Genomic DNA, 57671 nt, shown 5'->3' with positions numbered 1-57671 from the left:
CGCTGAATTTCCTCATTATATAGCTCCTTTTTCATAGGAAATGAATGATTGACTAAATTACATATCGTTTGATTCTTTTATCGCCTACGTTCACCTCTATATATTCCAAACCATCACTGGTTTTATCAAATGACACTACTTCACCTATTATTTTTGAAATTTCATTTGATAATGTTCTAAATGGAAACAGTAGCGTTTCACCTTCCACCACATTCGCTTTTCCCATACTAGGTCTGTATTTTTTCATATCCATTCCTCTTTCCATAAAAATATCGTTTGTATTAAAATTAGCTTTGACTATTTTGGGTATTTATAACCATTTTTTCATTCCACTTATGTATAAAATAATTGTGCTTGCCCATACTATACACATAAGGTCATTGAGTTACCTTCCGATTTGCTTCTTCTTTACACTTGGGCATCTAACTTTTGTTAGTTGCTCCTTTTGGTTCAATGAACCTTTTCTTAAAGATGAACATACACTATAAAAAAATTTACTCAGCTGAAAAAGTCTGATTACACTAATTTTTCCGAAAGTTATTGAAGACTGCATCTGGATTTCAATATCTTTTTTGGTTTAATTAACCATTTACAAAAGCTAAGCATATATTATTAGTAATTGTAGGTATACACTGGTCCGAGAGCCCTTTACTTCAGGGCTCTTTCTTTATAAATACGCTTATCCATGTTTCTCCCCAAAATTAAAAAATGCCCGTTTTAAGATAATATTTCGCTTGATAATAAAAATGATGATAAATCCAATTCCCACTGAATTTTTTATCCAAATACACAATTTCAAAGCCATACTTTGCTTTAAATGTATTTAGCCTTCCCAGTAACGCTAGTGGATTGTATTTGGAATGATACTTCCCTTGTAGCATCTTTTCGTATCCATGTAGGTCCTCCACAATTAGAGTGAATGGAATGTCCTTTGAACGAATCAATTCATTTTCAAACGCTGTTTGCGTATTTTTTTGTAAGTTCCCTGTGATCTCATCCATGTGGGCCTTTCGTTCTACTCGGCTATCTAAATAGATATCACGAGGTATTCCCAGTTCTTCATTTTTCGGAATCATGTAACCATAATCACCTGTATCTAATTTTTGATTTTTCATAGGGACTCCCTTTTGATGTAAATAATCGCGAATATGGCCATTTACGTTTTCACGAGAATCAATTACAATCGTGAGTGTTTTAAGAATGTTGTGTATTTCCGTGTCTGTATAACGATAACTGATCAATTCCATACTCCTTTCTTCACATGTATAACCGCACGTTCATATATCTTTCTTGACATTACAACCGATTTATCATTTTTAAATGGACGATAGTCTTCATAGATGTCTGTCCAACCATTCTCCGCAAGTACAATCGTCCAGTCATAAAAGAGTTGTAAGGAATCTACATCAGCTCGTAACCAGTCATGTAATTTTTGATTATGCTGCCATCCACAGAATTGATACAAAATCTTCAACATGGTGATGTCCTCGACACTTTCATTCTTCCAGGATTGAAACCATGTATGGATTTCCTGAAAATGTTGTTCTGCAGCTTGCATCACTTCCGTTGAGATTAAGTTTTGTCTCGTTATTCCCATTCGGTCATCGCTCGGATCCAAATAAATATTCGCACCCGCTTTCCAAATATCTGATACAATTTTCAATACTTGCATGGCAGTAGTTTCACTCCCCACCTTGCTGGTTTATTTCTAAACTTGTGGTATGCTCCGATTCGTTCTTTACTCAATTGATAACTAAAGCTTCTTCTACTAATAGATTCCAAATCATACGTTTCACAATATTTCAAATAACGTTTATATAAGTCATCAGTTAACTCAAAACTTTTAATATCTCGTTCGGTATTTTCTTCTATAAACTTTTTCATAATAACCCACCTCCATTACCCAGCCTGTTACTAAAATGACCTTTTCCCACTCAAAAAACACCATAAATCACGCTTTTTTTCATTTAGTAACACGTCACAAGACTTACAACCACAAGGGATTGAAGTGTTTCGTGTTATTGGTGTTATCTAAAAATTCCTTGTAGGCTCCTAATAGAATATATATATTATTTTTTTAGAAGGTAATATTTAATAACAAAAGTAACAAAAAGAATATAAAAAGCATCTTTAACCCTTGATACACAAGGTTTTTTATGAGATTTTAAATTTGTTACTTTTAGTAACATTCTCACTATTTTCTTCGTTTTCCAGTAACTTTGATTGCTTATCAGTATTATTTCGGTCTATTAAAGTAACACCTTTGATGTAATACTTATTTCTGTTGCCACGCTCTCTTTTAAAACCCTGCGTTTCCAAAATCCGATAAAATGCCCTATTTTTTAATTGATGCTCACCATTTCTAAAACACCAATTCGCATACGTTTCATATAATTGTTTTGCTTCCAATTGAACGTCATCTCTTTTAAAACAACACTCAAACATAAATGGACCAAGTATATCCATTTCTTCTTTGTAATCACCTGTGGCTTTCCTAACAATCGCCGGATCATTTAAACCTGACTGCTGCCACTTCAAACAACCTTCAATCGCCCAATTTAGTATGCCTGGCATTTCAAGACTTAGTTTTTCTGGCAATTTCTTATCACGTTTTTCTTTAGGTAGCTGTAGATTGAATGGAATCAAACGAATACGTCTCCAAATCCCTTCATCCACACCTTTTATAACCGGCTTATGATTTGTAGTGAAGAAAACTTTAAATTCAGGTATGAACTCGAAAAACTCTTGTCTTAAGAACCTTGCTAATACAGGCTCACCACCTGTTATTTGCTTGACAAATGTCTCTGAGAGTTGCTCCCCATCTTCACTTTCGATGGCGGATACAAACCGGGCCCCAGCCAACCTAGCAATATCATTATTCGCTCCTGTTTCTTTCTTCTTGATAAAAGTATCGGACTTCGTTTGTCTTCCATAATCACCCATAAGGTCCTTAATGATATTGATAAAAGTTGATTTTCCGTTAGAACCTCCACCGATTAAGAAGACCATGATTTGCTCGGCAATTTCTCCAGTAAGAGAATAGCCAATCAATCGTTGCATATATTCCATCAACTCTTGATTCCCCTGAAAAATTTGTTCTAAAAACTTCATCCACTCTGGACATTTCGCTTGCTCATCAAATGTAACATTGGTGATTTTCGATAGATATACCTCCCGATCATGCGGACGAAGCTGCCCCGTCTGTAAGTCTACCATTCCATTTGCAACATTGAATAAATATTTATGGCTATCAAAATCTTCACGCGCTCCTGGGACCAATGGCATAAGATCTTTGATACTATTCATTCTTACATTTCTACGCTCACACATACGTGCCCATTTTATTTCCGATTCATCTTCTGATTTAGAAAGACTACGGAGAACTTTTGCTGTAATTCTTTCAATTTCTTTCTTCGTATCCACTCTCCATCGTTTTCCATCCCATATATACCAACCGATATCATGAACGAATTTAATTACATGGCCGTATTCATAAGCAATACGTTCCGCATTTCCAAGTTCCGTTAGTTTAAATTTCCTTTTTGGTTTGTCTTCCACAACTTCAGCTACATCTTCACTTATAAAATCAAATGAAAATTCATCGAATGGTTGCTTATAATCTAGAATTGTGGAAGAAGTAGATGAAATAGCCGTTGCTATCGTTCTTTCCCCATATGTTTCGTTTGTATCTCTGAAATGGATAACGTCCCATTTATCACGTATTAAGCTCGTCTCACGAAACATGGAATCCATTCGTGTTGCTGATTTCCCTGTCCAAAATGCTAAATGGTTACATAGAGAAAGGTCACTTGCCGAATGATCTTTATTAATTAGGCTTCCATTGTATAATGAGCGAATTTCATCGCCATTTTTACTACGGAACATTTTCTCCCATAAAGCATCATTTGAAATTTTGATTTCATCTTTTTCAAATTCTGCTAAATTCACGCGACCTTGTATGTCACTATCATCGAAATACTGTTCAAACACTTCTGCTAATTCATCCGTACGATCATACACATTATTAGAATTTTCTCGATTTCCAGTGAATGTGAAGAATCGTCCGTATGAGTAAATTTCTAAACCATGCTTGGTATTCTTCCTTCCAGTACCTAAAACAGATTGTGGAAGGTTCCCTTTGATAATGATGTGGATACCTTTTCCTGATGGTGAAAACTCTGTATAACTGTCTACTGTATCGATAATTTCTGTTGCAAAAGTATTTGTTTTTCCGGCCACAACACACTTATCAATGTCTATTCCTATATAGTTATCCTGCCTGCTGAACACGAACCCTATTCCGTCATAATCGCCTTCTAAATAAAACTTGACCGCTGTTGCTAATGTCGACCATGTACGCCTATTATTTGCTTGCGCCATTTCGCCGTTGGCTTGATACGGTATCTTCGTCGGTTTTCCATTTCTCTCTTCTTTGCGCCAAAGCACCCACTGCGGTAAGCTTTTCAGCTCTGTTGGTATCTCATTAAAATTGTATGGATTCTGTTTCATTACAACCTCCGGTTAGCCTTTTAAGATATAAACAAGAGAAGTCGGTACAAACCAACCTCTCTATGTAGTTATTTAAAACGGTAACATATCATCACCGACTGTTACTGCTGGACCACTTGTTATCGGATTTACGTCCGACACATCATAATATTTTGCCTTGGCTACCGTACGTTTTTGTTTTTGACCATCCACAATCTTATCGTACTCTTCATGTTTTACTGTGATTTGTAGATTCTTATTGAGAAGTTGTTTCCCCATATCTTCAGCAGATGCGAAAGCATGATGATGTCCAAAGCCACATGCTTTTAATAAAGAATTGACGATTCTAACCGAAACCTCATGTTCGAACGTAAACATGTTATAAAGCACTTTTGCTCCTTGATGATGTTGTGTTACATCACTTCGAATTTCAAAATCTATCGATAATTTATCTTTACCAGCTTGTGTTTTGCCAGCTTCCGCATTTACAATTACCGCTTCATATTTACCTTCAGCAACTAATTCAAAACCTGTATTTACGTTTGTTTCATCAAATTGAAAGAAACTCATTATTTATTTCCCCCTGTTTATTAGTTTGTGGATGACACAATTAATTCTTCTTGTATACAGCCTTTCCGCACATCGAGATGGTTCTTAGCAAAAACACTTTGATTACCTTCTAAAACAAATCCTCTTGTACCATCTGCCTTTTTAACCAATTGACCAACCACATGAACAATTCCCATAATATGATTGACGATTTTATCCCGAATATCTGGAATGAATTGTGTATATTGCTGCCCATCATCATGAATGATATTTCTTGTTGTTTCCCAAGCTGTAAAAATAACATTTGCATCTAATGAGTTAAACGTTTCTACTACCTTTAAAAGATGGTTATCTAGTAAAGCGTAATCCTTTAATTCCGGCATACCACTTTTCGTATTTTCACCTTTTTTAAGTAACCATAACTTTTGGTAATGCGTTAAATTATCAACAAAGATGTTATCGTATTTAGCGATATTTGCTTTTGCTAATGCATAAAATTGTAGGATGCTATCATGTGGATTTTCACCATCAATTTTAGCTACATCTACATTTTCATATCCTTCTAAAACTTGGCTTGTCCCATCAATATCCAAGACTAATGTTTTGCCTGGTAACAATCCAGCAACTGTTGTTTTACCGTTACCTGGCTTTGAATAGATAATAATTTTTGCTTTTTTACTTTTGGTAATGGCAGCACCGTTTGTGATTTCCAATTGATTCACTCCTTCGCCATGCTTTTCAAAACAAAAATAGAAGCTTCCAAATCAAAAATTTTACTTTCTGTGTTCCAAATATTTTGTTCCACAATCGGTTTCTTTTCTATTAGCCTTTCTAACTCTCTTTTGTGTTCACTTAACCTTCGTTGTTCCACACTTAATGACTTTTCTAGTTCTTCAATTCCACCATTCAAAACGGCAGCACCTCTTTTTGTTTACTCATTTCATATACTTCCATCAACATCTGCAATCCATATTCATAGGCAATCACCATACAAATGGATTCCGAATCATCACAACGTTTGTATCGATCAATTAGACGCCTTAAAATGGTTATCTCACTTTCAATCTTTTGTTGTAAGTTCATTTCATTCACCTGCTATCTTTTGGGTAGAATGTACAACAACGTATTCCTTAACGCATTCTGTTGAATTGTGTATACAATCACCTTCAAAATCCAAGTACTCTTCACCGCAGTAGATTTCCTTATTGCAACTCGCACAATGCCCCATAACATTCGTTATCGCTGAATCATTTGGATTTCCTATAATCATTAGATTTTCAATTATGATCGTTCACTCCTTTACATGCATTCATTTCATGCTATAATGACCTCAACATGTGTTTTTATTAGGCCGTCAGCCCCAACTGGCGGTTTCTCCTTTTATACAGCTCGAAAGCATTCAACACTTTGTTCCGCAATTAAGTAATTCGTTTGATTTCCTTCAAGTACGGCATCCTGGCCAAACATAAAATACTTATCATCTTGTTTAATTTCACAACCATAGAAATCTTCAATTGGTTGATCTGGCTCCTTAGATTCCTCTTCAATAATGTCTTCCACAAATATTGCATCGATATTACTCACACCAATGTGCAATGGTACCTTTCCAGTAGCACCTTCATATTCAATTCCTGATAAAAATCCAAAACTATTTTTAAATGTTTTAAATTGTTCTACTGTAAAACTTGCTTTAGCACCTGATTTAAAAACTAATGTTACTTCCTTCAATTAACTCACCTCCCTTCGATTTGAAACCTTACGGTTCATTTCATATAACTTACGTTTTGCTTCTGATTCCATAGCTTCTAATAGTAAAGGGTTATTTCTTGCTTCTGCGCATTTTTTAACGACTTCATGCCCTTTCATAATTCGTGTTGCTAATAGTACTCCATTCATGCTTCTCACTCTCCTTAAGATTTATTGATCTAATGGATATATGTAAATTAACTTGCTTTTATTTACTTACAATCTGATTAAAATGCTTCTCAAGAAACTCCTGCATTCTATCAGCTATAAACAACCACTTTTTCCCTCTAGACTCTGGATAATAAACAAAACCACCGTTGTTAATATCCAATATTTTCTTATAACAAGGTTTGTAAAGAATATTTTGTGTTAACCAACCATAACTATATCCAGTAGCTTTTTTTAAATCTTTCATTTCCCACCATGTTTTTTCTTTTTCCACATAAAGCCCTCCTAAAATATTGAGATACTCGATATTAATCTATAAAAAAAAGATACTCAATTGGTAAGCCTAACTTTTTTTTAATAACTTGCATCTCATAATCCGAAAATGAAAATTTCCCTTTTTCCTTCGCAGAGTATGCGTCTCTATTGATTCCCAATGCAATTGCCATTTCTGCAATCGTGATATCACGTGCCATTCTTTCTCTTTTTAAAATTCGTTTGGGTTTTAAATATTTCTTTCTAATTTCTTCTTTAACAGTCATTGTGTCACCTCCGAATTATCCGATGACCAAATAATATCGCACATCTCGATATTATTCAAGCTATATACAGAAACAATATTATGATACGCAATATTATTATTGTATCACGCGTTATTTTAGAGTATACTATCCTTATCGTATCAATGGATGGAGGTCACTTGAAATTGAAAAAAAATATTCTGGGTCCAGCGATCAAATATTTACGTAAATACAGAAGAATGACTCAAAAAGATTTAGAAAAAATTACTGGTTATAAACAAAGCACCATATCTGGTCATGAAAATAGAAATAGCACACTTGATGAATTAGATATACAAAATTATGCAAAGGCATTACAGGTAAGTCCCCAAAGTTTCTTTACGATAGCAGAAAAGCTGGAAAAAGGAGAAAGAATTACTGATGATGATGTATCAGGGATTATCACTATAAACAAGGATCAGGAAACAGAAGATGATCCTCATATGGTAATCGCAGCTCACATGGAAGATAATCTAAGCAAAGAAGAACTACAAGAGGTAATGGACTTCATTAATTTTGTTAAAAGTAAAAGAAAATAGGAGCATTTATATGAACAAGTTGGAAACACTTATAGCACAATATCCAGAAATAACTTTCAACTTTAATAATGAGATGCCTAATGGGTTAAGTGGACTTTGTGTTGGTAGTGAAATATATATCAATAATAATCTTAATCAAACCATTGCAGAAAAGTACGTAACAGTTAGTGAGGAAATAGCTCACTTTGAGAAAGGCATAGGTAATATAATTAGACAGGAAACTATTACCGAACGTCAGCAAGAATTCCAAGCCCGAAAAATAGGCTGCCTCCGAATTGTTACAATTGATGCTTTAATACTATGCTATGAAAAAGGCATCCAAACACCTTGGGATATAGCAGAAGAACTTGAAGTTACAACGGCTTGTGTTATAGATGCATTTGAATATATCCGGATGACAAAAGGAGTATCTTTTTATCATAAAAATTACTTAGTTCATTTCTTAACTGATACACATATAAACATTCAAAAGTTTTAGTGAATTTTATTTTGAATGGAGGAGAAAAACTTGGCAAGTTTTGAAAAAAGAGCAACTGGTTGGAGGTATCGCGTTTCTTATAAAGATGGAGATAAATACAAAACAAAAACCCAAGGTGGATTCTCGACCAAAAAAGAAGCAGCAATTGCAGCAAGTGAATTAGAAAAAAAAATAAGTCGTGGACATAATTTAAATGCAGAAGATAAACTATTCTCCGAGTATATGAGAGAATGGTTTGAGGTATATAAAAAAGGAAAACATAGTCTATCGCATGAGAAAAACCTTTTACAATCTGTAAAATTAGTCGAAGAGCATTTTATTGGTGTCCGTATGAAAGACTTAAATAGAGTTTTATATCAAAACTTTTTAAATGAATTATCTAAAAAACGTGCTAAAATGACCGTCAAGAAAAAACATAACTGTGTTAAAGCATGTATAAAATATGCAATTGAAGATGGAATTTTGCATAGAGATCCTACTTACAAAGCTATTATACATGGAGAGAATGAAACAAAATCAGAAGAATTAAAGTTTATCAATCAAGAAGAGATGAAAAAAATAGTGGATGAATTACGCACAAATTTAACAACACAATACATTTCAAGATATATAATTCTTTTTGCCATAGCCACTGGGGCAAGATTTGGTGAAATAATAGGGATGACATGGGACTGTGTAAACATAGAAGAAAGAACAATTACAATCAATAAGACGTGGGATTATCGTGATAAGAATGACTTTGGTAACACTAAAAATTATCAATCTGTACGTACAATAACAATTGATAAGGAAACAGTGAGTATGTTAAAAGATTTACAAAAACACCAAAAAGAACATGCTCTGAAAACAGGTTTAAGGAATACTAAAAACTTGTGTTTTATTAATAATCAAATGGAAGTTATAACAAATAACGCTGTAAACAAAGTTCTCAAAAAGATTTGCGCAAGATGCAATGTTAAACCGATAACATGTCATTCATTACGCCATACACATGCATCTATACTCTTATACAATGGCGTTAATATAAAATACATTTCAAGAAGACTTGGCCACAAAGATATTGTAATTACACTACAAACATATTCACATGTCTTAGATGAAATGGAACAAAAGGAATCTAGAATCGTTGATCAAACTATGTTGAATTTGTTCCAATCAGTTATATAAAACGTGCAAAAATCGTGCAAAAAAAATTCTAAACGTATAAGTTTATTTGAAATAGATAGTTCCTACAAAATTATATAAACCCAGTCATATCAAGGTTTTAAGAAAAAACATGTAATTATTTAAAAATCTAAAAGCGCGCCCAGAGGGATTCGAACCCCCGGCAGACGTGGTACCGGAAACCACCGCTCTATCCGACTGAGCTATGGGCGCATGATTATAGAAAACACTTCATTTTCTCTTCATAATAATAGCAATAAAAACCATTTAAATCAATAAAAACTCTTTGATAGCACATTATATATACGCTTTTTGTCTGCATAAAAAAGCCCCCTAATTTCTACATTTAGGAGGCACTTCTTACCCATTTTATTTATCTAGTTTCTCTTTAATCCCTTTTGGAATTTCATTCGGCTGTACTTCTTGGTATGTTTCAATATATTCACCTTTTGTTTTAACCTTTACATACGCTCCTTCTCGAAGCCCACGAGGTGCATAAAACTTAACGTCTTTTCCTTCTCCCGAAGCGTAATAACCAGTAAGTTTATAATCCCCAGCTACCTCTCCGATTTTGGATAGTCGGCCAGATTCTTTCGCTTTTACATATAACCAATCCTCTTTCACAAGCGGGTTGTATCTATCTGTTATCTCATTATGAGAAACACTTGCCACACCAATAACTAATATAAAAAGTCCAATTAAACCTAATAATAATTTCTTCATTTTTTCTCCTTAAAATATCTTTTTGACTTGCTTTACTTTCTTTATTCTAGAAGAAAAAAATTTGTTCCACTATCGCTTTTCCTTACATATTCATTACAAAATTGTAACCTTCACATGCTTTCCCCCTAAATTTTCCAATCATAAATTCACCCCAACTCACAAATTATAATCTTTGAATTGATATTCCAAAGGGGGCTTCATTCAATGACTGTAATTACAAAATTAAAGCAAACTGTTTCTGGATTAAAAAGTGCACAAGCTAGCTTAGAGGGATTCGCTCTTGATACGGATAACCAACAAGCAAAGCAACTTTTCCAAACAGCTGCAGAGCAAACGCAAACGATTATCGATTCTTTAAACCCACGCGTTGAAGAAGTCCAACAAGAAGAACCACAATACTCACAGCAATAACGTATTCGTCATGCTGTGAAATAGAAAAAGGATGATATGCAGTCATCCTTTTTCTATCACATTACATATTGCAATAGAAATGGAATGATAATCATGCGAAAACTCGGCCTCATAACCGCATTATTTGCCCTTCTATGTAGCTCTTTTACCGGATGTGATAATAGTCCCTTAGATAAAAAAGTGAAAGAAGAAGCAAAACGAACGGAGAAAGAGAAAGGTCCCAAATTAACAAAGACGAGTACGGAATCATTTAATCAATCTATATCACAAGGAGCAAAGAAAAGAGCTCTCGCTATGGATGAAATTATAAAAAGCACAGCAGTGAATTCAAATTTAGATCTCTACATAGCAGTTACACCGGAGCACCACGAAAGGTTTGGATTAAAACCTTTACGTAAGAAGCTTCAAAAGCAGCTAAGTGATGAACATCCTACTTTCGATGTTCGTGTAAGTACAGATAAAAAAATCTTTATGTTACTCGAAAAACTTGAAAAAAGGATAAAGGAAAAAAAAGTATCTAAAGATGAGATTAATAAGCAATTAAAACTCATCGGGAAAAAAATGGAGTCTAACACTTAACGCTTTTTAAAAGAAAAGGAAGGATTGCAATGTCTAGTAAAGATAAGAACTTAACCCCTGTGCAACAGGAGTATAAAAAATTCGAGCAAGAACGAGAACCGAAGCGCCCTGTCTTGAAAAATTGTATAAAAGCCTTTTTCGTCGGTGGTTTTATTTGCTTCATCGGACAACTTATTTCTACTTTTTACATCACATATTTTGATTTCACTGAGCGTTCAGCAGGAAATCCAACAGTCGCAACTCTTATTTTCATCTCCATGTTGCTAACTGGATTCGGTATATATGACCGCTTTGGGCAGTTTGCTGGAGCAGGCACAGCTGTACCCGTTACTGGATTCGGTAACTCTGTTATTGCCGCATGTATCGAACACCGAACTGAAGGGTTCGTACTCGGCGTTGGAGGAAATATGTTTAAATTAGCCGGTTCTGTTATTTTATTTGGTGTATTTTCAGCTTTCGTCATCGCACTTATTAAAACGATTCTCGTTCAATGGGGAGGGCTATAAATGTTACAAGGACACCGAACGTGGGTATTTGAAAATAAACCCGTTATTATTTCGACAGGAGTCGTTGGTGGACCGTTTGAAGCAAAAGGGAACATTCCAGAAGACTTCGATATCCTTCATGAAGATTTATGGCTCGGACAGGATTCCTATGAAAAAGCCCATAAAATTTTATTCGAAGAAGCTTGTAGCCGTGCTACTGAAAAAGCCAAGCTTCGTAAAGATGATATTCAATTTGTACTTGCAGGAGATTTAATTAATCAAATCACTCCAACAAGCTTTGCCTGCCGTACACTCGGCACACCATATCTCGGATTATTCGGAGCATGTTCTACTTCAATGGAAGGATTAGCACTCGGGGCAAGCATTGTAAATGCAAAAGGCGCAAAATATTTATTAACTGGGGCATCCAGCCATAATGCCGCTGTAGAAAAACAATTCCGATATCCAACTGAATACGGCGGTCAAAAACCTCCTACCGCACAATGGACAGTAACTGGAGCTGGTGCAGCTATTTTAAGCGACACTGGACATGGTCCTAGAGTAACATCTGCAACAATTGGACGAGTGATTGATATGGGATTAACAGATCCTTTTAATATGGGTGGTGCGATGGCCCCAGCGGCTGTCGATACAATTGAAGCCCATTTACGTGAACGACAAATTGACGCCTCTTATTACGACTTAATCGTAACAGGTGACCTTGGACATGTCGGTCGCGAAATTGCCTACGACCTACTACATAAACACGGAACAAAAGTAACAAGTGAACAATTCCAAGATTGTGGAATCATTATTTACAGAGACGGACAACCAGTCATAGCTGGGGCGAGTGGACCAGGATGTTCCGCAACAGTCGTGTACGGTCATTTATTAAACCGAATGAAAAGAGGAGAGTTCAAAAAAATACTTGTCGTTGCGACAGGCGCTTTACTATCTCCACTTACATTCCAACAAGAAGAAACGATTCCGTGTATCGCTCACGCCGTTTCGATTGAATTCGGAGGTGCAACGCAATGATTTTTTTCTGGGCTTTCGTCATTGGCGGACTCATCTGTGTAATCGGCCAACTTATGTTTGATGTCGGCAAGCTAACACCCGCTCATACAATGGCAACACTTGTTGTTGTCGGCGCTATACTGGACGGATTCAACCTGTATGAACCATTAATTGATTTCGCTGGAGCCGGGGCAACTGTACCTATTACAAGTTTCGGTAATGCCCTCGTTCACGGCGCAATGGAAGAAGCTGCAAAACATGGTATCGTCGGCGTCATTACCGGCATGTTTAAAGTAACGAGCGCCGGCGTATCTGCAGCTATTATTTTCGGCTTCATTGGAGCATTGCTATTCAAACCGAAAGGGTAAGGTGTTCGTATGACAGTTATCGCTAGCGTTAAAACCTGCCTCGCTAGTGTAAGGGGCGCTCAAGCAAGTTTAAGCTCTCTTTCACTAAATTCACAGGACGCGGAATCAAAACGTGTATTTCATGAATGCATGTTAGAAATGGACAGCATCATCACTGATTTACAGAATAGAGTTTCAGTATTAGAACGTGAAGAACCTCAATATAAAGGGTTTTAAGTAGACTGGAGGAAATGACTATGTCTCACCTGCCGGAATGGACACTTGTCATTCTTCGCTCTGTATTCATATTAATTATTTTATTCGCTATTACGAAATGGTTAGGGAAAAGACAAATCTCTCAGCTCTCCTTTTTTGAATACATAGCCGGAATGACAATCGGTGACATCGCTGCCCAAGTATCTACAGGGCTCGATTCAAAATTTTTCCACGGCGTCTTTGCGATACTCATTTTCGCTGTGGTACCTTTTTTAACAGGCATCCTCTCTTTAAAGAACAAAACAGCTCGAGATTTTTTTGAAGGAAAATCTACCGTACTAATAAAAGACGGAAAGATACTCGAAGACAACTTAAAGAAAGAAAAATATACAAGTGACGAATTACTGGAACTACTTCGTGGAAAAAATGCTTTCAGCGTAGCTGAAGTCGAATTTGCTGTCTTAGAACCGAGCGGAGAATTAAATGTACTATTAAAGAAAGATTCTCAACCACTTACAGCAAAAGACATCGGCTTAAAAGTACCAAATGAAAAAGAACCACAAACTGTTATTATGGATGGAAATGTCTTAGATGAACCTTTATCCTCAAGCGGGCATAACCGTGCTTGGTTACATTCCGAACTAGAAAAGCTCGGTGTTGTTATTGAAAATGTTTTTCTCGGTCAAGTGGATTCATATGGACAACTTACTATCGACATTTATAATGACAAACTACAAATGCCTTCTCCTCAAAATAAGCCTTTATTATTAGCATCTTTAAAAAAATGTCATGCTGATCTTGAACTATTTTCCCTAGAAACAAAGTCGAAATCAGCAAGCGAAATGTATAGTAAAAACGCGAAACACATCGAAAAGATTTTAAATAAAGTAACCTATCTTTTAAAAGAATAGATATCGAAAGAACGCTGTAGTAAAAAGGCGTTCTTTTCTTTTTTTCTATAGTTTTTATAACGTTTAAATTTATGTAATTCGGTTATGATGTTGAAGATACATAAGCAGGGAATTTCAAAAACATAGCGAATATTTCATGGTACAACTACATATTTTTTTGATTTAAAGTGGTTTCGTTTGACCTTTATTGACCATAATTGTATTATAAGACTAAGAAAGCTTTAGAAGGAGGAAATAACAGATGAATTTAATTCCTACAGTAATTGAACAAACAAATCGTGGAGAACGCGCTTACGATATTTACTCTCGACTATTAAAAGACCGCATCATTATGCTTGGTAGTGCAATTGATGACAACGTAGCTAACTCAATCGTTTCCCAGCTTTTATTCTTGGAATCTCAAGATCCAGAAAAAGATATTCACATCTACATCAACAGCCCTGGTGGTTCTATCACAGCAGGTATGGCAATTTACGATACAATGCAGTTTATTAAACCACAAGTATCAACAATCTGTATCGGTATGGCTGCATCTATGGGTGCATTCTTACTTGCAGCAGGTGAAAAAGGAAAACGTTATGCACTTCCAAACAGTGAAGTAATGATTCACCAACCACTTGGTGGAGCACAAGGTCAAGCGACTGAAATCGAAATCGCTGCAAAACGTATCCTGTTCTTACGTGAAAAACTAAACCAAATTCTTGCTGACCGCACAGGTCAACCACTTGAAGTACTACAACGCGACACAGACCGCGACAACTTCATGACAGCAGAAAAAGCTCTAGAATACGGTTTAATCGATAAGATCTTTACAAATCGTTAATAGATATTTAAAGCAGAAGCGGCTCGTTCAGAATCGCAGGGCGATGGAGCCCCTGATTCCGAGGCGCTTTTGCCTCGAATGAAGGGGCGAAACGACCGAAGATTCTAGCCGGTGGAGCTAGATAGATTTAAAGCGGAAGCGCCCTATAGCAGGGCGCTTTTTTTATAGTGTGGCCTCCGCACTCGCATACCCACCAACAAACAACAAAACAAAAAAGCTATCGCACATGCGCGATAGCTTCTTATTGTACATATGCAGCTAATGCTTCTAAAGCTTCTTCTGCATCTGAACCTTCTGTTGTAATTGTTATCATGCTACCAGTTCCAATTGCTAAGCTCATAATCCCCATTATGCTCTTTGCATTCACTGTCTTTCCATCTTTCTCGATGAAGATATCCGCATGAAAGCGATTGGCCTCTTGTACAAACAACGCAGCCGGACGTGCTTGTAAACCGTTTTTTAATGAAACCTTAACTCTTTTTTGAACCACAGCTCCATTTCCCCTTTAACCTCTTATTTTTTTGCTACCGTTTCCCCCGCGCGTAATTTCTCTGCAATCTCATCGATTTTACGCAAACGATGATTAATACCCGATTTACTAATTTTCCCCCCGGATACCATCTCGCCTAACTCTTTCAATGTTACATCTTGATAATCTCTTCGTAATTGTGCAATTTCTCGCAGTTTATCTGGTAATATATCAAGACCAACTGTCTCATCAATATAACGGATATTTTCAATCTGCCTTAGCGCTGCACCAATTGTTTTATTTAAATTGGCTGTTTCGCAGTTCACCAAACGATTTACTGAATTACGCATATCGCGAACGATTCGAATGTCTTCAAATCTTAAAAGCGCATTATGAGCGCCTATAATATTTAAAAACTCTGTAATCTTTTCTGCTTCTTTCAAATACGTAATGTACCCTTTTCTTCTTTCCAACGTCTTACTATTTAAATCAAATCCGTTCATCAGTTCACATATAGCATCATTATGTTCCTTATATAACGAAAAGACCTCTAAATGATAAGATGATGTTTCTGGGTTATTTACTGAACCACCTGCCAAAAATGCACCGCGTGAATACGATCGTTTACAACATTTCTTCTCAATCAATTCTTGTGATATATTTCGGATCAACGAAAAGTCGTCTCGAACAATATGAAGATCAGCTAATATTTCACGAGACTTCTCAACAAGCCGCACAATATATACATTATTTTTCTTCAATCGCATTTTTTTACGAACAAGCAATTCTACCGTCACGTCATATCCTTTTTTCAAAAGCGTATAAATCCTTCTTGCAATTGCCGCATTCTCCGTTTGAATATCGATAGATAGACGACGATTTGAAAAAGAAAGCGATCCGTTCATTCGAAGTAACGCTGATAATTCTGCTTTCTCACAGCATTCCTTCATCTCAAGATTCGTCAACTCTTTCTTTGTTTCTGATGCAAATGACACAGTCAACACCTCCTTATACGATTACTTTGGAACAAAAATCTTGTCCTATATGAAAGGATGAGCGTTACCTCAAACGAGGCAACGCTCATCTACAACAGTGAATATAAAATAGAAGCTAGTTTTAATGTATCGTGCCTTACAACACGATCATCATACTTTGCTAATTGATCTTGAATGACATCAATATTGCTCTCTGTAAAACGCTCTTCATCTACTACAACTGGCGCCGACATTTCTTCCTCATATAACTGACGTAATTCACAAGGAATATCACGGTTATTTACAATTGCAGTATCGATAAATGGTTTACCTAAATGATCATGTAACGCCTGCACGTGGTCAAACGCAGTATATCCCATCGTTTCACCAGCTTGCGTCATAACATTACACACATATACCTTCTTAGCTTTTGCAGCAAGAACAGCGTCCCCGATTTTGTTAACAACTAAATTCGGTAATATACTCGTATACAAACTTCCTGGACCAAAAACAAGTAAATCAGCTCGTTTAATCTCAGCCAACGTTTCATGTAACGGCTCTACATCTTCCGGAGTTAAAAAGACGCGGTTAATCTTCTTTCCGTAATAAGGAATCTTTGATTCACCTGTTACAATTTCTCCATCCTCTAGTTCCGCATGAAGTACCGCACTTTGGTTCGCTGCCGGTAACACACGTCCTCTGACATTTAACACTTTACTCGTTTCCGTAATCGCATGGAAAAAGTCTCCTGTAATCGAGGTCATACCCGCCAATAATAAATTTCCTAACGCATGACCTTTCAGCCCGTCTCCCGTTGTGAAACGATGCTGAAATAAAGCTTCCACCAGCGGTTCTACATCTGATAACGCAACAAGTACGTTGCGAATGTCACCTGGGGGTGGAATTTCTAGCTCATCACGTAATCTACCTGAACTGCCACCATCATCAGCGATTGTAACAACTGCTGTAATATCAACTGGATATTGTTTTAATCCTCGTAATAAAACAGAGAGTCCGGTACCGCCTCCCATGATAACAATTTTAGGTTTTCTCTCTTTTTTCATCCCTTAATGGCCCTTTCTCTTCTCCACATCACGATGAGATACATGAACGCTATACTCTGGTTTCAAATGTTTCCCAAGGTATTCTGTAAGCGTAACAGAACGATGCTGTCCACCTGTACATCCAATTGCAATTACAAGTTGACTCTTGCCTTCTCTTTTATAATGAGGCAGCATGAAAGTAATAAGATCCGTCAATTTCTCTAAAAACTTATGTGTCTCATTAAATTTCAGCACATACGATGAAACTTCCTCATCTAGTCCTGTTAATGGCTTCATATGTGGAATGTAATATGGATTTGGTAAAAAACGAACATCAAATACTAAATCTGCATCAATTGGAATACCGTACTTAAATCCAAATGACATAACATTTACACGAAATGCTTGCTCAGTTTCAGTTGAAAACAGATGAACAATTTTTTCACGTAATTCTTTCGGTTTTAAATCCGATGTATCAAGCACAATATTCGCTCGTGCCTTCATATCAGTTAATAAGCTGCGCTCCATTTCGATTCCCTTTAACGGCAAACCAGTTGGTGCAAGTGGATGCGAACGTCTCGTTTCTTTATAACGAGTTACAAGCGTGCCATCTTTCGCATCTAAGAATAAAATATGAGGAATAATCCATGTACGTTCTGATAAATCATCAAGCGCTCCCCATAAATGTTCGAAAAACTCTCGGCCACGTAAATCAACGCCAAGTGCTACTTTATTCATTTTTCCTTTTGAATCCGCCATAAGCTCAATAAACTTTGGCAATAACATCGGTGGTAAATTATCAACACAGAAATATCCTAAATCTTCAAAACTTTGTAAAGCTACTGTCTTTCCAGCTCCAGACATTCCTGTAATAATTACCATTTTTATATCATTATTCTCTGTCATCGTATCCTCTCCTTGACGGTTTAACTCGGATCTAATCGATATGAAAGCAACTCAAAATCTGGGGTATATACAAATGTACCGTAGATTATGCCATTTCCCTTAATTAAATAATCAATAATGTGATAATCTCCTGGTGCCATTGCTAAATCATCAATTTTGTCAAATGTATGCCAACCAATGATGCCTTCTTCGCTCTCTAGTTTGTTTTCTCCTGCAAAATCTGTCGCTAAAAAGGAGAACATCATCCACTCAGAAACAACTTTATCACCTTCTTGGATGACAAAGGTGAAGACCCCTTTTAACGCTGGGTTCTTTAAATAAATACCTGTTTCTTCACGATACTCGCGAACAACGGAATCTCTTACTGTCTCACCACGCTCCATTTTCCCGCCTGGTGCAACCCACCAATTTCGGCGAGGCTTTTGGAGTAAGAGCACTTCATTATCTCTAACTAACACACAGTTTGTCACTCTTTGCATGTTTCTTCACCTCAGCTACTTGCAGTAAATTTCTCACTGCATACTCATTTCATTATACTATCAAAAACAGTTTGCTACAACGAAGGAGCCAGTCCTCTTTCGCTCAGCATATGCTACTCAACAATTTTAAAAAAGCTTTCTAGAACAAGCAATGTAAATGCCTAGACTTTCAATGAATAGCATGAAAAATCCCCTTAACGATTTTTATCGCCAAGGGGATTAAAGTACTTATTTTTTACCGAAATAAGTAACAATCGCGAATCCTAAAATAAAGGTAATAATTGAACTTATAATTGAAAATCCTCCAGTTGGAATACCAGGGAACACAATTACAATTGAGCCGATAACAAGTCCAATAATTGCCGCAAATGTCATACTTTTATAACGATCTAACAAGAAACTAATTCCTTTACTACTTACAACAAACCCTACCATAACACCAGCACCGATAACTACGATTAAAGGTAAGTTCAGTGTAGTTAAAGCATTAATTGCTGTCGGATACACACCAATAATTAATAAAATAAATGATCCACTAATTCCAGGAAGCAACATAGCCATACTAGCTATCCATCCTGCGAAAAATAAACCAATTGCATTTAAAATTGTTAACGTCGTAATTGGATCTGCTGCCTTATCCGGTTTAAAGAAAGCTGTGATTGCAACAAGAATTGCTGCAACGATTAGCAAAACAATGTGTTTACCTTTAAACGAAGACTTTGCATCAGCTTCTCTCATTAACATCGGTAATATACTAATAATTAAACCGAGGAAGAAAAATTGAGTCGGTTCATAATGATTTGCAAGTAAATATTTAATAACGTGGCTTAATGTTAAAAACGCTGCTGCCACACCAGCTGCAAGGGGAATTAAAAATCCTAAATGTTTTTTCCATTCACGACTAAAGAATCCACTAATCGCCGCAAGTAATTGTTCATAAATCCCTAACACAACAGCGATTGTACCGCCGCTCACACCAGGAATTAAATCACTAACGCCCATACAAAATCCACGATATATATTACGCCATTCCATACTGAATAAATTCCTCATTTCTTATAGTGATTTTTTCCGTAAAGTCCAGTATATCAATAAGAAAGCTTATAATCCTAATATTTTTTGACAAAACTTTGACATTTTCACAAAAAAGAAGAAAGCTCCTATCGGTAGCTTTCTTCTCAAAAGGTATGTTATCCCTTATTTTTCTGATACAGTTTTTAGTTCTTCTAACAATTCTTCTACGTAATGTTGTGCACTTTGTGCTGCAATACTACCATCACCTGTTGCAGTTACAATTTGACGTAGCATTTTTTCACGAACATCACCAGCTGCGAAAATACCTGGAACTTTCGTTTCCATACGCTCGTTTGTTTCAAGGTAACCATTTTCATTTGTAATACCTAGTTCCACAAATGGTTTTGATAATGGTAACATACCGATGTATACGAATACGCCGTCAGTTTTGACTTCTTTCTCTTCTCCACTGTTTACGTCTACAAGCGTTACGCTTCCTACTTTACCATTTGCATCGTTAATTTCTTTAATAGTGTGATTCCAAATGAAATCTACTTTCTCGTTTTGGAAAGCACGATCTTGTAAAATTTTCTGTGCACGAAGCGTATCACGGCGGTGAACAATTGTCACCTTCGATGCGAAGCGTGTTAAGAACACACCCTCTTCAACAGCAGAATCTCCGCCACCAATAACTACAAGTTCTTTTCCTTTAAAGAAAGCACCATCACATACTGCACAATATGATACACCGCGGCCGCCAAGTTCTGCTTCGCCTGGCACACCAATTTTTTTATACTCTGCACCGCTTGCAACGATAATTGCACGTGCTTTATATTCTTTTTTACCAGCAACAATTGTTTTATATTCTTTACCATCGATGACTGCTTTCACATCACCGTATGCATATTCAGCACCAAATTTCTTCGCATGCTCGAACATTTTATTTGATAAGTCTGGTCCTAAAATAGACTCATAACCTGGGTAGTTTTCTACATCTTCTGTGTTTGCCATTTGGCCACCTGGGATACCACGCTCAAGCATTAATGTGCTTAAATTTGCACGAGATGTATATACTGCAGCTGTCATCCCAGCTGGTCCTGCACCAATAATAATGACATCATAAATTTTTTCTTCTGACACACTATTCACTCCTATTCATTCCTACACAATTAAGTTACCCTCATTATACTGTTAGCATCATTTTTTTCCCAATGATTTGCTTACTCTATGTGTGCGTACGCTTAACAGCCTGCACATACTTTCGAACAGTCGCTACAGATACATTATATACATCTCCAAGCTCCGACTGTGTCATCTTATTTCCTTGTTCGCTGCGCACGATATATTCAACCGCAGCTGACCAGCCGTATACATTGGTGAAAACTACCCCAGATGTATATAAACGTATGAACGTACAGAACCAAAATTGTAAACACTCTTCGATTAATTCATCATCTTTTTTCGTATAATTATATAAAGCATCCGCAATTCGCGCACACTGTTCAAATTGCTGTAAATCAGCCGGAATGCTCTTATGGCTATTAAGTAAAAAGAAATACTTTGCAAGTTGCGATACGATTGGAACACCGTTCTTCGCCTGCGCTACATCAAAGAAGAATCCCACCTTCTCTGGCGTGGACAACTCATTCATTAAATATAAAGCTAGCATTTGTTCCTCTAGCGTCGCACTTTGCTGAAATGATTTTCGTAATTCTTCAAATAATACGTTTTGTCCTTCATCCGCTAAATTCAGCGCATTCCACGGTTCTCTCCCCTTTTTATCAGGGTGCAATTCTACAACATGTTGCCACATTTTTTCAGCTACTTGCTGATCTTTCACCATGTAAGCAGAATATGCAAACCAATAATAAAAACTAACGTCTCCCTCGTATCCTTGACGCTTTAATACTTTAAACCATTTATATGCAGGCTCAAAATGACCAATTGTGGCAAGTGTCGTTCCCAGTTTCAAACGATGCTCGAACGAAATTGGATATACCGAAACTAACTGAGCAGCTAACGCTTCTACTTGTTTATGCTCTCCAATTGAATATAGGAAAATAAGCGTATTACAAAGCGCATGTATATTACCAGGATTTTTCTCTAAAATCATTTCCGTTAACTTCAGCGCCTTATCTACATTACCAGATTGAAAATGTGCAATGGCTAAATTATTATGCCCCGACCAAAATTCCGGATAATCTTTCGTAACAATTTCTAATGTAGCAATTGCTTCTTCCAATTGTCCGTTACGAATATAACGATTCGCTTCTTCCTGCATAACAATTAAATCATCTTCATCCTCAATCTCTTCCGCACCCATCGCTTCTTCTTCCATAATCTCAAGTAATTCTAATGTATCTTCTACAAATTCCTTCTCTTCTGCAACTTCTAAATAGCGATCCGCATACTTTTTCGCCTGCTGAAATAGCCCCATATATGCATAATTATTTGCAATAAAATAATAGCCCTGTTCAAGTTCTGGATTAGATCTAACAAGCTTAAAGAAGATTTGATTCGACTCTTGATATTCGCCAGCCTCAGATAATACTGTTGCTAATTGGCATAAAATAAACGGCTCCTTCTCACTTTGTGCCGCTCTTCGAAAATATTTAATTGCATCTTGCAATTTTTGCCCTTTGTAAGCCCTCATCCCTTTTTTATAAAAGAAGTCCGCTAATTGATTAAAAGAGATAACTTGTCCGTTCTCCTTATATATTCCTTGATTTTTCCCCATATATCCTCCAGTTTTTTGTTTTCTTCGTTCACACATTCTTCTATCTATAAGTATAAACGATTCCGTAAAAAACAAAACAGTATATTATACTCAATTATTTCCTTTTTATTCATTAAAAAAGAAGAGAAATGTTACATTTTTACTATCAACCTTCTCTAGCATCCATTTCTTCTTTCGTATAAATAACACGCATTGGATTTCCACCCACGAAAGCACCACTTGGAACATCTCTATGAACAAGTGTGCCAGCTGAAATAATCGCGCCATCCCCAATTTTTACACCTGGTAATATAGTCGTATTCGCTCCAATCATCACTTCATTTCCTATGATGATCTCTCCAAGTCGATATTCACGAATTAAATATTCATGTGCTAAAAGCGTTGTGTTATAGCCGACAATCGAATTCTCTCCCACAGTTATCTTTTCTGGGAACATAATGTCCGGCATTACCATAAGCGCAAATGATGTTTTCTTTCCGACTTTCATCCGTAAGAATGTGCGGTACAACCAATTCTTGACGGATAAAAATGGCGTGTAACGTGCAATTTGGATAATAATAAAGTTCTTCATTACCTTCCAAAAGGACACTGTTTTATACACATTCCATAATGAATTCTCTCCCGAAACAGGATAGCGCGTTGTCCGTCGCACTTAGCTCGCTCCTCTACTAAAGTAGGGAAATACGCCCCTACTAACTTACTTGGACCTTTATGACCGGTTCATATTAGACAAAATCGGTAGCAAATCACTCATTTTATCTAGCATAAAGTCCGGCTTGTAAGCCGCTAAATACGCTCTACCTTTCAACGTCCATGAAACAGCAGCCGTTTTCGTACCCGCATTTTGTCCACCAACAATATCATGATGGTTATCCCCAACCATCAATGCTTCTTCCGGTTTCGCATCTAATAACTCAAGCGCTTTTTGAAGTGGCTCTGGATGTGGTTTCACATGCTCTACATCATCAATTGTTACGACAACATCAAAAAAATCATCAAGCTTTGACAGCTTTAATCCCATTTCAACGGTTTGTCTCGCTTTCGTTGTAACAATACCAACTTTATAGCCTTGCTTCTTCAACTCTTGAACTGTTTCATATACAGTTTCATATTCTTCCACTAATTCATCGTGATGCTCATGGTTAAATTGACGATAACATGTAATCATTTCTTCAACCTTGTTCTCATCAATCTTGCTGAAAGTATCATGTAAAGATGGACCAATGAATGGCAATACATCTTCACGCTTATATTGATTTGGATAATATGTATGTAACGTATGTAAAAAAGAAGAAATAATAAGTTCGTTTGTATTAATTAACGTTCCATCTAAATCAAATAACACTGTATTTATTCTCATTGCCTTAGTCCCTTCTCTTTCCTGAATATGAAAGAAGCAGCATCTCATAATAAGATGCTACTTTTCTCTAATTTTCCGAATATCTTTTATCAGCTTGCCCCATTTTTCGTCTCACAATAATGAAAATAATAGAAATAACAACAAGTCCAATTGACATTACTTGTGCGATACGAAGTGGTCCTAGCATTAAACTATCTGTACGTAAGCCTTCTACGAAGAAGCGCCCTACTGAATACCAAATTAAATATGTGAAAAATAATTCCCCGCGTCGTAAATTCACTTTTCGTAATGCAAGTAATAAAATGACACCTGCAAAATTCCATAATGATTCATATAAAAACGTTGGGTGATAGTACACACCTTCAATATACATTTGATTAATAATGAAATCCGGTAAATGAAGACCCTCTAAAAACTGTCTCGTTACTTCATCACCATGTGCCTCTTGGTTCATAAAGTTTCCCCATCGGCCAATTGCTTGTCCTAGTAAAATACTTGGCGCTGCAATATCTGCTAACTTCCAGAATGAAAGTCCGCGTCGTTTCGCAAAAAGAATCCCTGTAATAACAGCCCCGATTAAACCACCATGAATCGCCAAGCCACCTTGACGAATATTAATAATTTGACTCGGGTTTTGCGCGTAATATTCCCATTCAAAAATAACGTAGTACATTCTCGCAAATAGAATAGCGATCGGTACTGCAATTAATACAAGGTCAACAAATGTATCTTTTGGAATACCTAGCCTTTCTCCCTCACGAGTTGCTAGCCAAAGACCTAGTAGCACACCTGTACCGATAATAATCCCGTACCAATAAACAGGAAACGGTCCAAGTTGGATCGCTACACGGTCAAGCTGTGGTACAGAACCTAACAGCATATGTATGACCTCCCTCTCCAAAGTTTACTCCTGATTTCCTAACTCAATCGCACTCATTAATCGTTCAGAGAACTGTTGTGCTGCATTGACTCCCATACGTTTCAAACGGAAGTTCATCGCTGCTACTTCAATAATAACAGCCAAGTTTCGACCAGGACGAACTGGAAGTGTAATCTTCGTAAGTTCTGTATCAATAATCTTCATCTTCTCTTCATCAAGACCTAAGCGATCGTAATTTTTCTTTTGATCCCAAATTTCAAGATTAATAACAAGTGTAATACGCTTATAATTTCGCACTGCCCCTGCACCGAATAACGTCATAACGTTAATGATACCTAGACCACGAATTTCTAATAAATGCTCAATTAAATCTGGTGAGCTTCCTACTAATGTGTCTTCATCTTCTTGGCGAATTTCTACGCTATCATCCGCAACAAGGCGGTGACCACGTTTTACAAGCTCAAGAGCTGTCTCACTTTTACCGACACCACTTTGACCTGTAATTAAAACACCAACACCGTAAATATCTACTAACACACCATGTACAGCTGTTGTTGGCGCTAACTTACCTTCTAAATAATTTGTTAAACGACTTGATAATCTTGTTGTCGTTTGAGAAGAACGTAATAAAGGCATACCCGATTCACGTGACGCTTGCAGTAACTCATCTGGTACATCTTGATTACGAGTTATAATAATACACGGCGTCTCCTCAGTACAAAGCGCTTTCATTCTCTCTTGTTTTTGCTCTGTCGTTAACGTGTCAAAGAACGTAAGCTCCGTCTTTCCAAGAAGCTGTACGCGATCAGCTGGATAATATGTAAAAAATCCTGCCATTTCAATTCCAGGTCGCGATAAATCACTTGTATCAATCGGACGATGAATTCCTTCTTCACCACTTATTAACTCCAATTGAAATTGTTCAATTAAATCTTTTGTCCTTACTTTCGGCATATGTATAAACCTCCACTCCGCTGCGGGTTCAGTCTCATTTGATGTAAAATTCCATTCTACCGGATATTGTACCATTTTTTTCTGGAAACAAGAAATACGGTTTCTAATAAATAGAAAAAAACATTTCATACACATCATGAAATGTTTTTCTTTTTGTCATTTTCTCTTTTTTTCATATAAAGGTTCCACAATTGCCTTTTCAATAATCATATTAAAAATTGAAATACAAATTGCCGCAACGATTGCTACACCAAACCCTGATATATTAAATGCATCTCCTAACAATGAATCTGCTATCTTTAACGTAATCGCATTAATAACAATTAAGAAGAACCCGAAAGTTACAACAGTAATCGGTAGCGTAATTAAAATTAAAAACGGTTTTACAAACACATTTAAAACAGCCAAGATAATACTCGCAATAATTGCAGTTTGTATATTTGCTACGTAAAACGCGTCTGGCGCAATCCCTTTTAAAAGTCCCGATACAGCGATTAACACAACGCTATTTACAAGAAGTGATACAATCCATCTCATTTTCTTACACATCCTTTTGACATATATATTTCATCATACGCTAATAGATAATAAACGCAAGTATCATACAAATACTTATATCAATTTATTCTATTCTCCATGCTTGTATACCTACTAACATTTCCTCACAAAATAAGGGCCACACCATCTATGTTCATGAGTTTTTACAAAGGTCCAAGTGAACTCTTTATCTACAATATAGATATCCCCTTTATACATATCGTCCCTCTCACACAATATATCCTCTATATGTAATAAACTCGCATCTTTTATTAGCAGTACATCATCACAATGTTGATAGAATATACAGCAATCCTTTTTCACTTCATTATGAAACGCGTTCTCCGCTTCTTCACCCTCTAAACACTTCTTTTTCTCATAACTAAATATGTGCCAAAGATACCCACATGCATACTTATCTCCATACAGGAAAATGTCTTCTTTTTCCCTATCACTTAAATGGTTTGCAAAATGCTCCTCCCAGCGCTTGCGAAAATATACACCCCAACTTTGAAACTCTCTTACTTTCATATTTTTCTTTCTTAAAATATCTATAAAGTGAAACTTTAATCAGTGGGTTTTTGTTCATCTCCCACTGATTATTAGTTGAACCAATCGGGCTTTTACGGGCAGTTAATCCCCCACCTAACTTCTTTGCTTCCGCTGAATTTTGAGGTGGGGATCTTACTGCCCGTTAATGCGGGGCAAACTCCATCTTCTCCCCCTATGAACGAAAAACCGAGCGGCATTTCCACTCGGTTTTTAGTAATACACTTATTGTGATAACTCTACTTCTTTTATTTTCTCTTTCATTCTTGCTTTATCACGGACTAAAATCTCTTTTAAATACTTACCTGTATACGATCGCTCTTCTTTCACTACTTGCTCTGGCGTTCCGGAAGCAACGATTTGTCCACCCTTGTCTCCACCTTCTGGTCCAAGGTCAACGATATAATCAGCTGTTTTAATCACATCTAAATTATGTTCAATTACAAGTACGGTTTCACCGCTCTCAACAAGACGTTGCAGAACTTCTAGAAGACGCGCGATATCATGTGCATGTAAACCAGTCGTCGGCTCGTCTAAAATGTATAGCGTACGCCCAGTAGAACGACGGTGTAATTCAGAAGCTAGCTTCACACGCTGCGCTTCACCACCAGATAACGTCGTAGCTGGCTGTCCCAATTTCATATAACCAAGCCCAACATCTACAAGTGTTTGAAGTTTACGCTTAATTTTCGGGATATTAGCAAAGAACTCTACTCCATCTTCGATTGTCATCCCTAACACTTCAGAAATGTTTTTATCTTTATATTTCACTTCTAACGTTTCACGGTTGTAACGTTTACCGTGACAAACTTCACACGGAACATATACGTCTGGTAAGAAGTGCATTTCGATTTTAATAATTCCATCACCACGACATGCTTCACAACGTCCACCTTTTACATTAAAGCTGAAACGTCCTTTTTGATATCCGCGCACTTTCGCTTCATTCGTTTGCGCAAACACATCACGAATATCATCGAATACACCTGTATACGTCGCTGGATTAGAACGTGGTGTACGCCCGATTGGCGATTGATCAATATCGATTACTTTATCTAAATGCTCAAGACCTTTAATTTCTTTATGAGTCCCCGGCTTCGCTTTCGCTTTATATAACTTTTGCGCTAACGATTTATATAGTACCTCATTAATCATCGTACTTTTACCGGAACCAGATACACCCGTTATCGCTACAAACGTACCAAGCGGGAATGACATCTTTGCATTTTTTAAGTTATTCTCTTTTGCACCGACAATTTCCACTTTACGTCCGTCACCTTTACGTCTTTCAAGTGGAACCGGAATAAACTCTTTACCACTCAAATACTTACCTGTTAACGAACTCTCATCTTGCATCACTTCAGCTGGTGTACCTGCTGACACAACTTGACCGCCATGAATACCTGCACCAGGTCCGATATCAAGTAAATAATCAGCAGCCATCATCGTATCTTCATCATGCTCAACGACAATTAACGTATTACCTAAATCGCGCATTTCTTGCAATGTGCGAATAAGACGATCGTTATCACGTTGATGTAAACCGATAGAAGGCTCATCAAGAATGTAAAGTACGCCAGTAAGACGAGAACCGATTTGTGTCGCTAAACGAATACGCTGTGCCTCACCACCTGATAAAGTTCCTGCAGCACGACTTAAGGTTAAATAATCTAAACCAACGTTCACTAAGAATCCAACACGCTCTTGGATTTCTCTTAAAATTAAATGAGCAATTTTTTGTTGCTTCTCCGTTAGCTCCACATTTGAGAAGAATTCCTGTACTTCTTGAACAGAATACTTCGTTACGTCAGCAATCGTTTTATCACCAACGAAAACAGCTAAACTCTCAGGCTTTAAGCGTCCACCTTTACACTTTGGACAAGCTTGCTCTGCCATATACTTTTCCATTTGCTCACGAATATAATCAGAACTCGTTTCACGATAACGACGTTCAATATTCGGAATAACACCTTCAAATAAAATCTCATTTTCCTTCACTTGACCAAATTCATTTACATAGCGGAAATAAACTTTCTCTTCTCCGCTTCCGTACAACACTTTATCAAATAAATCTTTCGGTATATCTTTCACAGGCATATCCATATCAACGCCGTAATGATTACATACAGATTGTAAAAGCTGTGGGTAATATTGTGAGCTTGTCGGTTCCCAAGGCGCAATCGCATGTTCATTTAATGATAAATCCCAGTTCGGAATAACAAGTTCTAAATCTACCTCTAACTTTGAACCAAGTCCATCACAAGAAGGACATGCCCCGAATGGACTGTTGAATGAGAACATACGCGGCTCTAATTCTCCGATTGAAAAACCACAATGTGGGCAAGCATGATGTTCACTAAATAGAAGTTCCTCTTCTCCCATTACATCAATTAAGACTCTTCCCCCGCCAAGTCTTAATGCACTTTCAAGAGAATCCGCAAGACGGCTTGCGATTCCTTCTTTTACAACAATACGATCAATTACAACTTCAATAGAATGCTTCTTATTTTTATCTAACGCAATATCTTCAGATACATCAAGCATTTCACCATCAACACGTACACGAACATATCCTTGCTTCTTAATGTCTTCAAGCACTTTCACATGTGCACCTTTACGCCCAGAAACGATAGGAGCTAACACTTGTAATTTCGTACGTTCAGGATACTCAAGTACACGGTCTACCATCTGCTCTACTGTTTGTGATGTAATTTCAATACCATGATTCGGACAAATCGGCGTACCAATTCGTGCAAATAATAAACGTAAATAATCATAAATCTCCGTTACCGTTCCGACAGTTGAACGTGGATTGCGACTCGTTGTTTTTTGGTCGATTGAAATCGCTGGAGATAAGCCTTCAATCGTATCCACGTCAGGTTTATCCATTTGCCCTAAAAACTGGCGCGCATACGCAGATAACGATTCTACGTATCTGCGCTGCCCTTCTGCATAAATCGTATCAAACGCTAATGATGATTTCCCTGAACCAGACAATCCTGTCACAACAACAAGCTGATTTCTCGGAATGGTTACATCAATATTTTTTAAGTTATGTGCTCTAGCACCTTTTACAACAATAAAATCCTTGCTCATGCTCACTCTGTTCACCCTTCCGCTTTTAATTCTAATAGTAAATCTCTTAATTCAGCTGCACGCTCGAAATCTAACGCTTTTGCTGCTTCCTTCATCTCTGCTTCCATCTTCGCAATTGTCTTTTCACGCTCTTTTTTCGTCATCTTCTTAGCTGGTGCTGCTTCATATGTTTCCGGCTCTTCAGCAGCTGTCGTTGCACGGATAACATCACGCACGCCTTTTTGAATCGTTTTCGGCGTAATACCGTGCTCTTTATTGTAAGCCTCTTGTATCGTACGACGACGCTGCGTTTCTTCAATCGCAATTCCCATCGATCTTGTTATACGATCTGCGTACATAATTACGCGGCCGTTTTCATTACGTGCTGCACGACCGATTGTTTGAATTAATGAACGCTCTGAACGCAAGAAGCCTTCCTTATCAGCATCTAAAATAGCTACAAGTGATACTTCTGGAATATCTAACCCTTCTCGTAATAAGTTAATACCGACAAGTACATCAAACTTACCAAGACGAAGGTCACGGATAATTTCAATACGTTCTAACGTTTTAATTTCAGAGTGAAGATAGTTTACTTTAATTCCTACATCTTTTAAGTAATCCGTTAAATCCTCTGACATCTTCTTCGTTAAAGTCGTAATTAATACACGTTCATTTTTTGCAATGCGATCTTGAATTTCTCCTAATAAATCATCAATCTGTCCTTCAATTGGTCGTATATCAATTGGTGGATCTAAAAGCCCTGTTGGACGAATAATTTGTTCTATTACTTCCGGTGACTGCTCTAACTCATAAGGTCCTGGCGTTGCTGAAACGTAAATCACTTGATTCGTTTTCTCTTCAAATTCATCAAACGTAAGCGGTCTATTATCTAAAGCTGATGGCAAACGGAATCCATGATCTACAAGCACTTGCTTACGTGCTTGGTCACCGTTATACATCGCTCTTACTTGTGGCACTGATACGTGTGACTCATCCATAACGATTAAGAAATCTTCTGGGAAATAGTCTAATAACGTATATGGCGTTGCACCCGCCGGACGAAGTGTTAAATGACGGGAATAGTTTTCAATCCCTGAACAAAATCCCATCTCGCGCATCATTTCTAAATCATAACGTGTGCGCTGCTCTATACGCTGCGCTTCTAACAACTTGCCATTATCATTTAATTCCTTTAAACGCTCTTCTAATTCTTTTTCGATATTTTCAATAGCGACCTTCATCTTTTCTTCACGTGTAACGAAGTGAGATGCTGGGAAGATTGCTACATGATCACGTTCTGCTAATACTTCACCTGTTAACGCATTTACTTCGCGAATACGATCAATTCCATCGCCGAAAAACTCAATTCGAATACAATGCTCGTCAAGTGATGCCGGGAAGATTTCAACTACATCCCCGCGCACACGGAATGTACCACGCTTGAAATCAATATCATTACGTCCATACTGCACATCAACAAGTTCACGAAGCAATTGATTGCGGTCCTTCTCCATGCCAACGCGAAGTGAAACAACTAACTCGCGGTATTCTTCTGGAGAACCTAAACCATATATACATGAAACACTCGCAACGATAATTACATCGTCCCGTTCAAATAGTGCAGACGTTGCTGAGTGACGCAATTTATCAATTTCATCATTAATTTGCGCATCTTTTTCAATAAACGTATCTGTTTGCGGCACATACGCTTCTGGCTGATAATAATCGTAATAACTAACAAAATATTCAACTGCATTATTCGGAAAGAAATCTTTCAGCTCACTATATAACTGTCCAGCTAACGTTTTATTATGAGCCATGACAAGTGTTGGCTTCTGCACTTCTTTAATGACATTTGAAATCGTAAATGTCTTACCCGTTCCTGTCGCTCCAAGCAACACTTGCTTTTTCTTTCCACTATTAATTCCCTCTACAAGCTTCTCTATAGCTACCGGCTGATCACCTTGGGGGGAATACGCTGAAATAATTTCAAATTGATGTTCCACTTAAGTTCCGACCTCCTCATAAAAATCTGTATTATTATTTTACCACGAACGCCCATAAAAAACCTAAAAAAACGAACAGATATTCGGTAAAATTTTCGACAATATATACATAGAAAAAGGAAGGAGTCAAATCTTCCTTCCTCTACTAACTCTATTTTTTAGGTACATATAATAAATCATATCCATTGCGCCCACTTTCATTCGCACAATCTATTAACCTATAAGCCATTTGTGCTTCACGCCACTCTTTAACAATCCTTTTACAGCTATCTTCATTCATACCTGTATGATTACCAGCAAATCGATCTTGTCTATTATCTAACATATGAATTATATCTGTTCCACTATACTCTAACGTTTGAAAAACCGGATCACCTTCATGTGTATAATGTACAATTCTTATTTTATCAACTTCCCCTTGTTCCACATTCAAAACGAACTTTTCAAATTTATCTAGATTGGAAGTTCCTGCTTCCTTTACAATGACATCATTCTTCTTATCAATTGTAATGTTAGGTTGTGAGCATGCTACTAAACTAAAGAGAAGTAGGCATATAAAACCACTTCTTTTTCCTATTGTCATCCGCTCCTATAAAAATCATTTGTATACTGCAAAAGCTACTTTCCTCTACGAAAGTAGCTTCTCTTTTCCTTTTTCCTTCTTCGGGAAAAGAACATATGAAAATGAAATAACTGTATCCACTAAAAGTATAATCGCCCAAACTTGGCTAACACGACTTGCTTTTTCATTTAAAACAATCCCCGTTTCTAACCAATTATGCCACTGTTCAAACGGGACAAAACCGTACAGAAAGAAAAAGAAAATATGCACAACAACGAATAAAACAAGATGTAATACCCAATTTTTTATTTCCTGCTTCGCGTAAGCCATACCTGTTAATTCTACGTGTTCTTCCCTAATTGGCGCTGGTTCATTCCGCCATTTCGCAACTAGCTTTTGCGCAAATATATCAAGCTTCTTCAAATCCTTTTTCCCGTAGAAAACTGCATACAATAAAATAATTACCGTAATGATTTGAAAATTAGAGAACTTCCCTGTTTGATAATAGTCCACTACCCCTAAAGTTAAAATAAACACTTCATTTACGAGGAGTACAATCCCCATCATAAAGCTCGCCTTTTTCAAACGGAATCCGTAACGAAGTAAAAAGAAACCGATAGCCGATAACCAAAATACAATCTCTGCCCCAATTAAAAAGTACCAACGATATTCTGCGAGTATACTCATTTATCCCTCTCCTTCTCATCATATATACGAAAAGCTTCATCCATATATAATAAAAATTCTTCTTCGATTGGATACATGCTCATTTTCTGTGAATCTTCCTTCGACTTTCTAACTTCCCATAACTTATCTAAAAACGCTTTATCACCATTGGCCATTTCTAAACACTTCTGTATTAATCTCTTCATTGCCCCTTGCACCTCATCACTTGCCGCTTCTTTACCGTCTTTCATAAAGGTGCGTAATTGATTTAATAAATCTACCCATTCTAAAACATTCGGATTTTCTTCACTCATATTTGGCAAGTTATGAAGCAATTTTTGTTCTTCCTTTGAAAATACTTCATTTTGAAATATTTCACGTATACGAGACGACTGTTTCGAAAGCTGAATCAGTTCAAACATAACTTTCCAATCAAGTTCTCCCTCCACATCCACGGAATAAACAACAGCTTGTAAAATACGTTCCATTCGATTAAATTTCTTTTGTTCTTCCTGTACAAACCGAAGTTGTTTTTCAAGAGAGTCCTTTAAGTTAAACTCACCTTTTACTAACATATTCGCAGCCTCTTTTAATGAAAATCCCATTTCCTTTAAAAATAAAATTTGTTGCAGACGTATTACGTCAGCTGCACCATATAAACGATGCCCGCCTTCTGTTTTCCCGCTCGGCTTCAATAAATCTATTTGATCATAATAACGTAATGTACGTACTGTTACCCCTGTTTCTTTCGTCAATTGTTGTATTGAAATCACTACCATCACCTCTTCCCCTTCATTATAAAAGATGACGTCACGTCACTTTCAAGCCTTTTGTAAAAAAATACAAAAAGCTGTTTATACTCTTTGTATAAACAGCTTTTACTGAAATAATCCTTTTTGTACAGCGCGGCCACAAAATAAAATAAGTGCTCCAACAACAACGCTCGTTGCTGTTTTATGATAATGAGCTGAAACTAATAAATAATATGATAAACCTACAGTACCAAGCATAATACAAATGCTTGGCACTGGATAACGAGAGAAGTTCTGCATTCCCCAAAACAAAGCAAAAATAGCCGTAGCGACACATAATACCGGTAATCCCATCCCAGTTCCCCTTTTTCTATCTATTCCTTGTTGCTAACACACTCGTCGATGCCATACTTATTAACAAACCAAAAATAACAATATATAATAACTCATTTACCTGTACTACTTGCCTATCTAAATACTTATTTACACAAAGATACATAATGAACAAGAACACGAAGCTTGTCATACTAAGCGTAAAATACGACTTCATCTTGTTCACAACTCGCTCATCAATCGACGGTACTCCCTCTTCTTTCAAACGCTTTTGTTCTCTATATTCCGAAATACTATATAAAATGACTAGCGCTACATTTGATATGAAGATTGTTCCCCACGAAATACTTAAAATCATTAAACTCACATTTAAAACAAGACCCGCTAAAAATAAACTTCCTATGAACCGTATAACATCTTGCTTACTCATACATGATCAGCCTCTTTTTGATTTCTATATTTCCACTTCGGCCAATAGTTCACAAGAAAATACACCCACTGCCCTAGTACAAACAAAACAAACGGCATACCGGCATTTCCATCAACAATTAAATTATATAAACTCCATATCGCTAAACTAATCGTAAAAAATAACCCTATATATTTAAACGCTTTATCTGACTGGAATCTCTCAAACTCATCTTGCATTTTTCATTCCTCCTATCTCTATGCTCGTTTCCCTATCATGACTCCTATGATGAGACTCCCCGCAAATAAAGAACTAAATATCATAAGTATTTCTTGCACTGGTATAACAGCTCTGCCTATTGCTTTACTCGCAACAATATAAACAATAAGCAATAGAAACGCGAATACAAATGAGACATTTACATATTTTTTTATATTTTCATTTACTCGCTCATCTATATCTGGAAGTTCTTCTTTTTTGTACTTACGCTTTTTGTAATACGTATACACTATCAAAAATACAATTGCTAAAACGTTACTCACTACGAGCGGTAAAATTGGTATAGCCGGATTCATAATATGAACTACAATGTCTCCCAAAAACAATCCAAAAGTCGCACCGATAAATAACTTTTTAGTATCGCTCATTTTTCTCCCCTTACTCTAGCGTAAATATTTCCTCCACCTTCACCCCAAAATATTTGGCGATTTTTAGGGATAACTCTAGACTCGGATTATAATGATGGTTTTCAATCGCCACAATCGTCTGTCGCGTCACCTGCATCGCCTTTGCCATTTCAACTTGCGTTATATGATGTTGCTTTCTTAACTCTTTTATTGTATTTTTCACACCCATAGGCTCCACCTTCGAAAGTAAAGATATCTTTACTTTAATTATAAATATTTTCCAGTTGCAAGTAAAGATGTCTTTACAAATTTTAGAAAAACACTTCACTGAACACCTTCTCTAACAACGTACAAGCGTAACTCAATTTTTATCGGCGATTATATATATCGCCTTACCGACCTCCGTTGTGCTATAAGCATAAGAAAGAAGCTGTTCCCAAATACCTTTGGGAACAGCTTCTCCGCCTGACTACATAAATCCTAATGCATATACAAGAACGTATCCAAGAATAGAAAGGAAAACCGAACCGATCAGCCCCGCCACGAATGCTTTACTTCCTAACTTACGGAACGTTTTAAACTCTACATTTAAACCAAGCCCCGCCATCGCCATTGCAATAAGCATGTAAGCAATGACAACAATGTATCCGGCAACAACTTCTGGTATAATCCCGAGCGAATGCACTGCACTCATCGCTAAAAATCCGAAGATGAACCACGGAATTGGAAGGTCGCGCCACGATTTTTTTTCCTCGCTTCCTTCACTCTTACCAAACCATAATCCAATTAAAATCGCTACTGGCACAAGCATTGCTACGCGCGTTAATTTCACGATAACTGCGATGTCTACAGCCTTACTTCCTCCTGGCGCCGCAGCTGCGATGACATGAGCGATTTCATGCAGCGTCGCACCCGAGAATACACCGTAACCATACGGTGAGAAACCAAGCACTGGATATAATAACGTATAAATAAGTGTAAATATTGTACCTAAAATGGCAATAATCGCTGCGCCTACTGCCGTTTCCTCATCCTTCGCTTTCACTTGCGGCGCAATTGCCACGACCGCAGCCGCGCCACAAATTGCAGTTCCGCACGCTGTTAAAATTCCAAGCTTTTTTTCTACCTTAAACACTTTCGTTAGCCCATACACAACGAAAATTGTAAATGTAATAACAACCGCTGCGATGACCAATACTTTCGGCCCTGCCTTCGCAATATCAACAAGGTTTAACCGCATTCCAAGTAAGATAATCCCGAAGCGAAGCAACTTCTTACTCGCAAAGTTCGTCCCAGCTATCGCTTCTTGCGGAACTCCAATTGCCGCACGCCAAACCATCCCAATTAGAATAGCAATTACTAATTGTCCCATAATATTTAAAAACGGAAGCTCTGCTAAATATTTCGCAGCAATTGCGATTAATAGTGTAATCCCAATTCCTTGTGAAAATCCAAAGCCCTTCTTCTTTTGTATAACAAGTGTTTGTTCCACTTTGAACCACTCCAATAATCGTATTGGAACATGCATGTTCTTTCTACTTACATTATAAGAGAGTTTCTATAATAAGTTTAATATCAATATTGAATCTCTATCATCAGAAATACTTATGATAAGATGAAAGAAAAACGAAAGGAGCCCATTACATGAACGTAGACATTTTAAAAATATTTGTTACTGTCGTTGAACAGAAACACTTCTCCCGTGCAGCAGAATTATTAAACCTTTCACAGCCTGGTGTAAGTATGCATATACGCAACTTAGAAAACGAATTTGGCACTACTCTTATTCAGCGTTCTCCAAAGCACGTTCAAGTGACAGAGGCTGGAAACATATTATATATACATGCAAAACAAATGCTCTCTCTTTATGAAGATGCTAAGCAAGAAATTAACGAGCTACATAACGTTGTAACAGGAACTCTTCGCATCGGTGCTAGTTTTACAATTGGCGAATACTTACTTCCAAAAATACTTGCTAACTATGCGAATGAAAATCCACACGTCGAAGTTCATACTTTCATCTCAAATACAGAAGATGTTTTGCAAAGCCTTCGCTCTAATCAAATTGATATTGGCTTGGTGGAAGGGCAAGTCGTATACGCCGACGTTGACGTTGAAACGTTTATGCAAGATGAAATGAAGCTCGTCGTCCCGCCAAATCATCCACTACTCCGCACAAAGGAAATAAATGAAAGCACACTCCAAGATCAAGTATGGGTATTAAGAGAAAGTGGTTCTGGTACACGCGCTTATAGCGACCGCTTTATTCATCAACACCATTTAAAAATGAAAAGATTCTTTACGTTCAGTAGTATCCAAAGCGTGAAGGAAGCAGTTAGTGCCGGACTTGGCATCGCTATCCTTTCTGATTGGACCATACGGAAAGAGTTACTGGCAAAAGAGCTATTCCACGTTAAAGTTCCAAATGAACAACTCATCCGTCCATTCTCCATCGTGCGCGGCAAATATTTTATTCCGTCTAAGGCTATTCAAGTGTTTTTAAATCATGTAGATTCCTTTGCGAAAAAACAGAGTTGACCTTCACATTAGTGTGAAGGTTTACAATACATGTAAAAGGAGTGAAACCCATTGCGAATTGGAGAGTTATCAAAAGAAACTGGCATTAGCGAAAGATCACTAAGACATTATGAAGAAAAGGGGTTACTCCCTTCTAAGCGCCTCGCAAATGGCTACCGTGATTTTGATAAAAGTGCCATCGAAAAAGTGGAGCTTATTCAAATGTACTTGCAAATTGGCTTAAATTTAGAAGAGACGGCAAAAATGCTGCGCTGCCTTGAAATCGAACCGCATCTGTACGAAAATCCTTGCAGCAGTATCCTTACGCTTTATGAAGATAAACTTAATGAAGTAACAAAGCAGATTTCACTACTTTCCAGCATTCAAACAAATTTGCAAAAACACGTTTCACTCCTAAAACAAGCAAAAGAAAAGAGATGATTACATGTTTGTTATACATGGCAGTTCAAGACAAAATGGAAATACAGAAGCTTTAACACATACGATGATCGATGGAATTGAGACAGAACAAATTTACTTGCGAGACCATACAATCCATCCTATTACAGACCAACGTCATGACGCAGAAGGTTTCCAACCTGTACATGATGACTACGAGCAGTTAACCAAACGCATGTTAGAGCACGACACAATTATCTTTGCTACACCCCTATACTGGTACGGAATGAGCGGACATATGAAAAACTTCGTTGATCGCTGGTCACAAAGTTTGCGTGATACATCCCTTCATTTCAAAGAAAAAATGAAAGATAAAAAAATGTACGTTGTCATCGTTGGTGGAGACAATCCTAAACTGAAAGCATTACCGCTTATCGCTCAGTTTCAATATATCTTTGATTTTGTTGGTTCATCATTTGAAGGATATATTATTGGGGACGCAAATGGATTAGATGAAATCAAAAACGATGCTAAGGCGCTGCTAAAAGCACAATTGTATAATAACGAATTCAAAAATGATAAATAGAAATAAGTTTGACAAACTATTTTGTATGCGCATACAATAAAAGTAATATTATGAAAGGAAGGTACTTTGACCAATGAAGTTCTAATTCTCTTATTTATTTCATCCATCACAAATAGTGAACAAAAAATGATGAAAACTAGCAGAGGATTAGTCTGTCCATTTGTCGATACTTTCTTTCGAAACGATCATGTAAAAATCGTTTATTTATGTACGATTTTTACATGCAAGGGCGACGTTTATCCTCTCTAGTGAAACTAGGGAGGTTTTTTTATGACTATTTTATTCGCACGTAATATTGAAAAAAGCTTTGGTGATCGCACACTATTTACGTTACCATCACTGGAAATTCAAGCACAGGATCGCATAGGAATTGTTGGAGTCAACGGGGCTGGTAAATCTACGTTATTACAAATATTAAGTAAAGAAATAGAAGCTGACACTGGCATAGTAACTCATCATAGTTCTATCAGCATCATTCCTCAACTTAGCGAGGAACTACCGGAAACCGCTTCTTCTCTCGCAAAAGGAAAATGGAGTATTTCAAATGTTACAGATGCAATGAGCGGTGGTGAACGAATGCGGCTAAAGATTGCTCATGCTCTCGAACAAGATGCAGGCATTTTATTCGCTGATGAACCAACAAGCCACTTAGATATGCTTGGTACAGAGCAATTAGAAAAGGCACTTTTCTCTTATAAAGGGGCACTTGTTTTAATATCACATGATCGTGATTTTTTAGATAATATATGTACAAAAATCATTGAAATTGAAGACGGTACTATTCAAGAGTATAAAGGGAATTATTCAAACTATCGAAAACAAAAAGAACGTGAACAAATACAAAAACAAGCAGAATATGAGCAATATATACAAGAAAAAAATCGGTTAGAGCAATCAATTTCACAAAAAAAGCAACGTGCTTCTAGCATGACAAAAATCCCAACTCGGTTCAGTTCATCTGAATCTAAACTTTATAAGTTAAGCGGGGCTCATGGGCAAGAACAGGTTAGCAAAGCAGCAAAAGCATTAGAAACACGTCTCGAAAAACTAGAAAAGAAAGAAAAACCAAAAGATATTTCTCAGGCTCAGTTTGACGTGCAATACCATACACCCATTCATAGTAAAGTCGCAGTACAGTTCAATAAAGCAACAAAGAAAATAGGCGACCGCACACTATTTAAAAATATGAATGGAACTATTGCCCCTAGTGCAAAACTTGCTATTTTAGGAGCAAACGGAAGCGGTAAAACAACTGTGTTCAACATGCTTCTCGCAAACGAGCGTGGCATTCAGCTTTCAAAGAGTTGCAAAATTGGATATTTCGAACAAACGCTATCAATTTTACAAACAGATAAAACCATTTTGGAAAACGTTCTAGAAGAAACAAACTATACGGAAGCATTCGTTCGCACAATACTTGCCCGGCTTCTATTCCGTCGTGAAGATGTTCATAAACCTGTGCATGTCTTAAGTGGCGGCGAACGAATGAAGGTTGCGCTCGCAAAAGTATTTTTAGGAAACTATAATATGCTTCTGCTCGATGAACCGACAAACTATTTAGACTTAGCGACGCAAGAAGAATTAGAAATCATGTTACAAGAATACCCTGGCACAGTACTTTTCATTAGCCATGACCGTGCCTTTATTCGCTCTGTTGCAGACCATATCCTACAAGTAGATGAGAGTGAACCAAGAGTATTCCACGGTAATTACGAGCAATACACAAAAAGAACAACCGGGGATTCTATAAACGTTACTGAACAAGAATTATTACGATTACAAACAAAATTAACAGAAATCATTGGCCGAATTTCCATACCAAATCATCACGATGACATCACATCTCTCGAACGAGAATACGAAACATTATTAGTTCAAATCCGAAAATGTAAGGAAGCGCTCTAATGTCTTCCCTATATATCGACAAGGCCTTCCGCATTTCCCAAGAAATATTGAAACTTCGACATGATAACAAAAAAGCCGTGCACCTGCACGGCTTTTCACTTTATATACGGACAGCAGTTCCGCTCACTGCAACCATTAGCATTCCTTCGCGAACTACTTCGTAATCCACGTCGATACCAACAATTGCATTCGCATTTTTTTGTCTTGCGAAAGTTTTCATCTCTTCCATTGCAATGTCGCGTGCTTCTTTTAATTTACTTTCATAAGCGCCCGCACGACCGCCGACAACGTCACGGACAGAGGCAAAAAGGTCACGAACGATATTCGCGCCCATAATCGCTTCTCCATTGACGATATCGATATACTCAATAATTTCTTTCCCTTGAATTGTAGACGTTGTTGTTACAATCATGCTTCATAGCCTCCCATATAAGATTTTCACTTACTTATGGTGCACTAATTTAGCAGAAATTATATTTACGAACTGAACTGAGCTTCGTATAAACGGCTATATCCTCCGCCTTGCTCAATTAGTTCCTCATGCGAACCTTGTTCTGCAATACCGTCTTTATTTACAACGACGATACGATCCGCATTTTTAATCGTTGCAAGTCTATGAGCAATAACTAATGTTGTACGGCCGACAGATAGCTCAGCAAGTGACTTTTGAATTGCCAATTCTGTCTCTGTATCTAATGCAGAAGTTGCTTCATCTAATATTAAAATTGGTGGGTTTTTCAAGAACATACGTGCAATCGCTAGACGCTGCTTCTGTCCTCCTGAAAGTTTCACGCCGCGCTCACCGATAACAGTATCTAAACCGTCTGGTTGTGAGTAAATTAAATCTTCTAATTGCGCTCGTTTTACCGCCTGCCAAATTTCAGCTTCTGACGCCTTTAAATTTCCGTAAGCAATATTTTCACGAATCGTTCCTGAGAATAAGAACACATCTTGCTGTACAATTCCAATTTGCTTACGAAGTGAAGATAACGTCATATCTTTCGTATCAATACCATCAATTTGAATCGATCCAGATGATTGTTCATAAAAGCGTGGGAGTAAACTACATAACGTTGTTTTCCCAGCTCCTGATGGTCCAACGAACGCAACTGTTTCCCCTGCATGTATTTTCAAACTAATATCATTTAAAATCGGTTCTTTGTTTTCATATCCGAATGTAATGTTGCTATATTGAATATCACCATGTACATGTTTAACTTCCATCGCATCTTTAGCGTCTACAATATCTGGCTCAGTTTCAAGAAGCTCTACATATCTCTTAAAACCAGCGATCCCTTTCGGATAACTCTCGATTACTGCATTAATTTTTTCAATTGGGCGGAAGAAAATATTCGTTAACAGAACAAATCCTATAAATCCACCGTACGTTAATTCACCTTGCAACACAAACCATGTACCGCATATTAAGACGAAGAGCGTTACAAGACGCATGAGCATATAACTAATTGACGAATTTAACGCCATAATTTTATACGCCATTAATTTCGTTGTACGGAAACGAGCGTTGTTAACAGCAAATTGCTCTTTCTCAAACTTTTCATTTCCGAATGCTTGTACAACGCGGATACCGCCAACATTGTTCTCAATACATGCATTAAAATCAGCAACGTCTGAGAATAAACGTCTAAACGTACCTGTCATTTTTTTATTGAAGTAAAGTGCCAACCATAATAAGAATGGAATAACGAAGAACGTTAATAGCGCTAACTTCCAGTTGATCATCATCATAAATGAGAATGCCCCAACTAAAGTCATAACAGCGATAAATAAATCTTCTGGCCCATGGTGAGCAATTTCCCCAATCTCCATTAAGTCGTTTGTAAGACGTGAAATTAAATGACCTGTTTTATTATTGTCAAAAAATCTGAATGATAGCTTTTGAATGTGATCAAACAATTTCTGCCTCATATCCGTTTCAATGTTAACGCCAAGCATATGCCCCCAATATGTAACGACGTATTGTAAGCCTGCATTTAAAATATACACTGCAAGTAAACCGAAACAAGCCCATAAAATAAGCGTCCAGTTTTGCCCTGGCAATAACTTATCAATAAATTGATTTACGATAAGTGGGAAGCCAAGTTCTAATAACCCTGCGACAACTGCGCAAGAAAAATCGAGTATAAATAAACCTTTATACGGTTTATAGTAAGAAAAAAATTTACGTAGCATATCTTCCCTCCATTTTCCAAAATTAAAAAGACTCCCTAAATGATAACCATTATCAAATAATTATTCAAGTGATTCGACTATGAAACTAAAATAAGGTTTGCGAGAGTTGTCGTTTTTTGCCGGGAAGTCGATATATTTGGATAGTCGCTGATATAAATTTCATTTACTATTAATCCCGTTCAAACCAAAAAGGGTATCACCACAAGGTGATACCCTTTTCTTCTATTACATCGCTTCCGAATCCCACTCATGCTCCTGCTGAACAAACACAACACCTAATTCGTGATGTCCTCCGGCGTATAATGCCGTTTGAGCAAGGCGAAGCTCTCCATTAGTATCTAATACTTCTAACTTGCAAAATGCTCCTGTCGTCTTCGTTTGAAGCGCATCATAAAATTCCTCAGCACTTCTTGGAATGACTCCATTTACTTTCGTAATCACTTCTCCAGGCAGTAAATTCAGCTCTGCCCCAATTGTATTCGGGATTGTATCTAATACAACAAGTCCATCATTACGTGCAGCGAAATACGCCGGTCTTGTCTCATCCGCAATTTTTTCTTGCATGGAAATTGTGAAACGTCCAAGCATTGCGACTCCCATCGCGATAATGGCAAGTACGTGCCACCAATAACTTGCGATTCCTAAAACAAGCACAAGTCCTGCTAATCCGTACACACGTCTTCCTGTAAATAATAAAGCTTCCGTTGGCTCATAGCTTCTAATCCTTCTCATAAATCCAATTAAAAATGGAACGAGGAATAGAGAATATGTATCTGAACCTATTGAAACGACAGGCCACCATGAAATAAATTGTGTTACCGCGTCACCTGGTACAAGAATAAAAATTGGAACGATCCATAAACGCTTTGATTCGTGTAAACCAATCTTTAACCCACGCTTACCCTTCCTAATCTTCGGTGTCGAATATCCTACTGCATTTTTAGAAATCAACAAGCCCTCTACAACGAGCATGACGCCTAGTAAAATAGTAAGGGATACGATTGTACTCTCTTCCCCCTCTCCAAGCTGTAAGAAGGAAACTGGTAGCTTAGAAGATAATAGAACACATACAATCGCGATACTAAGCGTATAAGCTGCTGATAAATATCGATACATAGCAGTTAATCCAAATAATAACGTCCAAAGTAAGATGACCCATAAGCTCGCTTTAGAAACGACAAGGCCAAGTCCAATTGTAATAATAGATACGATTAATCCGTATCCAACTCCCGCAAATAGAGATGTTCGCAGTTCAAACCAAATATCATAAACTTTAAAGGAGAAATCCTTTCGTTCTCGTAACATACGTAAGTATCCAACGAAGATACTACTTATTAAAAATACATAGACAGCAGGGTGTAAGAAAAAACGTCCAACTGCCCGCATTATTTCAAAAATCCATGCCTCCACGAACCCATTCACCACCATTTATATCATTCTTTCTTTTTATATTATCATAACTGGACAAACGTTTGTTTAACACAAAAAAATACAGGCAGCAAACTGCCTGTATTTTTTATTTCGCTATTAATTTTAATGCGGACTGTAATTGTAAATCATTTTCTCCAGAACGGATTTTTTCAATAATTTTCGTTTGAATCGCCTCAGCTGTCTTTTTATCCAGCTGCCCTGTCGCTTCCATCTCATTCGCATTTTGGAATGCTTTCAGCGCTGATTCTGTCTCTTTACTAAAGTATCCATCTTCACGCCCCGGTACATATCCTAGGCTCTTAAGCATTTCTTGTGCGTGCTTTACTTGCACATCATTTGAATTGTATGAAAGTGTTTTTTCAATTTGAATTGGTGTCGCATGATAATAATCTGGTTGCTTCACTTCTACTGTAGGCGCGATTCCTTTTTTATGAATCCAGTTTCCATCCGGTGTTAACCATTTAAACATCGTTAATTTAATGTTGCTGCCATCTTTAAATGGAACGGCTTGCTGCACGGTACCTTTACCAAACGTTTTTTCACCAATTAAATCGTATCCTTCTCCCTCTTTTAGCGCACCCGCTAAAATCTCTGAAGCAGAAGCACTTCCGTTATCAATTAATACTGAAATTGGATATGGCTTTTTCTCCTTCAGTTCCGTAGAGAATTTCTTTTTCTCACCATTTCGTTGCTCTACTTGTAGCATCGGCTTTTTATCCGTCATTATTTCCCCTAGTATCTCTTCTACACTATTTAAGTAGCCACCAGGATTACCACGCACGTCAATAACTAAGCCTTTGATATTTTTCTTCTCTAACTCTTTTAACTGATCCTTAAATTCTTTCGCCGTATTTTCAGCAAAAGAAGTGATTTGCATATAACCGATATCTTTTCCACTCTCTTGTTTCACAGAACTAAACACTGTGAAGATTGGAATTTTTTCACGTTTAATTTTAAATACAATCGGATCAGCTACTCCTGCACGCTTAATTTCAATTGCGACATTCGTTCCTTTTTTACCACGAATCTTTAATACCGCTTCTTCACGTGATAAATCTTTCACACTATTTCCATCTACAGATAAAATTTGGTCATTCGGTTTAATTCCAATCTTTTCTGCTGGTGAGCCTTTAATTGGAGATACGATAATAAGCTTACCGTCTGTTTTGTTCACCTCAGCCCCAATCCCCTCTAACTCAGGATCAAGTGATTCACTAAACTGTTTAGCCGTTTCTTTATCCATATACGTGGAATAAGGGTCCTTCAGCGTAGACAACATGCCTTGTATTGCACCTTCGACTAACTTGTCATCCTTCACGTCTTCCACATAACGTGAATCAATTAGTGCATACGCCTCATTAATTTTTGCCAAATTCCCTTGCGCGGTGCTAGCGTTTCCACTCGAAATTGTTTGCGTTACTTCTGCTGGGTTAACCCCAAATAAAGACATACCTGCAAACATTCCGCCAGCACCAATTAAAAATGCAACAACCATTCCAATAATTGCAACTCTACGTTTCAATGCGGAATTCCCCTTTCCAAAACACACAGGTGGTGTAGCAAAAGGCATCACACAGCGTGTGATGCCTTTACCTATTTCTACTATATGATAAGCTTGTACGAATTATGTTTGCAACTTTTTATACTTTTAAGAAGCGACGAATTGACATTACACTTCCCCACATACCGATTAAAGCCCCGATTAACACTAATAAACCTGCTAATTGGAATACGAAAGGACTGTATGGTAGAAGTTCGAAAATTGTTCCGCCAAGTTTTTCATTAAACACACTTTGTAGTGAATTATACGTAACTAGAATTAGGCCAATTGGAATAATTGATCCTAATACTCCTAGGAATAATCCCTCTAATAAGAACGGCCAACGAATAAACCAGTTTGTTGCACCTACCAGCTTCATAATTTCGATTTCTGTACTACGAGCATAAATTGTAATTTTAATTGTATTAGAGATTAAGAACATCGCTGTGAATAAAAGACCTGCAATTAACGCAATCCCAATATTACGTCCTGTTTTTACAGTATCAAATAATTTTTCAACTTGCCCTTTACCATATTGAACATTACTTACAAACTGCATTTTCTCAATCTTTTTCGCGATTGTCGCTGTATCTGTTGGCTCTTTTGCTTTTACAATGAATACGTTTTTAAGTGGGTTATCTTGTTCAAATAACTCAAACGTTTTTCCGCTATCACCTAAGCTTTTAATTAAGCGTTTTAGCTCTTCTTCTTTAGAAGAATATTTAATAGAGTCTACTTTTGCAACCTTACTCATATCATCTTCTAATTTCTTTTGATCAGCTTCTTTTGCTGCTGGATCAATGTGTACACGAATCTCTACATCTTGCTCTACTTTCGTCGCAAAATGGTTCATATTCATAATCGCTGTTAAAAAGACACCTACAAGTAATAATGTAACTGTTACTGCACTAACAGAAGCAAACGTCATCCATCCGTTACGTGATAGATTCTTTACACCTTCTCGCAAATGTCGACTAAGGGTCTTAGCCTTCATATCCGTATCCTCCCTCAATCTCATCTCGAACAATTTTTCCGCCTTCAATCGCGATTACACGATGACGGATTGTATTTACGATATCTGCGTTATGTGTCGCCATAACGATCGTTGTACCGCGTTCATTGATGCGTGTGAAAATCTTCATAATATCAAGAGCTGTTTCAATATCTAAGTTACCTGTTGGCTCATCGGCAATTACAACCTTTGGTCTATTAACAATTGCTCTCGCAATCGCAACACGTTGTTGCTCTCCGCCTGAAAGTTCACTTGGAAGTGCGTCTGCACGATCTTCAAGACCTACAAGACCTAAAACTTCTGTTACACGCTCGCGAATAGCTTCTTTTTCTTCTTCAATTACCTCTAGGGCAAACGCAACATTCTCATATACCGTTAACTTAGGTAACAATTTAAAATCTTGGAAAATTACGCCTAATTGTCGACGGAAATATGGAACATCTCTTTCTGCTAATGTTTCAATAACAAGTCCATTTACATTAATCGATCCTGTAGACGGCTTCTCTTCACGATACATCATTTTAATAAATGTAGATTTCCCGGCTCCACTCGGTCCAACTACGTATACAAACTCACCTTGTTTAATGTTAACTGTGAGACCAGCAATGGCTTTCATACCATTCGGGTACTCCTTATAAACATTCGTCATTTTTATCATTATTTATCACCCAATACTTAATGATTTTTTTAGAAATACTTTTCTGTACATTTGAAAATAAAAAACTTTATTCTCACTTAACCACTCTTGTTGAAGGTAGCTCCCATTCATGCTTTTTATTAGCAGCGCTACTCTATGTAATATATTTCAGCAAAATTCTACAAACCCCATTGTAACATCAAACGGTTTCCAGTTCGGATACAATTTTGTTACAGTTATGTTACACTCCAAAAAAAGGAAACGAGCTGTCATAATTCTTATCCAAAATCATTTTGGGATAAGATTATGCAATCAACTCGTCCAGTTTACCCTTTTTATTTATGTTCAGCTAACCACTCAGCTACTTTTTTCGCATCCTCACCTTGAATAATTCCTGGCGACATGGAACCTCGACCTTTTTCAATAATCTTTTCAATCTCTGCCGCATCATATTTCTGTCCCACTTTTCGTAAATCTGGTCCAGTTGCTCCCGATAAATCTTTCGCATGACAGCCTATACAACTTTTTTGGTAAATTTGCTCTGCGCTATCCGTGCTTGCAGATTGTTTCGAAGGCTTACTCTCTTCTTTATTTCCACATGCTCCTAAAGCAAAAACAACTGATATTCCTAGCGCAATAGCCAACAATTTCTTTTTCACTTCTATCGCTCCCCATTGTTGATATTCTTTTCATTCCTAATACACTCATTTTCATTATAAGCATTATCTTTATATAGAAAAACTAAGGTATATTTCATATTCTTCAAAAATACAGTAAGAACCCTGATAATATAAAGCTTTCATAAGTTGTTTCAATTCTGTGAACAACGTAAAAACTTCTATAAAGAATTCTTTTTGAACAGAAAATCAGAAAAGTTCTGTTAAAGTCTTACTCTATTGCCACTCTGTTTTACTATTCTCTTCTTTTTACAAAACAATATACAACATTATATGCTACATATAATCCCATCAAAAAGAGAAGTTGTCGTTTCCAACTTCTCTTCCTCTTTACTTCATTTATAGAAATAAAATCAAATTCTTTATATCCTCGATTACCCTCAGCATACGCCGACAACTCTGTTGGCTTTTTTTCGTTTACCCCGCATTAACGGGCAGTAAGATCCCCAACTCAAAATTCAGCGAAAGCAAAGAAGTTAGGTGCGGAATCAACTGCCCGTAAAAGCCCGATTGGTGAGGGCTGATAATCAGTGGGGATGCCCCCCACTGATTAAAGTTTCACTTTATTAGATGCGAGAACGTAAGTAAGCATCAATAAATGGATCAATTTCTCCATCCATAACTGCTTGCACGTTACCAACCTCTGTATTCGTACGGTGGTCTTTTACAAGAGAATACGGGTGGAATACGTAAGAACGAATTTGGCTACCCCATCCGATTTCTTTTTGTTCACCGCGAATTTCATCTAATTCTGCTTGTTGCTCTTCTAATTTCTTTTGGTATAATTTCGCTTTTAACATTTTCATCGCGTGCTCACGGTTTTTAATCTGTGAACGCTCTGACTGACATGTTACAACTGTGTTTGTAGGTGTATGTGTAATACGAACTGCTGAGTCTGTCGTATTAATATGCTGTCCACCTGCACCACTTGCACGGTACGTATCAATTTTTAAGTCCTCTGAACGTATTTCGATTTCAACTTCATCATTGAACTCAGGTACAACTTCACAAGATACGAACGATGTATGACGACGGCCTGAAGAATCGAATGGTGAAATACGCACAAGACGATGTACACCTTTCTCTGCTTTCAAGTAACCGTAAGCGTTATGACCTTTAATTAATAAAGTAACACTCTTAATACCAGCTTCATCACCTGGTAAGTAGTCAACCGTTTCTACTTTAAATCCACGTTTTTCAGCCCAACGTGTGTACATACGTAGTAGCATAGAACCCCAGTCTTGTGACTCTGTTCCACCAGCACCTGGGTGTAATTCTAAAATAGCGTTATTTTTATCATAAGGATCGCTTAGTAGTAACTGAAGCTCATACTCATTCATTTCTTGAATTAAGCCTTTCACTTCTGATTCAAGCTCCTCATGTAAATCTTCATCATACTCTTCTTTTAAAAGCTCATGCGTGATTTCTAAATTTTCGAATGTCTCATCTAACTGACGAAACTTTCCAACCATCTCTTTCAGTGCATTAGCTTCGTTAATTACAGCTTGTGCGCCTTGTTGGTCATCCCAAAATCCAGCACCCATCATTGTCTCTTCTAATTCTGCAATTTGTTTTTCCTTAGTAGGAAGGTCAAAGAGACCCCCTAAAAGCCGCTAATCTCTTAGCCATTTTCTCTAATTCTTGTCTAATTTCTACTAATTCCATTTCCTTCACCTCTATGTAATTGCTGTTACTTTCGTATGAAAACAAGGGAAACTCTCTCCACTTATGACGGAGAGAGTTTAATCTTTCTTAATGATACATTTTTGATGTAAAAGTTTGCAAAGTAATCTGGACTATCACCCTGTATTACTTCCCGATACCACAGCAGTTTTTATATTTTTTACCGCTACCACATTTACATACATCGTTGCGGCCTACTTGGTCACCTTTTACAACTGGTTTTTTCTTCGCCTCTTCCCCATCACTAGATGGATGAACAGCTTCACCTTGAACAACTTCTTGACGCTCTAAGTTTTGTTCAATTTCAGCCTTCATAATGTAACGAGAAATTTCCTCTTCAATAGAAGCAATCATCGATTCGAACATTGCGAATCCTTCCATTTGATACTCACGAAGTGGATCAATTTGACCGTAAGCACGTAAATGAATACCTTCACGAAGGTGATCCATCGCATCAATATGCTCTGTCCACTTCGTATCTACTACACGGAATACAACAACTTTTTCGAACTCACGCATTTGCTCTTCTGGCAGAAGCTTTTCTTTGTCGTTGTAACGCTCTATTAATTTCGCGATAATTGGCTCGCTCATTTCCTCTGGAGCAAGACGACGTAACTCTTCTTCTTTTATATCTCCTTCTTGCAGAAGGTTTGTATTTAAGTAGTCAACAAGACCTTTAATGTTCCAATCTTCTTCAATTTCCTCTTGAGTATGAAGCGCAACAGCACGTTCTACTGTAGATTTCATCATACCTTCAATAATACTGCGTAAGTTCTCAGAATCCATTACTTCTTGACGCTGTTTGTAAATAACTTCACGTTGCTGACGAAGTACATCATCATACTGCAGTAACTGCTTACGTGCATCATAGTTATTTCCTTCTACACGTTTTTGTGCAGATTCTACCGCACGAGAAACCATTTTACTTTCAATCGGCTGTGAATCATCCATACCAAGACGATCCATCATCGCTTTCATATTGTCAGAACCGAAGCGGCGCATTAGTTCATCTTCCATAGACAAGTAGAACTGCGTTACACCAGGGTCCCCTTGACGACCAGCACGACCACGTAACTGATTATCAATACGACGGCTTTCGTGACGCTCTGTACCGATAACTGCTAGACCAACATTTTTAATATCGTCTCCAAGCTTAATATCCGTACCACGACCAGCCATATTCGTCGCAATGGTTACAGCACCTTTCATACCAGCTTCTGCAATGATATCTGCTTCACGCGCATGGTTTTTCGCGTTTAAGATGTTATGACGTACACCTTTACGTGTTAACATTTTTGAAATAAGCTCTGACGTTTCAATTGCAACTGTACCGACAAGAACAGGTTGTCCTTGTTTATGACGATTTACAATATCCTCAACAACAGCATTAAATTTACCTTCCATTGATTTGAAGATTAAATCAGCACGGTCATCACGAATAATATCTTTGTTCGTTGGAATTACGATAACATTCATATTGTAAATGTTGCGGAATTCCTCTTCCTCTGTTTTCGCTGTACCAGTCATACCAGATAACTTTTCGTACATACGGAAGTAGTTCTGGAACGTAATTGTCGCAAGCGTCATACTTTCATTTTGAATTTCTACGCCTTCTTTTGCTTCAATAGCTTGGTGCAAACCTTCGCTATAGCGACGACCTTTCATAAGACGACCAGTGAATTGATCTACAATTACGATTTCGCCTTCTTGTACAACATAATCTGTATCAAGGTGCATAACAACGTGCGCACGAAGTGCCTGATTAATATGATGAAGAAGTGCTACATGTTTTAAATCGAATAAGTTTTCAATATGGAAAGCTTTCTCCGCTTTCGTAATACCATCTTCTGTTAACATTACATTTTTCGTCTTCACATCAAATGAATATTCTTTTTCATTTTCTAATGTACGAACGAATGCATTTGCAAACATATATAGCTCTGTTGATTTTTGCGCTTGTCCTGAAATAATAAGTGGCGTACGTGCTTCATCAACTAAGATAGAATCGACTTCATCGATAATAGCAAAATGAAGTGGACGCTGAACGCACTGTTCTCTATATAAAACCATGTTGTCACGTAAGTAATCGAATCCAAGCTCATTATTTGTGCTATACGTAATATCAGCAGCATAAGCCTCTTGTTTTTCTTCGCGTGACATACTGTTTAAGTTAATTCCTACTGTTAAGCCAAGGAACTCATGAAGTTGTCCCATTTCGCTCGCATCACGTTGTGCTAAGTATTCATTGACTGTAACAACGTGAACACCTTTTCCTGTTAAAGCATTTAAATATACAGGTAATGTAGATGTTAACGTTTTACCTTCACCCGTTTTCATCTCAGAGATATTCCCTTCATGTAAGGCAATACCACCCATTAACTGTACGCCATACGGACGCATTCCAAGAACACGAGTCGCAGCTTCACGAACAACCGCAAAAGCTTCAGGTAGTAAATCATCTACTGTCTCACCTTTTGTTAGACGTTCTTTAAATTCAAGCGTCTTCCCTTTTAATTGTTCATCAGTTAATGGCTTAATAGATGACTCTAATGCATCAATTTGCTCAACTGTCTTCTGCATACGTTTAATTTGACGTTGATTTACATCAAACACCTTTTTTAAAATACCGATCATAGGAAATACGCTCCTCTTTTTATTAAAATAAAACTCCCGATTGTTTTTTCTTTTTCTCTATTACAATCAGTCGTTATAAAAATCAAATGTATGTTATGCCAATTTTTCTCCTAATTAAAAAAACTAAAATGTATATACCTAATGATAATTGTAACACTTGTCTTATAACTATGACAACAATCGGCCGAATGTCTCGTTCTAAATTAAGAAAACTTTTTTAAAAAATCTATTTCCAGCAAAAAAAGCGCAGCCATTTCGGCTGCGCTTTTGAATTATTATTTAGTTTCGATTACACCATATTTCCCATCTTTACGGCCGTATACAACATTAGTTTCATTTGTATCAGCATTTGTGAAGACGAAGAAATTATGTCCTAGCATATCCATTTGTAGGATCGCTTCTTCAACGTCCATCGGTTTTAAATCGAATCGTTTTGTACGTACAAGTTCTAGTTCATCCTCTTCTACCTCATCCAAAACAGCTACTGCTTCTGGAAGGATAAAGTTCGTTTTCACAGAACCTTTCTCACGTAACTTACGATTTACCTTTGTTTTATGTTTACGAATTTGTCGCTCAAGTTTATCAACTACTAAATCGATAGCAGCGTACATATCGCTATTAGTTTCTTCTGCACGAAGTAATAAATCAGTAAATGGAATTGTTACCTCGACACGTTGCTTGTCAGAGTATACCTTTAAATTAACTTTAACCTCTGGGAATGTATCAAAATAACGCTCTAACTTACTTAGTTTTTTCTCTACATATTCCTTTAATGCTGGAGTTACTTCAATATTTTCACCACGAATGTTGAATTTCATAGATGAATTCCTCCTTTCAAGCCTATGTACTATAATTTCGACACTGGCTTAAAAACTCCTTCTAACTTTTTAAAAAAATTAGTGGAATTGCGATTTTTTTATCGTTTTTTGTTGAAATGAAAAGATGCATCGTTTCTATCTTTATTTTATCCTATTAACATCGTGAATAACGAATATAACTGTGGACAATTCGTTACAGAAAAGAAACAACTTTTTGACAACTTGATTTATAACAAAAACCCCTTGCAAAAACAAGGGGTTCTACCACATATATATAACGTTGCCACAAACGCAGCTTTCTCTTCCCAAAAACAAAACCCTACAGTTTTACAACATTAGCTGCTTGTGGTCCACGTGCTCCATCCACAATATCAAACTCAACTTGTTGCCCTTCTTCTAATGACTTATATCCATCTTGTTGAATAGCAGAAAAATGAACAAACACATCATCACCATCTTCACGCTCAATAAACCCAAATCCCTTTTCTGCATTGAACCATTTCACTCTTCCTTGCATGTTCATTCCATTCCCTTCACTCTAAAAATCAGGGCATTTGCCCCATACTTTGACTATAACGAATGACAACTTACGAAGTCAAAGGAGACTTATCGTCTTTTTATTATCCCTTTCGACAGTTACAGATCAACTTCTACATAGCGTCAAACTAGAAACTTCGCTTGCTCCTCTATCGTATAAAAGATTTCCAATTTGTCTAACTGTAATTCCTGTCGTATATACATCATCAACGAGTAAGATATGTTGACCATGAAACATATCTTCTCCCTGAAAATAAAAAGGATTACTTCCCGAAAGCCTTTCTTTACGTTTCTTCTTACTTTGCTTTTCTGTTTCTCTTCTTCTTAATGATGGATAAGAGATTTTGGCAGGTAAACAAGCTGCTAATAACTCTGCCTGATTAAAACCACGTTCATATTCTCGTTCCCTACTAAGCGGAACAGCAATAACACTTGAAACACTCGTAAAATGCTTTTGAAATAGCTCCCGAAAAGATCTATGAAAAATATGAACTAACTCCGCATCCCCCCGAAACTTAAACTGTGCAACTATTTCTTTCATCTCATCATCGTACACGTGCAAAGAACGATTTTTAAAAGGACGATACTTCTCCTCATTTATCCACCTTACGCAATCCATACAAATATCATTTTCTTTATATTCGGAAGGCAAGTCCTCTAAAGGTCGCCCACACTCCATGCAAATCTCTCCTATAATATAGGAAAGTTTCCGTTCACACCTATCACATATATATTTTTTATGAGGCTTTACAAAGAAGGTGTACCAACTAACTGTTTCCAAAATATACTCATCGCAAAGTAGACAGTGCATTAATCGAATAATCCTTGTTCTTTTGCCCTTTTGTTCATACTTTGAATATGTTTTTTCGCGCGTACCATCGCCTCTGTTTTACCACAATGAAAATAAACGACCTCGCCATAAGGTTCTTCAAAACTACGACCTGCTCGGCCGGCAATTTGTACGAGTGCACTTTCTGAAAAGATCTCTTCTTCTGCCCCTAGCACCGCTACTTGTAAGTTCTTCACAGTTACTCCTCTCTCTAAAATCGTCGTTGTAACTAATAATGGAATTTCTCCCTTTCTGAAAGCTGCTACCTTTTCCTTTCTCATCGGATCTTCTGTATGTACACCTTCAATTCTATTATCCAACGATTTCAATAACAGGCTCATTTCTTCTATATATCGCACATGGGGAACAAATAAAAAAATGGGATAGTTTTTGCTTACGTACATTTTTAACCATTGTAGTAACACTCGAGGAACTCCTTTATGATGGAGACTTTTCTTCCAACTTCCGCACCAGCAAAATAGAGGAACTGGCAACGGATGCCGGTGATACCGTCCAGAGACAATGACACCTTTTTGTTTGCCCCTTCTGAAATTATGCTTCCACTTTTCATCTGGAGTTGCAGTTAAATAAATACGCGCCGCTTTCTCTTTCATCGCTTGTTGTACTGCATACTGTAACATTTCATCCGCATGATACGGGAAGGCATCAATCTCATCTACAATCATGACATGAAACGCTCTATAGTAACGTAACAGTTGATGCGTCGTTGCAACGACTAACGCTGCATCTTTTTCACGATCTACACTCCCTCCGTATAAAGCAGCTACATTTATACTAGGAAACGCTTCTTGTAATCTCGGTGCTAATTCCAGTACAACGTCTGTTCTTGGCGTTGCGATACAAACTCTTTCTCCTTTTTGAAGTGCCTCTGCAATACCGTAAAATAACATTTCTGTTTTTCCAGCCCCGCAAGTAGCTAGTCTTGAATACCGAAAATATTCGAGACAAAACAAAAGAGCACAGCCTGTATATAAAGTGCTACCAACACTCTATATACCGTCCACCTGATTACGCCAGGTAAACACTTGCTATACTCTCATGAATTATTTTACATCATGCAGGGTTTATTCAGCAACGTTTACCAAATTGGTGACGTTGCTTTTTTGTTTCCACAAAGGAGACATATAATATGGAAAGAAAACGTATCGATGTTATCGCAACTAAAGAATCCTTCCACAACTTATCATCATTCAAAGATGTGGAAGAACTAAACAAAACTATACGTACATACAGAGATAATATCCGTATGTCTATTAAGCGTACGGATGTACAATCTAAACTCATCACATTACTTGAAATTTTAAAGCGCCACAGCTGCAAATATGTAGGTGTTAGTTTCCTATGCAAAAATTCAATTGCTGACATGATGGAAGTTTCATATAAAACTGTACAACGTTTAATGAAGAAGCTTGTGGATCTAGAGATGATTAAACAGGTGGCAATGAAGCGTAAAAGGGACATGCTTCAAACTTCTAATGCTATTATCATTCAACCAATTGTGGAAGAAGTGTCCAACAAGGTAGATGCAAAAAGTCCTACAAAGTGTCCTACCATTAAAACAAAACCTGTTTCCTTAAAACAAAATATAAAAGATATAAACAAACGTAATAGTAATGAGAATAGCATTACTCCAGAAGAGAATATGGAACAAGCTGATTTTGTTGCTCATTGGGTACCAGAACGTTTTATTTCTTTAGTTCGCTCTTTTTACCATGAATCTAAAACCATCCAAGAACTATGGAAGGTCGTAAGACAGTGCAATAAAGTAACAAACTTCTCTACAGGTGATAAAGCATTTACTAAAGACCAGGAACTTACTATTGGCTTACAAGCTATCAAAGAGTTTGTTATGAAAATTAAGTCTGGAACGAAAATGAAAAAGAGTAAATTCGCTTATTTCAACGGGATTGTAAGTAAATTAATGGATAAGTTTTACTTTGATAAAGAATTTATTGAATCCTACAAAGAATCACTTAACGACTATTAATAAAAAAGAAACCGCCCTTTTTTAAGATAGGTCGATTCACTATCGTATAACAAAAAAGACGGACCTTTTATCAAATTTGAATATTTATTAATTTTCCCTCTTATCTACTCCTATAAAAAACACCTTAAGCAATTCTCATAACAAGCAAGAAAGCATTCATTTCATTACAATTTACACCTGATATAGTTTGATTACTTCCTGAAGTATTTAGCACTGAAATCATATCTCCTGGCTTAAGCGATAAAAGGTATTCACCACCTATAGGAACATTTGTACCCGCTACAGCTGTAGTATAAAATGAGCCACGAGGAATACGAGTATTATTAATAGCTACAGCCCATTGTAGCAATAAAGTCCTAGAACTATATGCTGTAGTAACTTGAAAAGCCACCCTATATATCCCAGCTGTCTTAACTGTTATATGATTTGTAGCGTAGGTTGTATCCGCTGAACCTATCTTATCTATGAAAGGAATCGCAGTGTTATTCGGAACTTGAACTGATCCACTATTTAAAACAACATACCGATAAGAATTAGAAATTTGAGGACCCGCATTTCCTGTTGGGCCTGTATTTCCTGTTGGACCCGCACTTCCTGTTGGACCCGCACTTCCTGTTGGACCCGCACTTCCTGTCGGACCCGCACTTCCTGTTGGACCCGCACTTCCTGTTGGACCCGCACTTCCTGTTGGACCCGCACTTCCTGTTGGACCCGCACTTCCTGTTGGACC

Annotated in this window: 67 protein-coding genes, 1 tRNA gene and 2 pseudogenes; 16 read left to right on the top strand and 54 right to left on the bottom strand. The window is 37.2% G+C overall.

Annotated features, from left to right (window positions below):
- Positions 1–52 precede the first annotated feature (52 nt).
- The 13 genes from PDL00_RS30475 to PDL00_RS30410 form a co-directional block, all read right to left on the bottom strand.
- A complete protein-coding gene (locus PDL00_RS30475; RefSeq protein ID WP_023523438.1) occupies positions 53–247 on the bottom strand; it encodes a hypothetical protein in 195 nt (64 codons plus the stop codon).
- 454 nt (positions 248–701) lie between these two features.
- Complete coding sequence (locus PDL00_RS30470) at positions 702–1241, bottom strand: ERCC4 domain-containing protein (protein ID WP_098214346.1); 540 nt, start codon at positions 1239–1241, stop codon at positions 702–704.
- Positions 1238–1672 (bottom strand): hypothetical protein, encoded by a 435-nt coding sequence (locus PDL00_RS30465; RefSeq protein WP_098214347.1) that lies wholly within the window; start codon positions 1670–1672, stop codon positions 1238–1240. The genes PDL00_RS30470 and PDL00_RS30465 overlap by 4 nt, the downstream gene beginning before the upstream one ends.
- Entirely contained in the window at positions 1660–1884 is a 225-nt protein-coding gene (locus PDL00_RS30460; RefSeq protein WP_023523441.1) for a primase-like DNA-binding domain-containing protein, read from the bottom strand. The genes PDL00_RS30465 and PDL00_RS30460 overlap by 13 nt, the downstream gene beginning before the upstream one ends.
- 270 nt (positions 1885–2154) lie before the next feature.
- On the bottom strand, positions 2155–4509 hold the full coding sequence (locus PDL00_RS30455; protein ID WP_270733328.1) for a phage/plasmid primase, P4 family: 2355 nt from the start codon (positions 4507–4509) through the stop codon (positions 2155–2157).
- 72 nt (positions 4510–4581) lie between these two features.
- On the bottom strand, positions 4582–5058 hold the full coding sequence (locus tag PDL00_RS30450; RefSeq protein WP_098214349.1) for a DUF669 domain-containing protein: 477 nt from the start codon (positions 5056–5058) through the stop codon (positions 4582–4584).
- 20 nt (positions 5059–5078) lie between these two features.
- Positions 5079–5750, bottom strand: coding sequence for an AAA family ATPase (locus PDL00_RS30445; protein WP_098214350.1), 672 nt, complete (start codon positions 5748–5750; stop codon positions 5079–5081).
- Positions 5751–5755: 5 nt separating this feature from the next.
- Positions 5756–5947, bottom strand: coding sequence for a hypothetical protein (locus PDL00_RS30440; protein ID WP_023521063.1), 192 nt, complete (start codon positions 5945–5947; stop codon positions 5756–5758).
- On the bottom strand, positions 5944–6120 hold the full coding sequence (locus PDL00_RS30435; protein ID WP_001053267.1) for a hypothetical protein: 177 nt from the start codon (positions 6118–6120) through the stop codon (positions 5944–5946). Before PDL00_RS30435 ends, PDL00_RS30440 begins: the two co-directional genes overlap by 4 nt.
- Before the next feature lie 297 nt (positions 6121–6417).
- Positions 6418–6765: a YqaI family protein gene (locus PDL00_RS30425; RefSeq protein ID WP_270733324.1), complete on the bottom strand. Its 348-nt coding sequence runs from the start codon at positions 6763–6765 to the stop codon at positions 6418–6420.
- Positions 6766–6933, bottom strand: coding sequence for a hypothetical protein (locus tag PDL00_RS30420; protein WP_001014678.1), 168 nt, complete (start codon positions 6931–6933; stop codon positions 6766–6768). It abuts the gene before it with no gap.
- Between the two features lie 58 nt (positions 6934–6991).
- Positions 6992–7225, bottom strand: a complete 234-nt coding sequence (locus PDL00_RS30415) for a DUF771 domain-containing protein (protein WP_023523446.1) — start codon at positions 7223–7225, stop codon at positions 6992–6994.
- A gap of 34 nt (positions 7226–7259) precedes the next feature.
- Positions 7260–7490 (bottom strand): helix-turn-helix transcriptional regulator, encoded by a 231-nt coding sequence (locus PDL00_RS30410; protein ID WP_000216290.1) that lies wholly within the window; start codon positions 7488–7490, stop codon positions 7260–7262.
- Between the two features lie 164 nt (positions 7491–7654).
- Between PDL00_RS30410 and PDL00_RS30405 the strand changes: the two genes are divergently transcribed.
- Genes PDL00_RS30405 through PDL00_RS30395 form a run of 3 tightly spaced genes read left to right on the top strand, consistent with a single transcriptional unit; the run spans position 7655 to position 9692 of the window.
- Positions 7655–8047, top strand: a complete 393-nt coding sequence (locus PDL00_RS30405; RefSeq protein ID WP_023523448.1) for a helix-turn-helix domain-containing protein — start codon at positions 7655–7657, stop codon at positions 8045–8047.
- Between the two features lie 10 nt (positions 8048–8057).
- A complete protein-coding gene (locus PDL00_RS30400; RefSeq protein ID WP_038413877.1) occupies positions 8058–8525 on the top strand; it encodes a hypothetical protein in 468 nt (155 codons plus the stop codon).
- A gap of 30 nt (positions 8526–8555) precedes the next feature.
- Positions 8556–9692, top strand: coding sequence for a tyrosine-type recombinase/integrase (locus tag PDL00_RS30395; protein WP_270733318.1), 1137 nt, complete (start codon positions 8556–8558; stop codon positions 9690–9692).
- Positions 9693–9826: 134 nt separating this feature from the next.
- Here the strand turns inward: PDL00_RS30395 and PDL00_RS30390 are convergent.
- Positions 9827–9902 (bottom strand) — tRNA-Arg (locus PDL00_RS30390).
- Positions 9903–10058: 156 nt separating this feature from the next.
- A complete protein-coding gene (locus PDL00_RS30385) occupies positions 10059–10412 on the bottom strand; it encodes a YxeA family protein (RefSeq protein WP_270733317.1) in 354 nt (117 codons plus the stop codon).
- Positions 10413–10616: 204 nt separating this feature from the next.
- Here PDL00_RS30385 and PDL00_RS30380 point away from each other — a divergent pair, with 204 nt between their 5' ends.
- The 8 genes from PDL00_RS30380 (at position 10617) to clpP (ending at position 15201) form a co-directional block, all read left to right on the top strand.
- Positions 10617–10823, top strand: coding sequence for a DUF1657 domain-containing protein (locus PDL00_RS30380; protein WP_000216160.1), 207 nt, complete (start codon positions 10617–10619; stop codon positions 10821–10823).
- Positions 10824–10916: 93 nt separating this feature from the next.
- Positions 10917–11402 carry a YhcN/YlaJ family sporulation lipoprotein gene (locus PDL00_RS30375; protein ID WP_242255313.1) on the top strand — a complete coding sequence of 162 codons (486 nt, stop codon included), beginning with the start codon at positions 10917–10919 and terminating at the stop codon, positions 11400–11402.
- A 29-nt stretch (positions 11403–11431) separates the two neighbouring features.
- Positions 11432–11908 (top strand): stage V sporulation protein AC, encoded by a 477-nt coding sequence (spoVAC, locus tag PDL00_RS30370; protein WP_000095399.1) that lies wholly within the window; start codon positions 11432–11434, stop codon positions 11906–11908.
- On the top strand, positions 11909–12925 hold the full coding sequence (spoVAD, locus tag PDL00_RS30365; protein WP_000938978.1) for a stage V sporulation protein AD: 1017 nt from the start codon (positions 11909–11911) through the stop codon (positions 12923–12925).
- Positions 12922–13272, top strand: coding sequence for a stage V sporulation protein AE (gene spoVAE / locus PDL00_RS30360; RefSeq protein ID WP_000575922.1), 351 nt, complete (start codon positions 12922–12924; stop codon positions 13270–13272). Before spoVAD ends, spoVAE begins: the two co-directional genes overlap by 4 nt.
- Before the next feature lie 9 nt (positions 13273–13281).
- Positions 13282–13488, top strand: coding sequence for a DUF1657 domain-containing protein (locus PDL00_RS30355; protein ID WP_002034728.1), 207 nt, complete (start codon positions 13282–13284; stop codon positions 13486–13488).
- Between the two features lie 20 nt (positions 13489–13508).
- Positions 13509–14378: a DUF421 domain-containing protein gene (locus PDL00_RS30350; protein ID WP_098585090.1), complete on the top strand. Its 870-nt coding sequence runs from the start codon at positions 13509–13511 to the stop codon at positions 14376–14378.
- Between the two features lie 241 nt (positions 14379–14619).
- The gene (gene clpP / locus PDL00_RS30345; protein WP_001049162.1) at positions 14620–15201 is read left to right on the top strand and encodes an ATP-dependent Clp endopeptidase proteolytic subunit ClpP; all 582 of its coding nucleotides are present in this window, start codon (positions 14620–14622) and stop codon (positions 15199–15201) included.
- Positions 15202–15442: 241 nt separating this feature from the next.
- Here the strand turns inward: clpP and PDL00_RS30340 are convergent, their stop codons facing one another.
- The 25 genes from PDL00_RS30340 to PDL00_RS30220 form a co-directional block, all read right to left on the bottom strand.
- On the bottom strand, positions 15443–15691 hold the full coding sequence (locus PDL00_RS30340; protein ID WP_000250306.1) for an HPr family phosphocarrier protein: 249 nt from the start codon (positions 15689–15691) through the stop codon (positions 15443–15445).
- A 23-nt stretch (positions 15692–15714) separates the two neighbouring features.
- Positions 15715–16665 (bottom strand): DNA-binding protein WhiA, encoded by a 951-nt coding sequence (gene whiA, locus PDL00_RS30335; RefSeq protein WP_270733316.1) that lies wholly within the window; start codon positions 16663–16665, stop codon positions 15715–15717.
- A gap of 89 nt (positions 16666–16754) precedes the next feature.
- Positions 16755–17708: a gluconeogenesis factor YvcK family protein gene (locus PDL00_RS30330; protein ID WP_098374190.1), complete on the bottom strand. Its 954-nt coding sequence runs from the start codon at positions 17706–17708 to the stop codon at positions 16755–16757.
- A 3-nt stretch (positions 17709–17711) separates the two neighbouring features.
- Positions 17712–18593, bottom strand: coding sequence for an RNase adapter RapZ (gene rapZ / locus PDL00_RS30325; RefSeq protein ID WP_000138462.1), 882 nt, complete (start codon positions 18591–18593; stop codon positions 17712–17714).
- Between the two features lie 20 nt (positions 18594–18613).
- The gene (locus tag PDL00_RS30320; protein WP_061679302.1) at positions 18614–19072 is read right to left on the bottom strand and encodes an NUDIX hydrolase; all 459 of its coding nucleotides are present in this window, start codon (positions 19070–19072) and stop codon (positions 18614–18616) included.
- Positions 19073–19300: 228 nt separating this feature from the next.
- The gene (locus tag PDL00_RS30315) at positions 19301–20107 is read right to left on the bottom strand and encodes a DUF368 domain-containing protein (protein WP_270733314.1); all 807 of its coding nucleotides are present in this window, start codon (positions 20105–20107) and stop codon (positions 19301–19303) included.
- 162 nt (positions 20108–20269) lie between these two features.
- Positions 20270–21226 carry a thioredoxin-disulfide reductase gene (gene trxB / locus PDL00_RS30310; RefSeq protein WP_242255317.1) on the bottom strand — a complete coding sequence of 319 codons (957 nt, stop codon included), beginning with the start codon at positions 21224–21226 and terminating at the stop codon, positions 20270–20272.
- An 85-nt stretch (positions 21227–21311) separates the two neighbouring features.
- Positions 21312–22823 (bottom strand): tetratricopeptide repeat protein, encoded by a 1512-nt coding sequence (locus tag PDL00_RS30305; protein WP_270733313.1) that lies wholly within the window; start codon positions 22821–22823, stop codon positions 21312–21314.
- Positions 22824–22968: 145 nt separating this feature from the next.
- Positions 22969–23475, bottom strand: a complete 507-nt coding sequence (locus PDL00_RS30300; RefSeq protein ID WP_061679305.1) for an acyltransferase — start codon at positions 23473–23475, stop codon at positions 22969–22971.
- Between the two features lie 57 nt (positions 23476–23532).
- Positions 23533–24183 (bottom strand): pyrophosphatase PpaX, encoded by a 651-nt coding sequence (gene ppaX, locus PDL00_RS30295; RefSeq protein ID WP_242255319.1) that lies wholly within the window; start codon positions 24181–24183, stop codon positions 23533–23535.
- A gap of 67 nt (positions 24184–24250) precedes the next feature.
- Positions 24251–25063 (bottom strand): prolipoprotein diacylglyceryl transferase, encoded by an 813-nt coding sequence (gene lgt / locus PDL00_RS30290; RefSeq protein ID WP_000924230.1) that lies wholly within the window; start codon positions 25061–25063, stop codon positions 24251–24253.
- A gap of 24 nt (positions 25064–25087) precedes the next feature.
- Complete coding sequence (hprK, locus tag PDL00_RS30285; RefSeq protein ID WP_001127251.1) at positions 25088–26017, bottom strand: HPr(Ser) kinase/phosphatase; 930 nt, start codon at positions 26015–26017, stop codon at positions 25088–25090.
- A gap of 156 nt (positions 26018–26173) precedes the next feature.
- Entirely contained in the window at positions 26174–26554 is a 381-nt protein-coding gene (locus tag PDL00_RS30280) for a phage holin family protein (RefSeq protein ID WP_001267308.1), read from the bottom strand.
- Positions 26555–26668: 114 nt separating this feature from the next.
- A complete protein-coding gene (locus tag PDL00_RS30275; RefSeq protein WP_242255321.1) occupies positions 26669–27085 on the bottom strand; it encodes a DUF4275 family protein in 417 nt (138 codons plus the stop codon).
- Between the two features lie 243 nt (positions 27086–27328).
- Positions 27329–30199, bottom strand: coding sequence for an excinuclease ABC subunit UvrA (gene uvrA, locus PDL00_RS30270; protein WP_270733337.1), 2871 nt, complete (start codon positions 30197–30199; stop codon positions 27329–27331).
- An 11-nt stretch (positions 30200–30210) separates the two neighbouring features.
- Positions 30211–32187: an excinuclease ABC subunit B gene (gene uvrB / locus PDL00_RS30265; protein ID WP_270733309.1), complete on the bottom strand. Its 1977-nt coding sequence runs from the start codon at positions 32185–32187 to the stop codon at positions 30211–30213.
- 151 nt (positions 32188–32338) lie between these two features.
- A complete protein-coding gene (locus PDL00_RS30260; protein ID WP_002073537.1) occupies positions 32339–32770 on the bottom strand; it encodes a DUF4362 domain-containing protein in 432 nt (143 codons plus the stop codon).
- Positions 32771–32815: 45 nt separating this feature from the next.
- Entirely contained in the window at positions 32816–33436 is a 621-nt protein-coding gene (locus PDL00_RS30255) for a hypothetical protein (protein WP_242255323.1), read from the bottom strand.
- Positions 33433–34194: a MerR family transcriptional regulator gene (locus PDL00_RS30250; protein WP_270733307.1), complete on the bottom strand. Its 762-nt coding sequence runs from the start codon at positions 34192–34194 to the stop codon at positions 33433–33435. Before PDL00_RS30250 ends, PDL00_RS30255 begins: the two co-directional genes overlap by 4 nt.
- Before the next feature lie 99 nt (positions 34195–34293).
- On the bottom strand, positions 34294–34521 hold the full coding sequence (locus PDL00_RS30245) for a hypothetical protein (protein WP_242255327.1): 228 nt from the start codon (positions 34519–34521) through the stop codon (positions 34294–34296).
- A gap of 16 nt (positions 34522–34537) precedes the next feature.
- Positions 34538–34930 carry an ATPase gene (locus PDL00_RS30240; RefSeq protein ID WP_270733305.1) on the bottom strand — a complete coding sequence of 131 codons (393 nt, stop codon included), beginning with the start codon at positions 34928–34930 and terminating at the stop codon, positions 34538–34540.
- A complete protein-coding gene (locus tag PDL00_RS30235) occupies positions 34927–35148 on the bottom strand; it encodes a hypothetical protein (RefSeq protein ID WP_242255336.1) in 222 nt (73 codons plus the stop codon). The genes PDL00_RS30240 and PDL00_RS30235 overlap by 4 nt, the downstream gene beginning before the upstream one ends.
- Positions 35149–35166: 18 nt before the next feature.
- Positions 35167–35556, bottom strand: coding sequence for a hypothetical protein (locus tag PDL00_RS30230; protein WP_270733303.1), 390 nt, complete (start codon positions 35554–35556; stop codon positions 35167–35169).
- 10 nt (positions 35557–35566) lie between these two features.
- Positions 35567–35764 carry a helix-turn-helix transcriptional regulator gene (locus PDL00_RS30225; RefSeq protein WP_061679317.1) on the bottom strand — a complete coding sequence of 66 codons (198 nt, stop codon included), beginning with the start codon at positions 35762–35764 and terminating at the stop codon, positions 35567–35569.
- Between the two features lie 240 nt (positions 35765–36004).
- Positions 36005–37027 (bottom strand): YeiH family protein, encoded by a 1023-nt coding sequence (locus tag PDL00_RS30220; RefSeq protein WP_270733301.1) that lies wholly within the window; start codon positions 37025–37027, stop codon positions 36005–36007.
- A 152-nt stretch (positions 37028–37179) separates the two neighbouring features.
- On the opposite strand from PDL00_RS30220, the gene PDL00_RS30215 reads away from it, so the two are divergent.
- The 4 genes from PDL00_RS30215 (at position 37180) to abc-f (ending at position 40942) form a co-directional block, all read left to right on the top strand.
- The gene (locus PDL00_RS30215; RefSeq protein ID WP_270733300.1) at positions 37180–38073 is read left to right on the top strand and encodes a LysR family transcriptional regulator; all 894 of its coding nucleotides are present in this window, start codon (positions 37180–37182) and stop codon (positions 38071–38073) included.
- Between the two features lie 51 nt (positions 38074–38124).
- Positions 38125–38493: a MerR family transcriptional regulator gene (locus PDL00_RS30210; RefSeq protein ID WP_242255344.1), complete on the top strand. Its 369-nt coding sequence runs from the start codon at positions 38125–38127 to the stop codon at positions 38491–38493.
- Between the two features lie 4 nt (positions 38494–38497).
- A complete protein-coding gene (locus PDL00_RS30205) occupies positions 38498–39037 on the top strand; it encodes a flavodoxin family protein (RefSeq protein WP_242255346.1) in 540 nt (179 codons plus the stop codon).
- Between the two features lie 270 nt (positions 39038–39307).
- Positions 39308–40942: a ribosomal protection-like ABC-F family protein gene (gene abc-f / locus PDL00_RS30200; protein WP_270733298.1), complete on the top strand. Its 1635-nt coding sequence runs from the start codon at positions 39308–39310 to the stop codon at positions 40940–40942.
- Between the two features lie 100 nt (positions 40943–41042).
- Here abc-f and PDL00_RS30195 read toward each other — a convergent pair whose 3' ends face one another.
- From PDL00_RS30195 to comFA, 13 genes and pseudogenes are all read right to left on the bottom strand, one after another.
- Complete coding sequence (locus tag PDL00_RS30195; protein WP_000637523.1) at positions 41043–41354, bottom strand: heavy metal-binding domain-containing protein; 312 nt, start codon at positions 41352–41354, stop codon at positions 41043–41045.
- A 65-nt stretch (positions 41355–41419) separates the two neighbouring features.
- Positions 41420–43135, bottom strand: coding sequence for an ABC transporter ATP-binding protein (locus PDL00_RS30190; protein WP_098088763.1), 1716 nt, complete (start codon positions 43133–43135; stop codon positions 41420–41422).
- Between the two features lie 225 nt (positions 43136–43360).
- The gene (locus tag PDL00_RS30185) at positions 43361–44563 is read right to left on the bottom strand and encodes a PDZ domain-containing protein (RefSeq protein ID WP_270733295.1); all 1203 of its coding nucleotides are present in this window, start codon (positions 44561–44563) and stop codon (positions 43361–43363) included.
- 88 nt (positions 44564–44651) lie between these two features.
- Positions 44652–46088: a S41 family peptidase gene (locus PDL00_RS30180; protein WP_442868353.1), complete on the bottom strand. Its 1437-nt coding sequence runs from the start codon at positions 46086–46088 to the stop codon at positions 44652–44654.
- A gap of 118 nt (positions 46089–46206) precedes the next feature.
- Positions 46207–47100, bottom strand: coding sequence for a permease-like cell division protein FtsX (gene ftsX, locus PDL00_RS30175; RefSeq protein ID WP_000645023.1), 894 nt, complete (start codon positions 47098–47100; stop codon positions 46207–46209).
- The gene (gene ftsE, locus PDL00_RS30170) at positions 47090–47776 is read right to left on the bottom strand and encodes a cell division ATP-binding protein FtsE (RefSeq protein ID WP_071724655.1); all 687 of its coding nucleotides are present in this window, start codon (positions 47774–47776) and stop codon (positions 47090–47092) included. The genes ftsX and ftsE overlap by 11 nt, the downstream gene beginning before the upstream one ends.
- A 314-nt stretch (positions 47777–48090) precedes the next feature.
- Positions 48091–48414 carry a cytochrome c551 gene (cccB, locus tag PDL00_RS30165; RefSeq protein WP_270733293.1) on the bottom strand — a complete coding sequence of 108 codons (324 nt, stop codon included), beginning with the start codon at positions 48412–48414 and terminating at the stop codon, positions 48091–48093.
- 584 nt (positions 48415–48998) lie between these two features.
- A protein-coding gene (prfB, locus tag PDL00_RS30160) for a peptide chain release factor 2 (RefSeq protein WP_139242446.1) occupies positions 48999–50097 on the bottom strand; the annotation gives its coding sequence in 2 pieces (ribosomal slippage) (positions 48999–50024 and positions 50026–50097; 1098 coding nt in all).
- A 144-nt stretch (positions 50098–50241) separates the two neighbouring features.
- Positions 50242–52749 (bottom strand): preprotein translocase subunit SecA, encoded by a 2508-nt coding sequence (gene secA, locus PDL00_RS30155; RefSeq protein ID WP_242257113.1) that lies wholly within the window; start codon positions 52747–52749, stop codon positions 50242–50244.
- Between the two features lie 275 nt (positions 52750–53024).
- Complete coding sequence (gene hpf / locus PDL00_RS30150; RefSeq protein ID WP_242257114.1) at positions 53025–53567, bottom strand: ribosome hibernation-promoting factor, HPF/YfiA family; 543 nt, start codon at positions 53565–53567, stop codon at positions 53025–53027.
- 319 nt (positions 53568–53886) lie between these two features.
- A complete protein-coding gene (gene cspC / locus PDL00_RS30145) occupies positions 53887–54084 on the bottom strand; it encodes a cold shock protein CspC (protein WP_001990088.1) in 198 nt (65 codons plus the stop codon).
- Positions 54085–54210: 126 nt separating this feature from the next.
- On the bottom strand, positions 54211–54915 hold the full coding sequence (locus PDL00_RS30140; RefSeq protein ID WP_242257115.1) for a ComF family protein: 705 nt from the start codon (positions 54913–54915) through the stop codon (positions 54211–54213).
- A pseudogene (gene comFA / locus PDL00_RS30135) lies at positions 54915–55871 on the bottom strand (ATP-dependent helicase ComFA); the annotation flags it as partial. The pseudogene comFA and the gene PDL00_RS30140, both read right to left, overlap by 1 nt.
- A 212-nt stretch (positions 55872–56083) precedes the next feature.
- Here comFA and PDL00_RS30130 point away from each other — a divergent pair.
- Positions 56084–56941, top strand: a complete 858-nt coding sequence (locus PDL00_RS30130) for a helix-turn-helix domain-containing protein (RefSeq protein WP_270733290.1) — start codon at positions 56084–56086, stop codon at positions 56939–56941.
- Positions 56942–57065: 124 nt separating this feature from the next.
- On the opposite strand, the pseudogene PDL00_RS30125 reads toward PDL00_RS30130, so the two are convergent.
- Positions 57066–57671, bottom strand: a pseudogene (locus PDL00_RS30125) (collagen-like protein); the annotation flags it as partial.

This window comes from Bacillus cereus group sp. TH152-1LC, from assembly GCF_027710505.1.
GTDB lineage: Bacteria > Bacillota > Bacilli > Bacillales > Bacillaceae_G > Bacillus_A > Bacillus_A mobilis.
Note: the sequence above shows the minus strand (reverse complement) of the source record. Positions and strands in the feature narration are given on the sequence as shown.

What these genes read in the sequence shown, in the direction of transcription:
- PDL00_RS30450 (WP_098214349.1), bottom strand. Translation starts at nt 5,058, where the DNA reads ATGAGTTTCTTTCAATTTGATGAAACAAACGTAAATACAGGTTTTGAA.
- PDL00_RS30195 (WP_000637523.1), bottom strand. Translation starts at nt 41,354, where the DNA reads ATGATTGTAACAACAACGTCTACAATTCAAGGGAAAGAAATTATTGAG.
- hpf (WP_242257114.1), bottom strand. Translation starts at nt 53,567, where the DNA reads ATGAAATTCAACATTCGTGGTGAAAATATTGAAGTAACTCCAGCATTA.
- PDL00_RS30245 (WP_242255327.1), bottom strand. Translation starts at nt 34,521, where the DNA reads ATGGGATTACCGGTATTATGTGTCGCTACGGCTATTTTTGCTTTGTTT.
- PDL00_RS30435 (WP_001053267.1), bottom strand. Translation starts at nt 6,120, where the DNA reads ATGAACTTACAACAAAAGATTGAAAGTGAGATAACCATTTTAAGGCGT.
- PDL00_RS30455 (WP_270733328.1), bottom strand. Translation starts at nt 4,509, where the DNA reads ATGAAACAGAATCCATACAATTTTAATGAGATACCAACAGAGCTGAAA.
- PDL00_RS30235 (WP_242255336.1), bottom strand. Translation starts at nt 35,148, where the DNA reads ATGCAAGATGAGTTTGAGAGATTCCAGTCAGATAAAGCGTTTAAATAT.
- PDL00_RS30305 (WP_270733313.1), bottom strand. Translation starts at nt 22,823, where the DNA reads ATGGGGAAAAATCAAGGAATATATAAGGAGAACGGACAAGTTATCTCT.
- PDL00_RS30420 (WP_001014678.1), bottom strand. Translation starts at nt 6,933, where the DNA reads ATGAATGGAGTACTATTAGCAACACGAATTATGAAAGGGCATGAAGTC.
- PDL00_RS30130 (WP_270733290.1), top strand. Translation starts at nt 56,084, where the DNA reads ATGGAAAGAAAACGTATCGATGTTATCGCAACTAAAGAATCCTTCCAC.
- spoVAD (WP_000938978.1), top strand. Translation starts at nt 11,909, where the DNA reads ATGTTACAAGGACACCGAACGTGGGTATTTGAAAATAAACCCGTTATT.
- PDL00_RS30215 (WP_270733300.1), top strand. Translation starts at nt 37,180, where the DNA reads ATGAACGTAGACATTTTAAAAATATTTGTTACTGTCGTTGAACAGAAA.
- PDL00_RS30385 (WP_270733317.1), bottom strand. Translation starts at nt 10,412, where the DNA reads ATGAAGAAATTATTATTAGGTTTAATTGGACTTTTTATATTAGTTATT.
- PDL00_RS30475 (WP_023523438.1), bottom strand. Translation starts at nt 247, where the DNA reads ATGAAAAAATACAGACCTAGTATGGGAAAAGCGAATGTGGTGGAAGGT.
- PDL00_RS30315 (WP_270733314.1), bottom strand. Translation starts at nt 20,107, where the DNA reads ATGGAATGGCGTAATATATATCGTGGATTTTGTATGGGCGTTAGTGAT.
- PDL00_RS30250 (WP_270733307.1), bottom strand. Translation starts at nt 34,194, where the DNA reads ATGGTAGTGATTTCAATACAACAATTGACGAAAGAAACAGGGGTAACA.
- PDL00_RS30410 (WP_000216290.1), bottom strand. Translation starts at nt 7,490, where the DNA reads ATGACTGTTAAAGAAGAAATTAGAAAGAAATATTTAAAACCCAAACGA.
- PDL00_RS30380 (WP_000216160.1), top strand. Translation starts at nt 10,617, where the DNA reads ATGACTGTAATTACAAAATTAAAGCAAACTGTTTCTGGATTAAAAAGT.
- spoVAC (WP_000095399.1), top strand. Translation starts at nt 11,432, where the DNA reads ATGTCTAGTAAAGATAAGAACTTAACCCCTGTGCAACAGGAGTATAAA.
- uvrA (WP_270733337.1), bottom strand. Translation starts at nt 30,199, where the DNA reads ATGAGCAAGGATTTTATTGTTGTAAAAGGTGCTAGAGCACATAACTTA.
- PDL00_RS30355 (WP_002034728.1), top strand. Translation starts at nt 13,282, where the DNA reads ATGACAGTTATCGCTAGCGTTAAAACCTGCCTCGCTAGTGTAAGGGGC.
- PDL00_RS30350 (WP_098585090.1), top strand. Translation starts at nt 13,509, where the DNA reads ATGTCTCACCTGCCGGAATGGACACTTGTCATTCTTCGCTCTGTATTC.
- PDL00_RS30330 (WP_098374190.1), bottom strand. Translation starts at nt 17,708, where the DNA reads ATGAAAAAAGAGAGAAAACCTAAAATTGTTATCATGGGAGGCGGTACC.
- PDL00_RS30240 (WP_270733305.1), bottom strand. Translation starts at nt 34,930, where the DNA reads ATGAGTAAGCAAGATGTTATACGGTTCATAGGAAGTTTATTTTTAGCG.
- secA (WP_242257113.1), bottom strand. Translation starts at nt 52,749, where the DNA reads ATGATCGGTATTTTAAAAAAGGTGTTTGATGTAAATCAACGTCAAATT.
- PDL00_RS30190 (WP_098088763.1), bottom strand. Translation starts at nt 43,135, where the DNA reads ATGCTACGTAAATTTTTTTCTTACTATAAACCGTATAAAGGTTTATTT.
- hprK (WP_001127251.1), bottom strand. Translation starts at nt 26,017, where the DNA reads ATGCCGAAAGTAAGGACAAAAGATTTAATTGAACAATTTCAATTGGAG.
- PDL00_RS30140 (WP_242257115.1), bottom strand. Translation starts at nt 54,915, where the DNA reads ATGCACTGTCTACTTTGCGATGAGTATATTTTGGAAACAGTTAGTTGG.
- spoVAE (WP_000575922.1), top strand. Translation starts at nt 12,922, where the DNA reads ATGATTTTTTTCTGGGCTTTCGTCATTGGCGGACTCATCTGTGTAATC.
- ppaX (WP_242255319.1), bottom strand. Translation starts at nt 24,183, where the DNA reads ATGAGAATAAATACAGTGTTATTTGATTTAGATGGAACGTTAATTAAT.
- PDL00_RS30260 (WP_002073537.1), bottom strand. Translation starts at nt 32,770, where the DNA reads ATGACAATAGGAAAAAGAAGTGGTTTTATATGCCTACTTCTCTTTAGT.
- PDL00_RS30400 (WP_038413877.1), top strand. Translation starts at nt 8,058, where the DNA reads ATGAACAAGTTGGAAACACTTATAGCACAATATCCAGAAATAACTTTC.
- ftsE (WP_071724655.1), bottom strand. Translation starts at nt 47,776, where the DNA reads ATGATAAAAATGACGAATGTTTATAAGGAGTACCCGAATGGTATGAAA.
- abc-f (WP_270733298.1), top strand. Translation starts at nt 39,308, where the DNA reads ATGACTATTTTATTCGCACGTAATATTGAAAAAAGCTTTGGTGATCGC.
- clpP (WP_001049162.1), top strand. Translation starts at nt 14,620, where the DNA reads ATGAATTTAATTCCTACAGTAATTGAACAAACAAATCGTGGAGAACGC.
- PDL00_RS30280 (WP_001267308.1), bottom strand. Translation starts at nt 26,554, where the DNA reads ATGAGATGGATTGTATCACTTCTTGTAAATAGCGTTGTGTTAATCGCT.
- PDL00_RS30275 (WP_242255321.1), bottom strand. Translation starts at nt 27,085, where the DNA reads ATGAAAGTAAGAGAGTTTCAAAGTTGGGGTGTATATTTTCGCAAGCGC.
- PDL00_RS30320 (WP_061679302.1), bottom strand. Translation starts at nt 19,072, where the DNA reads ATGCAAAGAGTGACAAACTGTGTGTTAGTTAGAGATAATGAAGTGCTC.
- cspC (WP_001990088.1), bottom strand. Translation starts at nt 54,084, where the DNA reads ATGCAAGGAAGAGTGAAATGGTTCAATGCAGAAAAGGGATTTGGGTTT.
- PDL00_RS30230 (WP_270733303.1), bottom strand. Translation starts at nt 35,556, where the DNA reads ATGAGCGATACTAAAAAGTTATTTATCGGTGCGACTTTTGGATTGTTT.
- PDL00_RS30225 (WP_061679317.1), bottom strand. Translation starts at nt 35,764, where the DNA reads ATGGGTGTGAAAAATACAATAAAAGAGTTAAGAAAGCAACATCATATA.
- PDL00_RS30185 (WP_270733295.1), bottom strand. Translation starts at nt 44,563, where the DNA reads ATGGTGGTGAATGGGTTCGTGGAGGCATGGATTTTTGAAATAATGCGG.
- lgt (WP_000924230.1), bottom strand. Translation starts at nt 25,063, where the DNA reads ATGCTGTTAGGTTCTGTACCACAGCTTGACCGTGTAGCGATCCAACTT.
- ftsX (WP_000645023.1), bottom strand. Translation starts at nt 47,100, where the DNA reads ATGAAGGCTAAGACCCTTAGTCGACATTTGCGAGAAGGTGTAAAGAAT.
- PDL00_RS30465 (WP_098214347.1), bottom strand. Translation starts at nt 1,672, where the DNA reads ATGCAAGTATTGAAAATTGTATCAGATATTTGGAAAGCGGGTGCGAAT.
- PDL00_RS30460 (WP_023523441.1), bottom strand. Translation starts at nt 1,884, where the DNA reads ATGAAAAAGTTTATAGAAGAAAATACCGAACGAGATATTAAAAGTTTT.
- PDL00_RS30375 (WP_242255313.1), top strand. Translation starts at nt 10,917, where the DNA reads ATGCGAAAACTCGGCCTCATAACCGCATTATTTGCCCTTCTATGTAGC.
- rapZ (WP_000138462.1), bottom strand. Translation starts at nt 18,593, where the DNA reads ATGACAGAGAATAATGATATAAAAATGGTAATTATTACAGGAATGTCT.
- PDL00_RS30205 (WP_242255346.1), top strand. Translation starts at nt 38,498, where the DNA reads ATGTTTGTTATACATGGCAGTTCAAGACAAAATGGAAATACAGAAGCT.
- PDL00_RS30255 (WP_242255323.1), bottom strand. Translation starts at nt 33,436, where the DNA reads ATGAGTATACTCGCAGAATATCGTTGGTACTTTTTAATTGGGGCAGAG.